49 protein-coding genes (1 of these 49 only partly in view) are annotated in these 57671 nt (G+C 53.8%); 30 read left to right on the top strand and 19 right to left on the bottom strand.

The features are described 5' to 3' along the window. The 4 genes in view from L103DPR2_RS07445 to L103DPR2_RS07430 are tightly spaced (at most 51 nt apart) and all read right to left on the bottom strand, a layout consistent with a single transcriptional unit that may run on beyond the window. Positions 1-595 carry the 5' portion of a transporter substrate-binding domain-containing protein gene (locus L103DPR2_RS07445; RefSeq protein ID WP_082466869.1) on the bottom strand. It extends 260 nt beyond the left edge of the window, so 595 of the gene's 855 nt are visible here — the first part of the coding sequence; the start codon lies at positions 593-595; its stop codon lies off the left edge, out of view. 47 nt (positions 596-642) lie between these two features. Next, positions 643-1326: a 4-carboxy-4-hydroxy-2-oxoadipate aldolase/oxaloacetate decarboxylase gene (gene ligK / locus L103DPR2_RS07440; protein WP_269465062.1), complete on the bottom strand. Its 684-nt coding sequence runs from the start codon at positions 1324-1326 to the stop codon at positions 643-645. A 45-nt stretch (positions 1327-1371) separates the two neighbouring features. Further along, positions 1372-2400, bottom strand: coding sequence for an amidohydrolase family protein (locus L103DPR2_RS07435; RefSeq protein WP_055361927.1), 1029 nt, complete (start codon positions 2398-2400; stop codon positions 1372-1374). Between the two features lie 51 nt (positions 2401-2451). After that, on the bottom strand, positions 2452-3594 hold the full coding sequence (locus tag L103DPR2_RS07430; RefSeq protein ID WP_055360444.1) for a 4-oxalomesaconate tautomerase: 1143 nt from the start codon (positions 3592-3594) through the stop codon (positions 2452-2454). Positions 3595-3734: 140 nt separating this feature from the next. On the opposite strand from L103DPR2_RS07430, the gene L103DPR2_RS07425 reads away from it, so the two are divergent. Beyond that, a complete protein-coding gene (locus L103DPR2_RS07425; RefSeq protein ID WP_055360443.1) occupies positions 3735-4637 on the top strand; it encodes a LysR substrate-binding domain-containing protein in 903 nt (300 codons plus the stop codon). 27 nt (positions 4638-4664) lie between these two features. Beyond that, on the top strand, positions 4665-5654 hold the full coding sequence (locus L103DPR2_RS07420) for a Bug family tripartite tricarboxylate transporter substrate binding protein (protein WP_055360442.1): 990 nt from the start codon (positions 4665-4667) through the stop codon (positions 5652-5654). On the opposite strand, the gene L103DPR2_RS07415 is transcribed toward L103DPR2_RS07420, so the two are convergent. The 4 genes from L103DPR2_RS07415 to L103DPR2_RS07400 are packed head-to-tail and all read right to left on the bottom strand — an operon-like array spanning position 5641 to position 9564. After that, a complete protein-coding gene (locus L103DPR2_RS07415) occupies positions 5641-6594 on the bottom strand; it encodes an AEC family transporter (RefSeq protein ID WP_055360441.1) in 954 nt (317 codons plus the stop codon). The two genes, L103DPR2_RS07420 and L103DPR2_RS07415, sit on opposite strands and share 14 nt — an antisense overlap. Beyond that, positions 6594-7508 (bottom strand): DUF1932 domain-containing protein, encoded by a 915-nt coding sequence (locus L103DPR2_RS07410; protein ID WP_055360440.1) that lies wholly within the window; start codon positions 7506-7508, stop codon positions 6594-6596. Before L103DPR2_RS07410 ends, L103DPR2_RS07415 begins: the two co-directional genes overlap by 1 nt. A 45-nt stretch (positions 7509-7553) precedes the next feature. Continuing rightward, on the bottom strand, positions 7554-8531 hold the full coding sequence (locus L103DPR2_RS07405; RefSeq protein WP_055360439.1) for a Bug family tripartite tricarboxylate transporter substrate binding protein: 978 nt from the start codon (positions 8529-8531) through the stop codon (positions 7554-7556). A gap of 1 nt (position 8532) precedes the next feature. Next, entirely contained in the window at positions 8533-9564 is a 1032-nt protein-coding gene (locus tag L103DPR2_RS07400; RefSeq protein WP_055360438.1) for an aromatic ring-hydroxylating oxygenase subunit alpha, read from the bottom strand. Positions 9565-9812: 248 nt separating this feature from the next. Between L103DPR2_RS07400 and L103DPR2_RS07395 the strand changes: the two genes are divergently transcribed. Next, a complete protein-coding gene (locus L103DPR2_RS07395; RefSeq protein ID WP_055360437.1) occupies positions 9813-10667 on the top strand; it encodes a fumarylacetoacetate hydrolase family protein in 855 nt (284 codons plus the stop codon). Between the two features lie 24 nt (positions 10668-10691). On the opposite strand, the gene L103DPR2_RS07390 is transcribed toward L103DPR2_RS07395, so the two are convergent. Together L103DPR2_RS07390 and L103DPR2_RS07385 are read right to left on the bottom strand one after the other, a co-directional pair. Next, complete coding sequence (locus L103DPR2_RS07390; protein ID WP_197274847.1) at positions 10692-11633, bottom strand: NAD(P)H-dependent flavin oxidoreductase; 942 nt, start codon at positions 11631-11633, stop codon at positions 10692-10694. 36 nt (positions 11634-11669) lie between these two features. Next, positions 11670-13349, bottom strand: coding sequence for an AMP-binding protein (locus L103DPR2_RS07385; RefSeq protein ID WP_055360435.1), 1680 nt, complete (start codon positions 13347-13349; stop codon positions 11670-11672). 218 nt (positions 13350-13567) lie between these two features. Between L103DPR2_RS07385 and L103DPR2_RS07380 the strand changes: the two genes are divergently transcribed. From L103DPR2_RS07380 to L103DPR2_RS07370, 3 genes are all read left to right on the top strand, one after another. Then, entirely contained in the window at positions 13568-14392 is an 825-nt protein-coding gene (locus L103DPR2_RS07380; protein ID WP_055360434.1) for a metal-dependent hydrolase, read from the top strand. 14 nt (positions 14393-14406) lie between these two features. Then, on the top strand, positions 14407-15024 hold the full coding sequence (locus L103DPR2_RS07375) for a hypothetical protein (RefSeq protein ID WP_055360433.1): 618 nt from the start codon (positions 14407-14409) through the stop codon (positions 15022-15024). A gap of 77 nt (positions 15025-15101) precedes the next feature. Beyond that, complete coding sequence (locus L103DPR2_RS07370; RefSeq protein ID WP_055361926.1) at positions 15102-16817, top strand: M14 family metallopeptidase; 1716 nt, start codon at positions 15102-15104, stop codon at positions 16815-16817. Between the two features lies 1 nt (position 16818). Here the strand turns inward: L103DPR2_RS07370 and L103DPR2_RS07365 are convergent, their stop codons facing one another. Then, positions 16819-17682: an amidohydrolase family protein gene (locus L103DPR2_RS07365; RefSeq protein WP_055360432.1), complete on the bottom strand. Its 864-nt coding sequence runs from the start codon at positions 17680-17682 to the stop codon at positions 16819-16821. 187 nt (positions 17683-17869) lie between these two features. Here L103DPR2_RS07365 and L103DPR2_RS07360 point away from each other — a divergent pair, with 187 nt between their 5' ends. From L103DPR2_RS07360 to L103DPR2_RS07275, 18 genes are all read left to right on the top strand, one after another. Continuing rightward, on the top strand, positions 17870-18616 hold the full coding sequence (locus tag L103DPR2_RS07360; RefSeq protein WP_231717720.1) for a crotonase/enoyl-CoA hydratase family protein: 747 nt from the start codon (positions 17870-17872) through the stop codon (positions 18614-18616). Between the two features lie 42 nt (positions 18617-18658). Then, positions 18659-20512 carry a feruloyl-CoA synthase gene (locus L103DPR2_RS07355; RefSeq protein WP_055360430.1) on the top strand — a complete coding sequence of 618 codons (1854 nt, stop codon included), beginning with the start codon at positions 18659-18661 and terminating at the stop codon, positions 20510-20512. Between the two features lie 31 nt (positions 20513-20543). Continuing rightward, positions 20544-21791: a thiolase family protein gene (locus tag L103DPR2_RS07350; protein ID WP_055360429.1), complete on the top strand. Its 1248-nt coding sequence runs from the start codon at positions 20544-20546 to the stop codon at positions 21789-21791. A 41-nt stretch (positions 21792-21832) separates the two neighbouring features. Continuing rightward, positions 21833-22597 (top strand): SDR family NAD(P)-dependent oxidoreductase, encoded by a 765-nt coding sequence (locus L103DPR2_RS07345; protein ID WP_055360428.1) that lies wholly within the window; start codon positions 21833-21835, stop codon positions 22595-22597. A gap of 17 nt (positions 22598-22614) precedes the next feature. Then, a complete protein-coding gene (locus L103DPR2_RS07340) occupies positions 22615-23034 on the top strand; it encodes an acyl-CoA thioesterase (protein ID WP_055360427.1) in 420 nt (139 codons plus the stop codon). Between the two features lie 66 nt (positions 23035-23100). Next, positions 23101-24234, top strand: coding sequence for an ABC transporter substrate-binding protein (locus tag L103DPR2_RS07335; RefSeq protein WP_055360426.1), 1134 nt, complete (start codon positions 23101-23103; stop codon positions 24232-24234). 81 nt (positions 24235-24315) lie between these two features. Then, positions 24316-25356 (top strand): branched-chain amino acid ABC transporter permease, encoded by a 1041-nt coding sequence (locus L103DPR2_RS07330; RefSeq protein WP_055360425.1) that lies wholly within the window; start codon positions 24316-24318, stop codon positions 25354-25356. Between the two features lies 1 nt (position 25357). Continuing rightward, entirely contained in the window at positions 25358-27124 is a 1767-nt protein-coding gene (locus L103DPR2_RS07325) for a branched-chain amino acid ABC transporter ATP-binding protein/permease (RefSeq protein WP_055360424.1), read from the top strand. A gap of 1 nt (position 27125) precedes the next feature. Continuing rightward, positions 27126-27854: an ABC transporter ATP-binding protein gene (locus tag L103DPR2_RS07320; RefSeq protein WP_055360423.1), complete on the top strand. Its 729-nt coding sequence runs from the start codon at positions 27126-27128 to the stop codon at positions 27852-27854. Between the two features lie 12 nt (positions 27855-27866). Then, entirely contained in the window at positions 27867-29570 is a 1704-nt protein-coding gene (locus L103DPR2_RS07315) for an acyl-CoA dehydrogenase family protein (protein ID WP_055360422.1), read from the top strand. Then, positions 29555-30016, top strand: coding sequence for a MarR family winged helix-turn-helix transcriptional regulator (locus tag L103DPR2_RS07310; RefSeq protein ID WP_055360421.1), 462 nt, complete (start codon positions 29555-29557; stop codon positions 30014-30016). Before L103DPR2_RS07315 ends, L103DPR2_RS07310 begins: the two co-directional genes overlap by 16 nt. A 50-nt stretch (positions 30017-30066) precedes the next feature. After that, positions 30067-31242 (top strand): fumarylacetoacetate hydrolase family protein, encoded by a 1176-nt coding sequence (locus tag L103DPR2_RS07305; protein WP_055361925.1) that lies wholly within the window; start codon positions 30067-30069, stop codon positions 31240-31242. A 94-nt stretch (positions 31243-31336) separates the two neighbouring features. After that, complete coding sequence (locus L103DPR2_RS07300) at positions 31337-31687, top strand: FKBP-type peptidyl-prolyl cis-trans isomerase (RefSeq protein ID WP_055360420.1); 351 nt, start codon at positions 31337-31339, stop codon at positions 31685-31687. Positions 31688-31784: 97 nt separating this feature from the next. Continuing rightward, positions 31785-32390, top strand: coding sequence for a nucleotide exchange factor GrpE (gene grpE / locus L103DPR2_RS07295; RefSeq protein ID WP_082466868.1), 606 nt, complete (start codon positions 31785-31787; stop codon positions 32388-32390). 95 nt (positions 32391-32485) lie between these two features. Beyond that, positions 32486-34417 (top strand): molecular chaperone DnaK, encoded by a 1932-nt coding sequence (gene dnaK / locus L103DPR2_RS07290; protein WP_055360419.1) that lies wholly within the window; start codon positions 32486-32488, stop codon positions 34415-34417. A 97-nt stretch (positions 34418-34514) separates the two neighbouring features. Next, entirely contained in the window at positions 34515-35651 is a 1137-nt protein-coding gene (gene dnaJ / locus L103DPR2_RS07285) for a molecular chaperone DnaJ (protein ID WP_055360418.1), read from the top strand. Positions 35652-35700: 49 nt separating this feature from the next. Next, positions 35701-37065: an MBL fold metallo-hydrolase RNA specificity domain-containing protein gene (locus tag L103DPR2_RS07280; RefSeq protein ID WP_055360417.1), complete on the top strand. Its 1365-nt coding sequence runs from the start codon at positions 35701-35703 to the stop codon at positions 37063-37065. A 44-nt stretch (positions 37066-37109) separates the two neighbouring features. Further along, positions 37110-38771, top strand: coding sequence for a phosphoethanolamine transferase (locus L103DPR2_RS07275; protein ID WP_055360416.1), 1662 nt, complete (start codon positions 37110-37112; stop codon positions 38769-38771). Here the strand turns inward: L103DPR2_RS07275 and L103DPR2_RS07270 are convergent. Together L103DPR2_RS07270 and L103DPR2_RS07265 are read right to left on the bottom strand one after the other, a co-directional pair. Then, the gene (locus L103DPR2_RS07270) at positions 38766-39242 is read right to left on the bottom strand and encodes a cyanophycin metabolism-associated DUF1854 family protein (protein WP_335337945.1); all 477 of its coding nucleotides are present in this window, start codon (positions 39240-39242) and stop codon (positions 38766-38768) included. The two genes, L103DPR2_RS07275 and L103DPR2_RS07270, sit on opposite strands and share 6 nt — an antisense overlap. Next, positions 39239-41566, bottom strand: coding sequence for a cyanophycin metabolism-associated ABC transporter (locus L103DPR2_RS07265; RefSeq protein WP_082466752.1), 2328 nt, complete (start codon positions 41564-41566; stop codon positions 39239-39241). The genes L103DPR2_RS07270 and L103DPR2_RS07265 overlap by 4 nt, the downstream gene beginning before the upstream one ends. Before the next feature lie 186 nt (positions 41567-41752). On the opposite strand from L103DPR2_RS07265, the gene L103DPR2_RS07260 reads away from it, so the two are divergent. Next, positions 41753-43930 (top strand): cyanophycin synthetase, encoded by a 2178-nt coding sequence (locus tag L103DPR2_RS07260; protein WP_055360415.1) that lies wholly within the window; start codon positions 41753-41755, stop codon positions 43928-43930. Between the two features lie 59 nt (positions 43931-43989). After that, complete coding sequence (gene cphA, locus L103DPR2_RS07255; protein WP_055360414.1) at positions 43990-46572, top strand: cyanophycin synthetase; 2583 nt, start codon at positions 43990-43992, stop codon at positions 46570-46572. Here the strand turns inward: cphA and L103DPR2_RS07250 are convergent. The 5 genes from L103DPR2_RS07250 to L103DPR2_RS07230 all read right to left on the bottom strand — a co-directional run bounded on the left by L103DPR2_RS07250 (position 46569) and on the right by L103DPR2_RS07230 (position 52247). Continuing rightward, positions 46569-47684: an acyltransferase family protein gene (locus L103DPR2_RS07250; protein ID WP_082466751.1), complete on the bottom strand. Its 1116-nt coding sequence runs from the start codon at positions 47682-47684 to the stop codon at positions 46569-46571. The genes cphA and L103DPR2_RS07250 overlap by 4 nt on opposite strands. 17 nt (positions 47685-47701) lie before the next feature. Then, the gene (locus L103DPR2_RS07245) at positions 47702-48655 is read right to left on the bottom strand and encodes an NAD(P)H-dependent flavin oxidoreductase (RefSeq protein WP_055360412.1); all 954 of its coding nucleotides are present in this window, start codon (positions 48653-48655) and stop codon (positions 47702-47704) included. 41 nt (positions 48656-48696) lie between these two features. Next, positions 48697-50487 (bottom strand): acyl-CoA dehydrogenase, encoded by a 1791-nt coding sequence (locus tag L103DPR2_RS07240; protein WP_055360411.1) that lies wholly within the window; start codon positions 50485-50487, stop codon positions 48697-48699. Positions 50488-50556: 69 nt separating this feature from the next. Further along, positions 50557-51489, bottom strand: a complete 933-nt coding sequence (locus tag L103DPR2_RS07235; protein WP_055360410.1) for an electron transfer flavoprotein subunit alpha/FixB family protein — start codon at positions 51487-51489, stop codon at positions 50557-50559. 2 nt (positions 51490-51491) lie between these two features. Next, a complete protein-coding gene (locus L103DPR2_RS07230) occupies positions 51492-52247 on the bottom strand; it encodes an electron transfer flavoprotein subunit beta/FixA family protein (RefSeq protein ID WP_055360409.1) in 756 nt (251 codons plus the stop codon). A 265-nt stretch (positions 52248-52512) separates the two neighbouring features. Between L103DPR2_RS07230 and L103DPR2_RS07225 the strand changes: the two genes are divergently transcribed. From L103DPR2_RS07225 to L103DPR2_RS07210, 4 genes are all read left to right on the top strand, one after another. Continuing rightward, positions 52513-53535: a TRAP transporter substrate-binding protein gene (locus L103DPR2_RS07225; RefSeq protein WP_055360408.1), complete on the top strand. Its 1023-nt coding sequence runs from the start codon at positions 52513-52515 to the stop codon at positions 53533-53535. A 91-nt stretch (positions 53536-53626) separates the two neighbouring features. Beyond that, a complete protein-coding gene (locus L103DPR2_RS07220; protein WP_055360407.1) occupies positions 53627-54109 on the top strand; it encodes a TRAP transporter small permease in 483 nt (160 codons plus the stop codon). Then, positions 54106-55398, top strand: a complete 1293-nt coding sequence (locus tag L103DPR2_RS07215) for a TRAP transporter large permease (protein ID WP_055360406.1) — start codon at positions 54106-54108, stop codon at positions 55396-55398. Before L103DPR2_RS07220 ends, L103DPR2_RS07215 begins: the two co-directional genes overlap by 4 nt. Before the next feature lie 2 nt (positions 55399-55400). Beyond that, on the top strand, positions 55401-56357 hold the full coding sequence (locus L103DPR2_RS07210) for an alpha/beta hydrolase (RefSeq protein ID WP_055360405.1): 957 nt from the start codon (positions 55401-55403) through the stop codon (positions 56355-56357). A 34-nt stretch (positions 56358-56391) separates the two neighbouring features. Here L103DPR2_RS07210 and L103DPR2_RS07205 read toward each other — a convergent pair whose 3' ends face one another. Then, positions 56392-57642 carry a mechanosensitive ion channel family protein gene (locus L103DPR2_RS07205; RefSeq protein ID WP_055361921.1) on the bottom strand — a complete coding sequence of 417 codons (1251 nt, stop codon included), beginning with the start codon at positions 57640-57642 and terminating at the stop codon, positions 56392-56394. Between the last annotated feature and the right edge of the window lie 29 nt (positions 57643-57671).

The following is a 57671-nucleotide window of genomic DNA, read 5'->3' as shown; positions in this document are numbered from 1 at the left end:
GTGCCAGTGATTCTGCAGGGACGACTTTGGCCAATTTAAAGCGTTGAGTGAGCACGCCTTGAGAAGAACTTCCTTGGCTCACTCCGACGCGCATACCGGCTTGATCAATGTCGTTCAGCGACGTGAGTGGGCTTGCGCCGATCACCAAATAACCCAGCTCCAAGCGAACCAGTGGTTCTGTGAAATCCATGTCCTTGGCTCGCACGGCTGTAGCGTTGGTGAATGTCATGTCGACCTTGCCGTCTTTCAATGCATCCAACACTTGCGCCACTCGGTCAAATTCAACGACCTGCACCGGCACATTCAAGCGCTTGGCCATGCCTTTGCCCAAATCCAATGCAATGCCGACACTCTCCCCTGTCTTGGGATCTTTCACCCAAGATGTGGGGCTACCAGGGTAGACACCCACACGAAAAACACCCGAAGGCGCCAAGGCTTGACGCACTTCAGTAGAAACCGATTCCGCTTTGTTGCGTGCATTGTTTTCGGTTGTTTGATGAACAACCGTCAAGTTGAAACAAGCGCTAAGCGACAAGCTAAGCAGGGCCACACTCAAGCCTCGCCATGCGAGCTGGAAATGAGGGTTTGAAATCATGCGAGTTCCTGTTTTGAGTGAAGGTGAAGCAAGCAAAGCTTGATTCATCAGTCGATGTATTTCAGGCCAGCCTTGGCCAAAGGTTCACGCATGTTGTACATGTCCAAACCTAAAACACCAGCGGCCAATTTGGCGCGTTTCTCGCCTTCGTTGGCTTCGCGCGCTTCAGCAGCATCGGCCACTTTTTGCGCCCAAGCAGCGGGCACCACCACCACGCCATCGTCGTCGGCAACCACTGCATCGCCGGGGTTCACATTGATACCGGCACACACCACCGGAATGTTGACCGAGCCCAGTGTGGACTTGATGGTGCCTTTGGCGCTGATGCCTTTGCTCCAAACAGGAAAGCCCATGGCAGTGAGTTCGCGCACGTCACGCACACCGGCATCGATGACCAAGGCTTTGGCGCCGCGGGCCATGAAGGAAGTGGCCAGCAAGTCACCAAAGAAACCATCACAGTTGTCGGCACTGATGGCCGCAACCACGATGTCGCCCGGTTGAATTTGTTCAGCCACCACGTGCATCATCCAATTGTCACCAGGGTGCAGCAAGACTGTGACGGCTGTGCCTGATACAGGCACACCGCTGTAGATAGGACGCATGTACTTTTGCATCAAACCCACGCGGCCCATGGCTTCGTGCACCGTGGCCACGCCAAAACGGCCCAGTTTGTCGACGGCTACTTTGTCTGCGCGCGTGATGTTGCGCTTCACAATTCCAAGTTCTGTCATGTCAATTCCAATGGTTAATTTGCAATGATTTAAATGTGCTGCAGCTTAAAGACCTTTGGCCTTCAGGTGCGCATCCAAACGGGGGAACACACGGCGTGTGTTGCCTTCGTAAATTTTGTAACGTTGCTCATCGTTCAAGATGTTGGACGATTGAATGTAACGCTTGGTATCGTCAAAGTAGTGACCTGTTTCGGGGTCAATGCCGCGCACAGCACCAATCATTTCAGAGGCAAACAAAATGTTGTCAACTGGAATCACTTTGGTCAACAAATCAATGCCAGGCTGGTGATACACACAGGTGTCAAAGAAGATGTTGTTGAGCAAATGGTCTTGCAGCAATGGCTTCTTCAATTCTTGGGCCAAGCCGCGGAAACGACCCCAGTGGTAAGGCACCGCACCGCCGCCATGCGGAATGAGGAACTTCAAGGTCGGAAAGTCTTTGAACAAATCGGAGGTGAGGCACTGCATGAAGGCCGTAGTGTCAGCATTCAAATAATGCGCGCCGGTGGTGTGGAAGCAGCTGTTGCAGCTGGTGCTCACGTGAATCATGGCTGGAATGTCGTACTCCACCATTTTTTCGTAAATGGGGTACCAGTGCTTGTCGCTCAAGGGCGGCGAAGTCCAGTGGCCGCCTGAGGGATCGGGATTCAAGTTGATGCCCACATTGCCGTACTCTTTCACGCAGCGCTCCAACTCGGGAATGCAAGTTGCAGGGTCAACGCCAGGTGACTGGGGCAACATGGCCACAGGCACAAAATTGTCGGGGAACAATTGGCTGACCCGATAGCACAACTCATTGCAAATGGCAGCCCACGTTGACGACACATTGAAGTCGCCAATGTGGTGAGCCATGAAACTGGCGCGAGGACTGAACAAGGTCAGGTCAGAGCCGCGCTCTTTCATCAAACGCAATTGGTTGGTCTCAATGGACTCACGCAACTCATCGTCGCTGATTTTGAGATCCGCCACTTTGGGACCCAGCTCGGGTGTGTTCAAGTTGGCAATTTGCGCATTGCGCCAATTTTCCAAAGCTTTGGGCGCCGTGGTGTAGTGACCGTGGCAGTCGATGATCAAAGGTTGTTTGTGACTCATGAAGCGATCCAATCGAAAAAATGAAAAAAGAAATTAAGCAGAATGACCCGACCACAAGGACCTTGGCACCATGGCCTCGCCTCGCATCAGCAGTCTGGCCGTTCTCAACAAAGCCGCCTGTGTGACATTTTGGCCACCTGGTAAATGGGGTGCAGGCTCGGTTTGCAAAGCCACGCTGAACTCGCCTGTCGGATGTTCAACCGACACATTTTTGGCAGCACCAGTGGGCATGACAGCGATGCCATCACACACAGAACCCTCCAACACGCAAGCCGTACCCACAGTGACGGCTGCCAACACACCGATGGCATCGTGGCACACATGCGGAATGAAACTGCGTGTGCTCAAAGCACCACCCTTTTGGGGCGGCGCAATGAGGGTCATCTTGGGGTAATTTTTTTGACTCACATCACCCAAACCCATCAACAAAGATACTTGCAAACGCAGCGCCTCAATTTTGGTTTTGAGTTCGGTGTCGGCATTCATGTCCGCCACGGATTCGTACCCCGTGCGGCCCACGTCATTTGCTTTGAACATCACCAAGGGCATGCCGTTGTCGATGCAAGTGACGTCAATGGTGAATGGCTCAAAGCCTGCACCACTCACGGTCAAGGTGTCTTTCACGCGGCCTGTGGGCAACAAGCCAGAACAGACAGAGCCCGCCGTGTCTAGAAAGTTGATGGTCACGGGTGCAGAAGTGCCAGGTGATCCATCGATGCGAGCTGTTCCCTCGTACTGAACCATGCCGCCGCGCGTGTCCACGGTGATGTCACATTGCATGTCGGTGTTCAATGTCAATACACGGAAAGTGCTTTGATCACCCTGCACGTCCACCATGCCTGTTTCGATGGCGAATGGCACCACAGCGGCCAACATGTTGCCGCAATTGGGCGTGGTGTCGACAGTCTCTTTATCGGGTTGCAGTTGAGCAAACAAAAAGTCCAATGCCACGCCGGGAACGGAACTCTTGCGAACAATGCCCACCTTGCTCGTTAAGGGATGTGCGCCGCCCAAACCATCGATCTGACGTTTGTCTGGTGAGCCCAAGGCGGCCAACAAGACTTTGTCACGCAATGGGATGTCAGCGGGCAAATCGGCCTCATTGAAAAACGGCCCTTTAGAGGTGCCGCCTCGCATCATCAGGCAAGGGATCGCGGTTTGTGCGGAAGGTTTCATGGTCCTAGCTCGATAGCCCAACAGGGGCCAAATTGAAGACTGAATTCTCCAACTTGAGAGCGTCAATGCCTAGGCTTCTAAGGCACTATCAGCTAGAACAAACCGATATAACCAACCACCGGTTATGGCAAAATAGCCTCATGGACCTCAAGCAACTTGAATACTTCGTCAGAGTGGCAGAACTGGGCAGCTTTACCCGCGCAGCCCTGGCCTTGAACGTGGCCCAGCCTGCTTTGAGCCGGCAAATTCGCTTGCTGGAGGTTGAGTTGAGGCAAAACCTTTTGAAGCGCAATGGCCGAGGTGCAAGTCCCACGGAGGCTGGTCAGTTGTTGCTGGAACATGGCCGCGGGATTTTGCATCAGGTTGAAAGAGCGCGAGAGGAATTGGCCCGGGCCCGCAGCGGCCTCACAGGACGTGTTGCCTTGGGACTTCCGCCCAGCGTTGCGCGCGTCCTGACGGTGCCCCTCACCCGCGCCTTTCGCGAAAAAATGCCAGATGCCCATTTGTCGATCAGCGAGGGCTTGTCGGCAGGCATGCAAGAAAGCCTGCTGTCGGGACGATTGGACATTGCCCTGCTCTACAACGCTACCAGCACCACAGGCTTAGAGTTGTCGGCGTTGGTGCAAGAAGAACTCTGGCTGATTCAACCCAGACCGCCAGGACTTCAAGAGGACCCACCACCGCCCGCCATCCCACTCAAAGAAGTTTCTCGTTTGCCTTTGGTCATTCCCAGCCGGCCCAACGCCATTCGCATGCACGTCGAAGCTGAAATGGCCAACATCGGTTGTCGCCCAGAAGTTGCACTCGAAATTGACGGCGTGACTGCCATCTTAGAATTGGTGGCCGACGGCGCTGGCAACGCCATCTTGTCGCGCAATGCTGTCACGCGCTCCATCAAACCATCCGCCTTTGTGACAAGGCCTATTTCAGAGCCACGCATGAGCATTCAACTGAGCAGTGCCGTCAGCTCACAAAGACCCAGCACATTGACACAGCAGGCTACACTGAATCTAATTCGCGACACCGCACAACAATTGCTTTAAAACTTTGAAATTGTGAAATCATTGATCATGAAAAAATTGACTTGGACTGCCCATGCCCTTTTGGCACTCACCGCTTCACTCACTGCATCACTCAGCACGGCGCAAACGGCTGCGCAGAACTATCCGCAAAAGCCAATTCGCATGATTGTCCCTTTTACACCGGGCGGTAGCACTGACATCTTGGCGCGCTCTATCGGTCAAGAATTAAGCAAAGCCTGGGGCCAAAGCGTGATCATTGAGAACATCGCCGGTGCCGGTGGCAGCATTGGCGCCGACAAAGCAGCCAAAGCACCCGCAGATGGCTACACCCTGCTGATGGGACACATTGGCACTTTGGCCGTCAACCCCAGCCTGTACCCCAAACTGCCTTACAACCCAATCAAAGACTTTGCACCTGTGGCATGGGTTGCGCGTGTGCCCAATGTGCTGGTGGTGAATCCCAATGTGCCCGCCAAAAGCGTTCAAGAATTGGTTGCTTTGGCCAAATCCAAACCGGGCCAATTGAGTTACGGCTCGGGTGGCAACGGCAGTGCGGCCAACTTGGCCACCGAGTATTTCAAGATGCAAACGGAAACGGCTATTTTGCACATCCCTTATCGCGGCACGGCACCCGCTGTGACCGATTTGATGGGCGGTCAAATTCAAATGCTGTTCACAGGCGCGCCCGCCGTGATGGGCCAAGTGAAGAACGGTCAATTGCGCGCATTGGCCGTGTCCAGCCCCAAACGACTCGATGCCCTGCCCGACTTGCCCACTGTGGCCGAAGCCGGCTATAAAAATTTCGAAGCCGATCAGTGGTACGGCGTGGTGGCACCTGCGGGCACGCCGCGTGACATTGTGTTGAAACTCAATCAACAGATCAATGTGGCACTGAACTCAGCAGAGTTGAAAAAACGTTTGACCACAGAAGGCGCAGTGGCCACACCCGAAACACCAGAAGCTTTTGGCAAATTGATTGCCCAAGAAATTGAACGCTGGCGTCCTGTGATCACGTCAGGACGCGTTAAAGCAGATTGAGATTTTTCAACTGCCAAAGCAACGCATTCAATGTGAAAAATGAGGCCATGGTGGTGACCAGCAGTGCTGCTGCACTCAAGCCATCGTGGCCGTGCTTTTGCGTCAAGATGGGATAAATGCCAAACATGGGCATGGCACAGGTGAGTAACGCAGCGACGCGCAACACCGGATCTTGAATCGGCAGCATGAACGTCATCACCACGAGCATCATCAAGGGGTGCAACACCAACTTGCCTACAGCAATTTGCGACACGCGCGGCCCCATGCCTTGCACTGGCAAGCCCACCAAACTGCCACCGATGACAAACAGCGACAAAGCGCCGCTGGCTTGTGCGAACAAACTGACCGTTCGGCCAAGACTGGAAGGCAACTGCCATTCACACCAAGAGAATAAAAAGCCCAGCACAATGCCCCAAATCATGGGGTTGTAGAACATGCCTTTCAGGGTTTGCCAAATGATGCCTTGCCAACGGCTTTTGCTCTGACCTGTTTCGGCCCAGGCCAACAACAAAGGAATGATGATCAGGTTCTCGACCATCATGTTGAGCGCAAGTGCAACACCGGCCACCGAGGCCAAAGGCCCCAAACTCAAGAGCATGACAGGATAGCCCACAAACCCACTGTTAGGGCAACTCATGCCCATGGCCAAGCAACTGCTCAAGCTCCGACTGACTTTGCTCACGCGCAGCGCCCAAGCAATGCTGAGGCTCAATGTGAACAAGGACGCCAAGGCATAGGCCGTCACATACTCAGCATTCAAAATGTCACTGACTTTGCGCTGCGACAAAGCATTGAACAACAATGCCGGCATGGCCACCTTCACCACAAACGTGCCAAAGGCTCGCATGTCGGTTTTCTGAAAGAAGCCCCATCGGGTGAGGCCATACCCCAGCGCAATGGCAATGTAGATCGGGGCCGTGATGGCCAGAATGTCAAACATCAAACACCTTGTTGACGCGCCGCAAGCAAGCAGTCGGCATAGTCTTGCCACGTTGCGTCTTTGGGCAAGTGTTGGAACACACCCTGCGCGGCTTGATCGGCCACCCATTGCTGCTTGTCGGCCGTGGCCAAGGCCATGAAGGGCTCAAAGCCTACTTCTTTGACCGTATTGGCGGCTTCGCGCATTTCTTCAGCTCTGCGTTTGCCATGCTGCACCACGCGGCTGAAAAAATACGCCCCCTGCAAGGACCAATCAATTTGCGGAAATGTTTCTTGCAAGGTGGGCAAGACGTGCGCTTCCACACCATAGGCACGCGCCGTGGCGTAACTTTCGATGACCAAGGCTTCCAAGCCCTTGATCATGACGCTGCGACTCATTTTGATGGCGCTGGCCACGCCCAATTTGTCACTCACTGATTTGGCATCCAGGCCCCAGGCCTGCAGCGATGCCGCCAAGCTTTGAGATTGCGCGCCGCCCAACAGCATCGGCACCTTGATGCCGTAAGGTGGAACAGACGTCATCACGCCGGCTTCAACATAGATGCCGCCAGCGGCATCGATGAGTGCCGCGCAGGCTTGCTTGGTGCCAGGCGAGGCAGAATTCAAATCCAGATATACCGTGCCTGGCCGAATACTTTGCGAAGCTTGCTGGGCCACCGACAAAGTATTGGAAGCGGTCACCGCAGAGATGATGAATTGGCTTTGCGCGCAAAGCTCTGCCATGGCGCCGACGACCTGAATGCTGTGCTGCGCAGCATGGGCTTGCTCGGCGGCTTGTAGGCTTAGAGGTGTTGGCGCAGCAAACTTCAAATCCCACGCTGACACCGATGTCACTCCAGGCTTTTCTTTGAGACCCAAGGCAAATGTTTTGCCCACTTCACCGTAACCAATCAAACCAATTTGTGTGAGCTGCATGTCGATGTTTTCTGTGAGAGGTGAAGTGTGTGGATTGAATCAGGTTTATTGTTTGGCGATGCCAGCACGTTGAATCACATCGCCCCAACGTTTGGTTTCACTGCTGAGCAGATCGGCCGCCTGTTGCAAGGTGCCAGGCTGAGGATCGACATTCATGTCGATTAATTTTTTTCGAACGTCGGGGTTGTTCAGGGCAGATTGAATTTCTTGGTTCAAACGCTGAACGATGTCGCGGGGTGTTTTGGCAGGTGCGGCCAACGCATTCCAGGATGCAGCGTACAAAGTTTTAACACCCGCTTCTTTGGCCGTGGGTACTTGTGGCAATGCAGCCGCACGTTTGTCGCCTGTCACGGCCAAGGCGCGCAATGCTTGGCCTTTGATTTGCGGCAACACAGGTGCCAGAATTTCGACGCCCACATCAATTTGGCCACCGCGCAAAGCCGTTAAGACTGCGGGGGTGCCATTGAAAGGCACCACTTGTGCATCAATGCCTGCAGTTGATTTGAACAGTTCTGCTGCCAAATGCTGCGTGCTGCCCACGTTGATGCTGCCAATGTTGAGCTTGCCGGGGTTGGCCTTGGCAAAAGCAAGCAAATCGGCCAAGCTGGCAAACTTAGACTCTTGGGGCACCACAATCGCAATGTCAAAGGTGCCTAAGACTGACAAAGGGATGAGGTCTTTTTCAGCGTCATAGGGCAAGCTTTTGAACAAGCCAGCACTGACCGCAGTGGCATTGGACATCAAGAGCAAGGTGTAGCCATCGGGCGCTGATTTGGCTACAGCATCGGTGGCCACCACACCGCCAGCGCCTGGCTTGTTTTCGATCACGATGCTTTGACCCATGTTCTCACCCATCTTTTGCGCGACGGTGCGGGCAGTTAAATCGGCGACACCGCCAGCGCCGAAAGGCACCACAATTTTGAGCGCTTTACTGGGGTAGGCTTGCTGACCAGAGGCCCAAGTGCAGCAAGCGAGGCAAAGTGCCCATATAACAGTTTTGAATGGGGTGGTTGTGCGAAACATATCAAGCGGCCTTTTCAATGGCTAACAGTCGGTCAATCACACGGCGCGACATCACACCACCCGCATCGATCGACAATATTTTGAGTTTGCGTTCTGGAAATGCCAGCAAGTTTTTTTGCTGACGCTCAAGCATGTCCAAATCTTCACTGAAAATTTTGCCCTGCCCTTCGCGAATTTGCGCTGTCAGTGTTGCGTCTTCAGGTTTGAATTGACGCACCATGCCCCAGAAGTAGTGAATCGATGTTTCGGTTTCAGGCGTGATGAAATCAACCACCACGCTGTAGGCTTTGTCTTTAGGGTCGGCGTGGTACCCCCCTTTGCCAGCCAACGCCACACCCACTTCAATCAGCACATGGCTGGGGGGCGTGAATTTGCAAATTTGCCACCGGTCTACAGTGGCTTCATCGTCGAGGTCATTGGCACGCATGGCCATCTTCCAAAAAGGTGGCGCCTTGATGCCTTCCATGAATCGGCTGGTGGTAACACAGTCGCCTTCTGTCACTGTGCGGCTGGGCGTTTCATCAATTTCTTGTTGACCAATGCTGGTGCTGTGAACATAAGTTTCGTGCGTGAGGTCCATCAAGTTGTCTATCATCAAACGGTAATCGCACGCAATGTGATACAGCCCACCGCCATAGGCCCACTTGGGATTCTCAAACCATTCGAACACTGGCATTTGCGCAGGATCGACTTTGGTTTGATCGCCTGGCCAGACCCACACAAAACCATAACGCTCAATGACGGCATAGGCCTTGACGGGCTCAAAGTTGCGGACCTGATGTCCGGGCATGTTGACGGTGTGTCCGTCACAGCCCATCACCAAACCGTGGTAGCCACAGACCAACTGTCCGTTGCAAACTCGGCCCAAAGACAAAGGCGCGCCGCGGTGCGGACAGAAGTCTTGAACAGCCGAGACTTTGCCTTCAGTATTTTTGTAAAACACCATGGCCTCGTTGCAAATTTTGCGGCCTAAGGGTTTGTCACTGATCTCATGGGCCTGACAGGCCACATACCAAGTATTTTTCAAGAACATGTCAAATCCTCATCTTGCAGTGCCACGTACTTCCAATGAATTCATGGGAAGTTGACATTTCATTTTATACGGCATCACCCAAAACACTTGCGCCATCTGCAGGTGTGAGTGACTCTCAGACCGTCGTGACTGAAACTACCGCTGATGTCGGCATGTGAAATGACTAGGGTAATTACTCTTGGGTTGATAATTCAACTCAACATGATGCAAGGTGTGCAGCGCCTCCATGATTAACATAGAAAGACCCCATGCGACTTATCAGCTTTTTACTCAATCACACGCCCAGTTATGGCGCGGTTCATGGCAACAAAGTCTTGAATCTCACCCCGATTTTGGGCGCCGAGGCACCTGACCTCAAAACTTTGATTGCCAAAAAAATGTACGCGCAAGCTGAAGCCGCTTTAGCTAAGCATGCGCCCGATCTGGTTTTTGAAGATCTGCAACTTTTGCCTGTCATCCCCAACCCAGAAAAAATCATGTGTGTGGGTTTGAATTATCACGATCACGTGAAAGAAACTGGCCGCGACCTGACTGAAAAACCAGCCATCTTTTCACGCGTGAGTGCATCACAAGTAGGGCATGGCCAAGACATCATGCGTCCAGCCGAATCACACCGTCTTGACTATGAAGGCGAAATTGCCATCATCATTGGTGAGGGTGGCCGCCGCATTTCAGAGGCAGACGCTTGGCAACACATTGCGGGCTATTCTTGCTACAACGATGGCTCTGTGCGCGATTGGCAAAACTTCACAACACAATGGACAGCTGGCAAGAATTTCTGGCGTACCGGCGGATTTGGACCCTGGATGGTGACCGCAGACGAAATCAAGCCGGGGCAAACACTCACCTTGAGCACTCGCTTGAATGGTGTGGAGTTGCAGCGCGCAACAACCGACATGATGATTCACAGCATCCCTCGCCAAATCGCCTACATTTCTACCTTTGTGCCGCTCGAACCAGGTGATGTGATTGTGACAGGAACTCCGGGCGGCGTAGGGAACAAGCGCACACCCCAGGTGTTCATGCAGCCGGGTGATGTCGTGGAAATTGAAGTCGATGCAGTGGGTATCCTGCGAAACACCATCAAAGACGATGTTGCTTAAGTCACTCTCCAAGTGACTCTGTGATCAGGCCGCATCAAAGCTTTGACGCTTTGCCATGGCACCCATGCGTTCACTGATTTCAAAAAACTGCGCCACCGTGCTGTCAATGATGTCTTTGGCGGTCTTGACTGAATCGATCAAGCCTGCCGACTGACCTGCCAGCGCCGGTGCTGCTTCCATGTCCCCTTGGAAGTAAACATTCAAGATGCCTTTCATGTCATCAAAGGACATGACGCCCTGTTCGTGAATGGCCGCCGTTCTGTCGGATTTCAAAGCTCGAATACATGGTGTTGATTTGGTGTTGAGCATCCAAGTGCCCGTTTCCTTGGAATTGACAATGGCGTTCTTGAAATTCTCATGAACTGGACTTTCGGCGCAACTGACAAAGCGGGTGCCCATTTGAATGCCCTCCGCACCCAAAGCAAAAGCTGCCGCCATTCCGCGGCCGTCTGAAATACCCCCCGCAGCAATGAGGGGCACGTCGACTTTGGCGCGAATGGCTTGCAACAACACCAGGGTTGAAACATCTTCAGGATTTTTAAAGCCACCGCCTTCAGAGCCCTCCACCACCAAACCATCGATGCCAGCATCGACACACTTCATGGCAGCGTCCACTGTGGGCACGGCGTGATAGACCGTGATGCCTGCATCTTTCAGAGGCTGTATGAATTTGGCAGGACTGCCTGCCGAGGTGGTGACAAACTTGACGCCCGATGCACAGACAAACTTCAGCATGGCATCGTCTTTCAAAAACCGAATAGGCAAATTGACGCCAAAGGGCAAATTCAATTCACGCATTTTGGTAATTTCGGCTTGGCAATTGGCCGTTTCGCCAGAGGACGTCTCAATGATGCCCAAGCCCCCTGCACGCGAGACCGCAGAGGCCAATTGTGTTCTGGCAATCCAGCCCATGGGGGCTTGCAAGATGGGGTACTTTGCACCCGTGTGAGCCAATACGCGATTCATCAAACTTCCTTAAGGCTTTCGCCCACATTAATGGCATCAAGCCCAGAACACGCTACCTGATTTTTCGTACCAAGAAGCCACCTGACTTTCGACCGAGGCTTCAATGCGGCTGCGTTTGATTTTCATGGTGGGTGTCAGGAAACCGTTTTCAATGGACCATGCTTCATTGGCAATGACCAACATGCGCAGTTTTTCATAATCTGCCAATTCTGAATTAACCTGCGCCAGCAAGGTGGTCAGTTCACTTTCTACTTGCGCCTTCACTTCGGGCTCATGCATCTTGGGTCGAATGTCTTCAGACAAGACCACCATGGCATAGGCAGAAGGCTGAGACACGCCCGACACAATGCTCATCTCGATCATGGGGTGCACGTTGAGTTTATTTTCAATGGGTGCAGGTGCAACATACTTGCCTTTGGAAGTTTTGAACAACTCCTTCACACGGCCTGTGATCTTGAGCAAACCATCGGCTCGCTGTTGACCTTGGTCACCCGTTTTGAAAAAGCCATCGGCCGTGAATGCTTCTGCGTCCAAGTCAGGGCGCTTGTAATAGCCCACCATTTGGCCTGGTGACTTCACCAAAATTTCGCCCTCTTCGCTGATACGAGCCTGAACACCTTCAAGCGGCACGCCCACACAACCAGGCGCATTGATGGCCTCAGTGGAGTTGTGAGAATATGCAAAGTCTTCCGTCATGGCGTAGCCTTCTAGAAGATTAAGGCCCAGCTTGCGGTACCACACAATCAGTTCAGCAGGAATTGGCGCGGAGCCACTGCCCGCCACAATGACTTGGTCCAGGCCCAAGCCCTTCAAAATTTTCTTGCGCACCAAACCACCGATGATGGGCAGACTGAGCAAGAGGTTGAGTTTGGCAGGCGGCATTTTGCTGAACACGCCTTGCTGAAACTTCAGCCACAAGCGCGGCACGGAAATGAACATGGTGGGTTTGGCACGGTTCAAATCTTGAATAAAGCTGTCCAAGGACTCCGCAAAAAACACATGCGTTTTGCCATGCACCAGTGAACTGGCGCCCACCCAAGCCCGTTCAAAAACGTGAGCCAAAGGCAAGTAAGACAAGATGCGGTTGTCCTCTCGATCGCCCAAAGTTTCCTTCAGCGTTTTGACAATACCTTCGGTTGCCGCAGAAATGCGTTCAAAGTTGTGCATCACACCTTTGGGTTGTCCCGTCGAGCCAGAGGTGTACATGATCATGGCCAAATCGGTGGGGGCTCTTGCAATATCGCCCTCCAGAGGAGGCGTTTGGCGAACGACATCGTCCCACTTTGTGTAGTGGTTTTCCGGCGCCAATGGAAACGCAATGCACGGGATGCTGTTGGGCACAAAGGGGGCTTGCAGGGGCCATGTGTCTAATTTGCCCACAAACAAGAAACTGGCTTCGCTGTGGTCCAGTACATAGCGAATGGTCTCTCCAGACTCCGTCGGGAAAATGGCCACGGTGGTGCCACCTGCCATCCAAATGGCCAACTCGGCCATGATGAAGTGCGCACAGTTTTTGGACAAGATGGCCACCCTGGCGCCAGGCGCCAAGTTTTGAGCTTTCAAGTAGGCCGCCATCGAGCGGGCTTGGCGAAGTGTTTCGCGCCAGGTGTAATCGATCACCTGTCCCTGCCCAATAGGCTGTGTCATGTACACAAGTTCGGGCCTGGTTTTCTCATGTCCATAGACGTGATCCAAAATCAAGGAAGAATGGCTCATGGCTTGCTTTCAATTCAAAAAACTGGCGAAGTTCTGCAGGGATGTGCAGTGTCTTGCGGGGATCCAAGTGGATGGGGGGATTGTGCTGAGAAATGGCGCCAGAACCAGTCATTCAAGGATCTATTTGGCTAGGTATTTCCCTGATAAGACTTGGGTGAACCCATTTATGTTCAAATGCAGCCATTGCTCAAAGTTTGAGCACCGTTTCAGGGAAAACCATGTCGCAATTGTTAGTCCGCAAACTGTTGATTGATCTCAGCGCGCCCTTCCCCGCCAATTGGTGTGGTGGCGACGCCTTCAAGTCTGCTTTTTTCAATGCGCTCTCCATGAGCTTTCCTGTGGGCGAGCAATTTTTCATTGACTCTGTTCGCACAGGTTTCAAATCATTGCCCAAAAGCGAACAAGCCAAGTTCAAAACCGAAGTGCAAGGTTTTGTGGGCCAAGAAGCCACGCATCGCCGCATCCATGCCTTATTCAATGACCACTTGGAAACCATGGGGTTCCCCAATGTCATCGCCAAAAGGTCTGCTGCACGGGTCGTTAAAAATGCCCATCTGAACATCCGCATGCACGTCGGTGCAACGGCCGCAACCGAACACTTCACTGCCATCTTTGCCGAGTGGATCTTGCGCCATCCCGAAGTGTTTGATGGCACTGAAGAACGACTCAAAACCATGTGGCTCTGGCACAGTGCTGAAGAATCAGAGCATCGCAGCACGGCCTTTGACATCTACAAAGCGCTGGGTGGCAACGAAGAATGGCGTATCCGACTGTTCCACATCATCACCGTGCAATTTTTGTCAGATGTGATGTGGCAAACGGTTCGCAACCTTTGGCATGATCGCCAATTGTTCAAGCTCAGCACGTGGAAAAGTGCCTACCAGTTGCTGCTATCGAAAGATGGCTTGTTCCGAGGCAATGTGGCTCACTGGCGTGAGTACAAATCACCCGAGTTCCATCCCAACCAGCAAGACGACCGGCTTTCAAGGGACTGGTTGCAACACAACCAAGAGCGTTTCACGGTGGTCGGTCAAAGCGCCTAAGGTTTGATACTGTCATGAGCCAACACTTGCTGGCCATTGCTCTGCCACTGGTACTCTTGTACGTGGCTTTTTGGCTTTGGTATGGCGGCAATGGTCAGCGCATGTCGCCCGAAGAGATTGAAGAGGCCTTGAATCAACTTCGCAGCTCAGACCCCGGTCTCGACAACGCCGCTGAAGTAGAGGATGTTCGCCAGCTCTTGGCGTCTGACGACGGCAAAGAATTTGTGATGCAAAACCTCGTGCGCTACCGCGCCAAGGCCCTCTACCCCGAACGTACAAATTACAGCGACGACCCTCGAGAAGCCGACAAGCGCTATGGCAAATCCATCATCGGCGATTTGTTGCGCTATGGCAATGTGGTCATTTTCATCGGGCGAAAATCAGGTGATTTTGTCAGGCCCGAAGGTGCTGATGCTTGGCATTACGTGGCCATGGTGCGGTACCGCAGCCGCCGGGACTTTGTGCGCTTTGCCATTCGCGCCAACCAAGCCGACAAGTTCATGCACAAATGGGCGGCCATCGAAAAAACGCATGTCTTTCCAGTGAAACCCCTGATCAGTTTGTTCGCTGTGAGAACTTTGGTTGCATTGTCGCTGTTCACCATCGGCGTGATTCTCACCAGCTTGCAGTAAAGAAGCACAAACCTGTTCAAAAGCAGCGCAAGCCTTGGTATGCTGAGGCCTTGTTCAACGCTTTTCTGAACGTCAACATGTCACAAGCTGCTCACAGCAACGCGCCACTTCCCACACCCGAATTCGATCGCTTTTACAAGCACCCCGAACTCACCCAATTGCTGCAAGATTTTGCCAAGGCCAGGCCCGACTTGGTCGAGTTGCGCGAATTGGGACGCAGCCATGAAAACCGTCCCATCTGGGTTTTGGTGATCACGCGTAAAAGCACAGGTGCTGACATCGACAAACCTGCCTTCTGGGTGGATGGCAACATCCACGCCGCCGAGTTAACCGCCAGTACCGCTTGTTTGTATTGGCTGCACCAATTGCTCAGCAAAGACGGTGAAGATGCGCAAGTGACTGAATTGCTCAGCACGCGCGCCGTCTATTTGGTGCCCCGTCTTAACCCTGACGGCGCCGAATTGGCGATGGCAGACAAACCTCGCCACATCCGCTCTTCTACACGCCCCTACCCTTGGGATGAACCGCACGTCGAAGGTTTGACGATAGAGGACATGGACGGTGATGGCCGCATTTTGATGATGCGCATACCGGACCCACACGGCGGCTGGAAAGTCAATCCAGATGAACCGCGTCTGCTCACGCCTCGCCTGCCTGGCGAGTTTGGCGGCCAGTATTACCGCGTCATGCCCGAAGGCAGTTTGCAGCATTACGACGGTGTCAACATCAAGCCCAACCGCGACATTGAAGGTTTGGATTTGAACCGCAACTTTCCAGCCTTCTGGCGCCAAGAACATGAGCAAGTGGGCGCTGGCCCTTACCCCACCAGCGAACCCGAAGTGCGAGCCATGGTGGATTTCATTGCCAAGCACCCCAACATTGGTGCAGCGGTCAGCTTCCACACCCACTCCGGTGTCATTTTGCGTCCCATGTGCACGCAAAGCGACAGCGACATGACGCCTGAAGACTTGTGGATGATCAAACGCATCTCCGACATTGGCAGCAAGCTCACCGGCTATCCAGCGGTCAGTATTTTTCATGACTTCAAATACCACCCCAAAGAAGTCATCACGGGCACACAAGACTGGGTGTACGAGCACTTAGGCGCTTTGTTTTGGACCGTTGAAATTTGGGCGCCCAACAAAGAAGCAGGCATTACCGAATACGACTGGATTCATTGGTACCGAGACCATCCGCCCGAAGACGACATCAAGTTGCTCAAGTGGAGCGATGAGGTCTGCGGCGGCAATGCGCACGTCGATTGGTATCCCTACCAGCACCCCGATTTAGGCGCCGTGGAATTGGGGGGATGGGACCGGATGAACTATTGGCGCAATCCACCCGCGCATTTGCGTGAGCGAGAGGCCGCTCGATTCCCTGCTTGGTTGAATCAGATTGCACTGACTTTGCCCAAACTCGAATTGCTGCATGCCAAAGCTGAAGGCTTAGGCAATGGCCAATGGCGCATTCAAATGGCAGTAGGCAACGCAGGCTACTTGCCCAGTTATGTCACCAAGCGGGCGCTGGAACGCAAAACAGCGCGTCCTTGCATGTTTGAAATTGAGCTGCCAGATGGCGCGCATTTGCGCATGGGCAAACCGCGCATGGAAGGCCCTCAGTTAGAAGGCCATGCTGCCAGCAATTCCCTTCAAGCGTTCTTGCCCAACAAAACCATCACTGGAGATCGCGCTTTGAACGAGTGGATTGTGGAAGCACCTGCAGGCACTGTGCTGAACCTGACAGCGCATGCCGCAAGGGCCGGCACTGTCAGAGTGTCTGTGACTTTGAAATAACTTATTTCAAGCCCAGCAAACGCACAGCGTTGTCTTTCAAAATCCCGGGCATCACCTCGGGCTTGAAACCAGCCACTTCAAAATCCTTCATCCACCGTTCCGGTGTGATGAGGGGGTAGTCGCTGCCAAACAAAATGCGGTCTTTCAGCAAGGTGTTGGCGTACTGAATCAATTGCTTGGGAAAGTACTTGGGACTCCAGCCCGACAAGTCAATCCAGACATTGGGCTTGTGCGTGGCCACGCTCAGCGCTTCATCTTGCCAGGGGAAGCTGGGGTGTGCCATGACAATTTGCATGTCCGGAAAATCAATCGCCACGTCGTCTAAGTGCATGGGGTTGCTGTAGGCCAAACGCAAGCCACCGCCGCATCGCATGCCAGAGCCAATGCCGCTGTGACCCGTGTGAAAAATGGCGGGCATTTTGTGTTCGTTGATCACCTCGTAAATGGGCCAAGCCATTTTGTCGTAAGGGTGGTAGCCCTGGACCGTGGGGTGAAACTTGAAGCCTTTGATGCCCTCTTCCTTGATCAGTCGCTCGGCTTCGCGTGCGCCCATCTTGCCTTTGTGTGGGTCGATGCTGGCAAAAGCAATCATCATGTCGCTGTTGTCGCGCGCAGCTTTGGCGATTTCTTCATTGGGAATGCGGCGTCGGCCCAACTGTGATTCGCTGTCGACCGTGAACATCACCAAACCAATTTTCCGCTCACGGTAATAAGCCACGGTTTCATCAATGGTGGGACGGCGGTCACTGCCAAAAAACTTGTCTGCAGCGCGGTCGTATTCTTCACCGTAATTGTCGAACGGGTTCCAACAACTCACCTCTGCATGGGTGTGAATGTCGATGGCGATCAAGTCTTGGTGTTTCATAAAAACTTTCAGAAATGCGGGAAAACCCTGTGTTTTTTGCCATCACATGGCAAGACAATATAGTTATTGATAATAACCTTTTTAGCAACCCCTTGCTTTTCAGCAAGGTCGATTTGGACCCTCCATCATGACTCAAAATCTTCATCCTTTGTTGCAACGCGCTCAGAACCACGGCATTCACTTTGAGATGAACGGCGCTGTTGCCATGGTGCGTTTAAGCCGCCCGACCAAGCGCAATGCACTGAACGATGGCTTGATCGAAGCTTTGCGAGATGTCTTCCAAAATCTGCCCGAAGAAGCCAAAGCCGCCGTGGTGTATGGCGAAGGTGACCATTTCTGTGCCGGCTTGGATTTGTCTGAACTCAAAGAACGCGATGCCGGCCAAGGTGTGCATCACTCACGCAGTTGGCACGTTGCTTTGGATGCCGTCCAACTGGGCCGTGTGCCGGTCGTCGCAGCGCTGCATGGCGCAGTGGTGGGCGGTGGCTTGGAATTGGCCAGCGCTTGTCACATTCGCGTGGCAGACGACAGCACCTTTTTCGCACTGCCAGAAGGCACACGCGGTATTTTTGTGGGCGGCGGGGGCTCGGTTCGCATTCCCAAGCTCATTGGCGTGGCACGCATGACCGACATGATGTTGACGGGCCGCGTTTACAACGCCTTAGATGGCGAGCGCATTGGTTTGGCGCAATATCACGTCCCCACAGGAACTTCTTTGGAAAAAGCTTTGGACTTGGCACAACGCATTGCCACCAATGCCCCGCTCACCAATTACGCCTTGATGCACGCCCTGCCCCGAATCGCTGAGCAACCCGCAGATCACGGCTACCTCACCGAAGCTTTGATTGCGTCTATTGCCCAAGCTGCGCCCGAAGCCAAGGCTCGCGTTAAAGCTTTCTTGGAAGGCAAGGCCGCCAAAGTTCAAAAGAACTAAGTACCCGGCCCTACACATCCTTGAAAAGAGTTGGAGACCAGCATGAGCTCACCTAAATTTAGACCCCTGCGTTTTGGCGTGACGCGTGTCACTTTGAAAGATGGCGCACCAGGCACACATTACCTGAAAGCAGACCAAGAATTACAAGCCTACCCCGAACGCTTGACGGACCGTTTGCAGCACTGGGCGAAACACAAACCCACACAAACGCTGTTTGCCCGTCGCATCAAATTGGCAGATGGCAGTTTGGGTGAATGGCGTCATGTCACCTATGCTGAAGCTTGGAACACTGCGCGCAACATTGCACAAGGCCTGATCAACCGTGGCTTGAATGCCGAGCGTCCCGTGGTGATCTTGAGCGAAAACAGCCTGGAGCATGCATTGTTGGCTTTGGGTTGCATGGTGGCCGGTGTGCCATTTGTGCCCACTTCCCCCCCCTACTCTTTAATCAGCCAAGACTACGACAAGCTCAAACACGTGTTGCGCACCGTCACGCCAGGTTTGGTGTTTGCCAGCGATGCGCGCTATGCAAAGGCCATCGCTGCTACCGTTTCCAATGACATGGAAATTGTGATGAACGAAGGTGGCGTGGAGGGCAAACAAGTCACCACTTTTGAAAGCTTGTGCAGTACACCTGCCACTGCGCAAGTTGATGCCGCCATTGCAGCCACAGGCCCCGACACGATTGTCAAATTCTTGTTCACCAGTGGCTCTACCAAGTTGCCCAAAGCGGTGATCAACACGCAGCGTTTGTGGTGCGCCAACCAACAACAAATGGCCCAGTCCATGCCCATCTTGGCCGAAGCGCCTTTGGTCTTGGTGGACTGGTTGCCCTGGAACCATACCTTTGGCGGCAACCACAACTTTGGCATGGTGGTCTTTCATGGCGGCACAATGTACATCGACGATGGCAAGCCCACGCCTGCGCTGATGCACGAGACCTTGCGCAACTTGCGTGAAATTGCACCGACCGTTTATTTCAACGTGCCCACAGGTTTTGAGGCCATTGCCAATGCCATGAAGACCGACGATTTGCTGCGCAAGACTTTGTTGTCTCGCGTTCAAATGTTCTTCTATGCAGGCGCAGCGCTGGCACAACCCATTTGGGACAGCTTGTATGAATCGCAAGAGCGCGAAATCGGCGAGCGCATTGTGATGGGCACAGGTCTTGGCATGACCGAGTCTGGCCCCTTCGGTATTTTTGTCACCAACCCTTACGTCAACGCTGGCGACTTGGGCGTGCCCACCCCAGGGTTGGAATTGAAACTGGTCGACATGGGTGGCAAAACCGAAGTGCGTTACCGCGGCCCCAACATCACACCAGGCTACTGGCGCAACGACGAAGAAACCAAAGGCGCCTTTGACGATGAAGGCTTTTTTTGTACAGGCGATGCCGTCAAATGGATTGATGAAACCGATGTGCACTTGGGTTTGAAGTTCGACGGCCGAATTGCCGAAGACTTTAAATTGGCCACTGGCACCTTTGTGAGTGTGGGTCCTTTGCGCGGCAAGATCATTGCGGCCGGCGCACCCTACATTCAAGATGTGGTGCTCACAGGCATCAACTTGAAAGAAGTTGGCGCCATGGTATTCCCAACACCCGCTGTGCGTGCACTCAGCGGCATGCCGGCCGACGCGCCCTTGGCCGATGTGTTGGGCAGTGCACCTGTGTTGGCACACTTCCAAAACGTCATCAACGAATTGGCCAAAACTGCCACGGGCAGTGCCAATCGCATTGCGCGCATGTGCTTGCTGTCCGAGCCGCCCACCATCGACAAGGGCGAGATTACCGACAAAGGCTCCATTAATCAACGCGCTGTGCTGACTCACCGCGCCGACACCGTTGCAGCTTTGCATGAAGAGCGCTTGCACTTTATCTTGAAGCCCACAATCTGATTTGAAATTCTGAAAATTTGAAAGAAGCACCATGAGCCAAGCTGGATTTTTCAACGCATTCGACGACGTGTGGATGCACGAAGGCGTTCGCACCCCGATGGTGGATTACTGTGGCGCTTTGGGCCACATCTCACCTACCGACATGGGCATCAAAGCCGCACGCGAAGCCCTGAAGCGCGCCGACATTCCTGCCACAGACATTGGCTCTGTGATCACGGGCAACATGGCCCCCGGCGACTTTGATCAGTTCTTCTTGCCACGTCACATTGGTCTCTATGCAGGCGTCCCTGTTGAAGTGCCCGCGCTGATGGCACAGCGCATTTGCGGCACAGGTTTTGAGTTGTTCCGCCAAGCTGGTGAGCACATCCAATCAGGCGCTGCAGAAGCCGCTTTGGTGGTGGGCACTGAAAGTATGACGCGCAATCCCATCGCTGCTTTCGATCACCGCACTGGATTCAAACTGGGCTCACCCGTGGGTTTCAAAGACTACATGTGGGAAGCGCTGAAAGATCCAGCGGCTGGCATCAACATGATTCAAACGGCCGAAAACTTGGCCAAGAAATACAACATCACGCGCGAAGAAGTCGATGCGTTTGCGTCTGAGTCTTTTGCCAAAGCCGTGACGGCACAGCAGTCTGGTTTCTTGGCAGGCGAAATCGTGCCCGTCATCACCGAGAAATTTGAACTCGACGGTTACAAGCCTCGCGGCATCAAGCTGCAAGGCAAGGTCACTGAAGTGACGCAAGACACACACCCCCGCATTTCACCTGCTGAGGTGTTGGGCAAGTTGCGCCCCGTCTATGAGGGTGGCGTTCAAACCGGGGGAAACAGCTCAGCCTTGGTCGATGCAGCAGCGGCTTGCGTGGTCACCTCTGGCACCTATGCCAAAGCTCATGGCAAAAAACCAATCGCTCGTGTCGTCGCTGCGGCTGTGGCCGGTGTGCCCCCCGAGATCATGGGCATTGGCCCAGCGCCTGCCATTCGTTTGTTGCTGGCCCGCACCGGTTTGAAACTGTCCGATATCGGCCGCTTTGAAATCAATGAAGCCCAAGGTGCCCAAACCCTGGCGGTCGGCCGCGAGTTGGGACTCGACCTTAGCTTATTGAACGTTAACGGCGGTGCCATTGCACTGGGTCACCCCCTGGCAGCCACGGGTGTTCGCCTCACGATCACCTTGGCACGCGAATTGGTTCGCAGTGGCAAACGCTATGGCATTTCCAGTGCTTGTGTCGGCGGCGGTCAAGGCATTGCATTGCTGATCGAAAACCCCAACGCCTGAAGTCACGCTATTCAGACAACATCATTCATCAAGAGGACAACATGAACATTCAAGGCATGAGCGCATTGGTCACCGGTGGTGGCTCTGGTTTGGGCGAAGCAACCGCCCGTGAATTGGCCCGTTTGGGTGCGAAGGTCGCCGTACTCGACTTGAACCTCGAGAACGCTCAAAAGGTGGCCGCAGACATTGGTGGCATTGCTGTTCAATGTGACGTGACCAACGCCGCCAGCATGGAAAACGCCGTGGCCAAAGCAGCCAAAGCCCACGGCGGCGCACGCATCTTGATGCAGATTGCCGGCATCGGTACCGCCAAACGCATTGTGGGCAAAGATGGCAATCCAGCACCCTTGGAAGACTTCGCCAAAGTGGTCAACGTCAATTTGATTGGCACCTACAACGCTGCACGCGTCTTTGCTGCGGCCTGCGCCAAGCTCGACCCAATGGAAGACGGTGAGCGTGGCGCCATGGTCTTCACAGCCTCTGTAGCAGCCTTTGATGGCCAAGTGGGTCAACAAGCCTACAGTGCCTCCAAAGCGGGTGTGGCAGGCATGACACTGCCCATGGCACGCGATTTAGCGCAACACGGCATTCGCGTGTGCACCATTGCCCCTGGCATCTTTGCAACACCGTTGCTCAAAACACTGCCCGAGCCTGTGCAAGCCTCGTTGGCTGCCAGCATCCCCTTCCCTTCACGCCTTGGCAAACCGGAAGAGTTTGCACAATTGGCCGCACACATTGTGAGCAATGGCCACTTGAACGGCGAAGTGATTCGCTTGGATGGCGCACTGCGCATGGCCCCCCGTTAATCGGCAGAAAGCTAGCGATGAGCAAAACCGTTGTTTATGAAGTGCAAGTGATGTTTGGTGACTGCGACCCCGCAGGCATCGTGTTCTTTCCCAATTTTTCCAAATGGATGGACGCCTCATCGCTTAACTTTTTTGTGAAGTGCGGTGTGCAACCTTGGCGTGAGTTGGTGAAGACCACCGGCATCATTGGCACACCCCTCTTGGAAATCAATACCAAGTTTGGCCGTCCTGCCACCTATGGTGAAACGCTGCAAATTCACACCAGTGTGCAAGATTGGCGCGATAAAACATTTGTCCACAAACACGTGGTGATGCGCGGCGACACTGTCTTGTGCGAAGGCACCGAAGTGCGCGCCTTTTGCATTAAGCATCCAGAAGACCCCGATCGAATTAAAGCCATTCCCGTTCCCGCGGACATCAAAGCGCTTTGCAGCTAATGCCTAGACTTTGATTTCCATTTTTTCACTCAACGTTTTTCCAACCCAACCTCTTAGGAGACAAAAATGAAAATGAAGAAAACACTGCTGGCTTTGGCCATCACTGCCGTCACCAGCACCGCTGCGCTGGCCGACATCAAAATTGGCGTGAGCTTGTCACTCACAGGCCCAGGCTCTGGCTTGGGCACCCCCATGCAAAAACAATTGCAACTGTTCCCCAAAACCATTGGTGGCGAAAAAGTCACCGTGATTCTGTTGGACGATGCCTCTGATCCAGGTAAGGGCTCTGCCAACGCACGCCGCTTTGTCACAGAAGACAAAGTTGACATCATTTTTGGCTCATGCCTCACACCCGTTGCAGCTGCCATGACAGACATTGCGTCTGAAGCAGGCACTGTACAAATCGCAGGCTCACCTGTGGGAGTTCCTCCAGGCAAAGACAAATGGTTGTTCCGCTTGCCCCAATCCAACACAGTGATGGGCCATGCTGTGATCGAGCACATGAAAAAGCAAGGCATCAAAACGGTTGGCTTCCTGGGCTATGCAGACGTTTATGGTCAGCAATGGCTGGAAGCTGTTCAACCTGAACTTGAAAAATCGGGCATCAAAATGGTCGGCGTTGAGCGCTTTGCTCGTACCGACACCAGCGTCACACCCCAAGCTTTGAAGTTGACTTCTGCCAACCCAGACGCCATCTTGGTCGTGGCTTCAGGTTCTGGCGCCGCCATGCCCCAGATGGGCTTGGTTGAGCGCGGCTACAAAGGCAAGGTCTACCAAACGCACGCAGCAGCCACACCCGACTTGTCACGCATTGGCGGCAAAGCTGTTGAAGGCACCTTCGTTGTGTCTGGCCCTGCCTTGTTGGGCGACCAATTGCCCGACAGCCATCCTTCCAAAAAATTGGCTTTGGACTTCGTTCAGAAGTTTGAAAAAGAACATGGCCCTAACACACGCAACCAGTTTGCAGGACACTCTTATGACTTCCAAGTGGCCATGGAAAAAGCCATTCCTTTGGCACTGAAAAAAGCCAAGCCAGGCACACCTGAGTTCCGCGCAGCCATGCGTGACACACTCGAAACCATGGGTCGCACCGTGTTTTCGCACGGCGTCATGAACTGGACGCCTACTGACCACTGGGGTTACACACTGGAAACGGGCGTGATGACCAAAGTGGTGGATGGCAAGTTCAAGGTCGAATAAGACCTCTGACTTGCTTGCACAGGTGTGCATGCCTTCAAGGCGTCACCCTGTGCACCTTGTGTTTTTTGTATCGGAAATCTCATGGACTTCTCCATCGCCAGCATCCTTTTGCTAGACGGTGTCACCAATGGCGCGGTGTATGCCCTTTTAGGCTTGGCCACCGTGCTGGTGTTCACGGTCACGCGTGTGATCTTTATTCCTCAAGGCGAATTTGTGGCTTATGGTGCGCTGACCTTGGCCATGCTCCAAACAGGCAAAACACCCGGCACCGTTTGGCTGTTGTTGATACTTGCTGGCGTTGCTGCATTGATGGAACTGATTGAACGGTGGCGTCATCATGGCAACGTGTCACGCGCCTTGTTCGCTGCTTTGAAGACCTTGGTCTTTCCGGTGTTGGTGTCTCTTATCGCCATGTGGGCTGCACCGCAAAAGTTTCCGCTCTGGAGTCAAGCCGTTTTAAGTGTGGCCATCGTGACGGCCTTTGGTCCGCTGGTGTACCGCGTGGCATACCAATCGCTTGAATCGGCCACACCGCTGGTCTTGTTGATCGTCTCGGTTGGCGTTCACTTTGCGATGACGGGTTTGGGTTTGTTGTTTTTCGGCGCGGAAGGTTTCCGCAATCCGACGTTCTGGGATGAACGCTTTACCCTCGGACCCGTCGCATTGACCGGTCAGACTGTGATTATTTTCGTCACCTCATTGGCACTCATTGTCATGATGTGGCTTTACTTTGAACGCTCTCTGCGCGGCAAAGCCCTGCGTGCCACTGCGGTGAATCGCACGGGTGCACGCTTGATGGGCATCTCTAGCCATACCTCAGGTCAGCTGACCTTTCTCATGTCAGCCCTGATCGGCGCATTGTCTGGTCTCCTAATTGGTCCCACCACCACCGTGTTCTACGACTCGGGCTTTTTGATTGGCCTCAAAGGTTTCGTGGCAGCTGTGATGGGCGGACTGGCCAGCTACCCTGGCGCATTGTTGGGTGCACTGTTCGTCGGCATCGTTGAATCCTTTGGCGCCTTCTGGGCCAGCGCTTTCAAAGAAGTGATTGTTTTCACTTTGGTCTTACCCATTCTCCTCGTGCGCTCCTTGCGCAGTGGTCATTCAGACGAGGATCACTGACATGAACAAGCAAAAACTTTTCATCTGGCTGCTGGCAGCGGCTGTTCCCGTCGTGGCCTTGTTGCCCTTGCCAGACTTCTGGATTGCGCAACTCAACTACATTGGTCTTTATGCATTGGTGTGCCTGGGATTGGTACTGCTGACCGGCGTTGGGGGCTTAACTTCCTTCGGCCAAGCAGCGTTTGTAGGTGTTGGCGCCTACACCACGGCCTATTTGACTTTGAACACGGGCATGTCGCCTTGGCTGACATTGTTTGTTGGCTTGGGCATCACGGCCATCAGCGCCTTGGTGGTGGGCGCCATCACCCTTCGCATGTCAGGTCACTACTTGCCATTGGCCACCATTGCATGGGGTTTGTCTTTGTATTACCTCATGGGCAATTTGGATGCCTTGGGCAAGTACGACGGCTTGTTGGGGCTCAAGAGTTTGTCAATCGGCAGTCTTGACATTGGCCAAGGTCGTTTGTTCTTCATCCTCACATGGGCCATCCTGATTGCAGGTGCCGTTGCATTGTTGAACTTGCTGGACTCACGTCCTGGCCGTGCCATTCGTTCGCTCAAAGGCGGTTCCCAAATGGCCGAGGCCATGGGCATCAGCACCTTCCGCTACAAAGTCACGATCTTTTTGATTGCGGCTTTGTTTGCATCCATTGCAGGATGGCTGCTTGCGCATTTCCAACGTACTGTCAATCCTTCCGCCTTTGGCTTGAAGATGGGTATCGAATACCTGTTCATGGCCGTGATTGGCGGCGTTGGCTATGTGTGGGGCGCCATCGTAGGTGCCGCCTTGATCAAATTGCTCGACGACTATTTGCAAGTCGCCTTGCCTGCCTTGATTGGCACCAGCGGCAGTTATGAAGTGATTGTGTTTGGTGTCGCCATGGTCCTGGTGCTCAAGTACATGCCCGATGGCATCTGGTCTTTGGTCGCTCGCAAACTGCCGCGTCCACCCCGCAAAATGGACTGGCAGGATGCAGCGCCATTGAATGCCCGCAGCAAACCTGCGATGGGCGATTTGGTTCTTAAGGTCGACAAAATTCGCAAACAATTTGGCGGCCTCACTGCTGTGAACGACATCAGTTTTGACATTCACGCTGGGCGGATTGTGGGTTTGATTGGCCCTAACGGCGCTGGCAAATCAACCACCTTCAACTTGATCACTGGCGTGCTGTCCAAAACTTCGGGCAAGGTGACATACCGCGGACATGACATCTCCGCTTTGCCATCGCGCGAAATTTCTCGCCAAGGCATGGCCCGCACTTTCCAACATGTGAAGATGATTCCGGACATGACGGTTTTAGAAAACGTGGCTTTGGGCGCTTACACCCGCGGTGAATCTGGTGTCATTTCCTCCATGCTAGGCACCAATAAAGCTGAAGAGCAACGCTTCATGAAAGAAGCACAGCACCAGCTTGAACGGATTGGCATGGGCAATTACTTGCACGAATTGGCAGGCAACTTGGCCATGGGACCCCAGCGTCTGATGGAAATCGCCCGTGCGCTGTGCTGCGATCCTGCACTCTTGTTGCTTGACGAGCCAGCAGCCGGTTTGCGCCATAAAGAAAAACAAGACTTGATCAAAGTGCTTCGTCAATTGCAGAGCGAAGGCATGAGCATCTTGTTGGTGGAGCACGACATGGACTTGGTCATGGACGTTTGCGATCATTTGGTGGTGATGGAGTTTGGCACCCTGCTAACGCAAGGCACGCCTGCAGAAATTCAAGCCAGTCCTGCCGTGCGTGCGGCTTACTTGGGCACGGAGCACTGACATGACAACACCCATTCTCAAAGTTCAGCAATTGCATGCGGGTTACGGCAAAGCCGAAGTACTGCACGGCATCAGTTTGGAAGTTGCCAAAGGCAGTGTGATCACAGTGATTGGTCCCAACGGCGCTGGCAAATCAACTTTTTTGAACAGCCTGATGGGCATCTTGCCAGCGCAAGGCCTGATTGAATTCAATGGCCAATCGATCAACGAGTTGACCTTGGAAGAACGCGTCATGCAGGGCATCTCTCTGGTCCCTGAAAAGCGTGAACTCTTTAATACCATGACGGTCGAAGACAACTTGGTGTTGGGCGGCTATCGCCAAATGCGTTTAGGCAATGCCGATTGGCGCAATCGACTTGACGACGTCTTCGACTTGTTCCCCCGACTCAAAGAACGTCGTTTGCAAGAAGCTGGCACCTTGTCTGGTGGTGAACGTCAAATGTTGGCGGTGGGCAGAGCCCTCATGTCACGCCCTTCTCTCTTGATGTTGGACGAACCCAGTTTGGGTTTGGCGCCGCTCATTGTGAAAGAGATTTTCAACATCATCGAAACACTTCGTCAAACGGGTGTGTCCATCGTGTTAGTGGAACAAAATGCACGCGCTGCATTGGCTGTGGCCGATCATGGCTACGTTTTGGAAATGGGCGAAGTGAGCCTTCAAGGCAAAGCTTCCGATTTGGCCGAAGACCCCCGCGTGATCGACACCTACTTGGGTACTGCCAAAAAATAAAGAACAAACAACATGAGCGACTACCAACCCCGTATCCAAGACATGCAATTTGTCTTGTCCAATGTTTTAGGTGCACCCGATCAGCTGAAAGCATTGCCCGCCTTTGATGAAGTCGATGCGGATCTGATGCAGCAAGTGTTGGAAGAAGCTGGCAAGTTTGTCGGTGAAGTGGTCGCCCCACTCAACCGGGATGGCGATGAAATTGGCGCGAAGTGGCAAGACGGCAAAGTGACGATGCCACCCGGTTTTCAATCGGCCTACCAAATGTTTTGGCAAGCGGGTTGGCCTGCGCTTTCTGCAGCACCAGAAGATGGCGGACAAGGCCTGCCCTCTGTCTTGGAAATCATGCTTTATGAAATGCTGTCAGCCGCCAACCATGGCTGGACCATGGCACCTGGTTTGTTGCATGGCGCATATGAATGCATCAAGCACTATGCAAGCCCCTCACTCCAAGAAACTTACCTCAGCAAAGTTGGTACTGGTGAATGGTTGGCCACCATGTGCCTGACTGAACCGCACGCAGGCAGTGACTTGGGCTTGTCGCGCACCAAAGCCACGCCGCAAGCCGATGGCCGCTACGCCTTGAATGGCACCAAGATTTTCATATCAGGTGGCGAGCACGACCTCACCGACAACATCGTTCATTTGGTCTTGGCACGTTTGCCCGATGCACCGCCCGGCCCTAAAGGTCTGTCACTCTTTTTGGTGCCCAAGTTTTACCCCAATGGCGAACGTAGCGCTGTGCATTGCGACCGCATCGAAGAAAAGATGGGCCTTCACGGCAGTCCCACATGTGTGATGCGCTTTGATGACGCCCTGTCTGAGATCATCGGCGAACCCGGCAAAGGTCTGAACGCCATGTTCGTCATGATGAACGCTGCGCGATTGCACGTGGCCATGCAAGGCATTGGCCTACTGGATGCGGCTTGGCAAAAAGCCGACGCTTACGCCCGAGAGCGCCGTCAGATGCGCGCGCCAGCAGGTCAAGAAGTGAAACCCAAGTCTGCTGCCGAAGCCGATTTCATCATTGAGCATCCTGCCATCCAACGCATCTTGAACACACAACGCGCTTGGGTGGATGGCGGCCGCGTGTTGGCTTATCAAACTGCAGTGGAATTAGACCGAATCAAACACGCAGACAAAGACACCGCAGCCCAATCGCAACGCTGGTGCGCTTTGGTGACGCCTGTGATGAAAGCCGCCTTCACCCATCAAGCTTTTCATGGCGGCAGCGATTGCCTTCAAGTCTTGGGAGGCCACGGTTATGTACGTGAATGGGGCATTGAGCAAATCGTGCGCGATGCGCGCGTCGCCATGATTTACGAGGGCACCAACGAAATTCAGGCCATCGATTTGGTGGTTCGCAAAATCATGGCCGATGGAGGCCAGAGCTTGAACCAATTGCTGGACGACATGAAGGCCCAATCGCAGACGGAAACAGCAGAAGCCACTCAGCTTCGCAAATTGACACAAAGCATTGTGAGCGCGGCACCCCAAGACCCCAGCTTGGGCCACCGGGTGGCCGACGACTATTTGCGCGCCATGGCCTTGGTCATGTTGCAATGGGCTTGGCTGCGCATCGATACCACGCTCAATGCACAAACACCCGAATTAAAGACCCGTTGGCAAGCCCCCTCCAAAGCCTTCCGCCAATGGGTGCTTCCTGAATTCGCCATGCGCAGTCACATCATTGAGACGCAATGCCAAGCAGCGTGAAAAATCCAATCGCGGCCGTCGACAAAGTCGACACCAGCTACCTTGAAACCTTGATTGGTTACAACGCACGCCGTGCGGCCCTCGCCGTGATCAGCCAATTCTTAGAACGCATGGCGGTCTACGACTTGAAGCCTGTCGATTTTTCAGTGATGTCGGTGGTGGTTCACAACCCCGGCGTCACTTCGCGTCAACTTTGCGCCGCGCTGAACATCTTGCCGCCCAACTTAGTGGGCTTGGTGCAGTCATTGGAATCTCGTGGCCTGCTAGAGCGCCTGCCCCACCCCCATGATGGCCGCGCCATGGGACTGCACCCAACGGACAAGGGTTTAGAACTCATGGAAAAAGCTGAAGCCACAGCGTCTGAGCTAGAAATGAACATTGGCTCTAAACTCACGCCTAACCAAGTTCAAACCTTGGTCACGTTGCTGCAAAAAATCTACCTCTAAGGGCACCGACTTTCAGGGCCCAAGAGATCACCACTTTGGGAGACTCGGCCTTGTCACATTCCAGCTTTCCTTCATTGGCAGAGACGCTGCCCGATGATGCCGCCAACGCCATTTTGATTGGCCGCATTTGGGTTCCCGGCGAGGGACCCTATCTTGTCAAAGTAGGCGCCAGCGAAACCACCGACTTGTCTGGCTTGGCACTCACCAGCAGCGACTTGATGGAACTCGAGAATGTCGCCGCAAGTGTCAAAAACCACCATGGCAAAACTTGGTCCACAGAAGCTTTGTGGGCCAATACCGATACCCAACAGCGCAACGAACAACAACCTTGGTTCCTTGCACCCACTGACTTGCAGGCCATCAAAGCGGCCGGTGTGACCTTTGTCGCCAGCATGTTGGAGCGCGTCATCGAAGAACAAGCGCGAGGCGATGCCGCCAAAGCTGAAAGTGTGCGCAAAGCCGTGATCGATGTGATGGGTGACAACCTTCGCAATGTCAAACCTGGCTCTGCACAAGCCATGAAACTGAAAGAAGTGCTGGTAGCGCAAGGCGTTTGGTCTCAGTACCTTGAAGTGGGCATCGGTCCTGACGCAGAAATTTTCACCAAGTCGCAAGCCATGAGTGCTGTGGGTTCTGGTTTTGATGTGGGCTTGCATCCCGGCAGTTCATGGAACAACCCCGAGCCGGAAATTGTGTTGGTCATCAATTCCAAAGGCCATGTGGTGGGCGCCGCCATGGGCAACGATGTCAACTTGCGAGATTTTGAGGGCCGCAGCGCCCTGCTCTTGGGCAAAGCCAAAGACAACAATGCCAGCTGCGCCATCGGCCCCTTCATCCGCTTGTTTGATGGCCAGTACACCATCGACAACGTAAGAACCACAGACCTCAGCATGGCGCTCCATGGCCCCGAAGGCTTTGTCATGCAAGGCAGCAGTTCTCTTAGCCAAATCAGTCGAGATCCCTTGGATTTAGCGGCGCAAGCCATTGGCCCCTACCACCAGTACCCCGACGGTCTGGTGCTGTTTCTCGGCACCATGTTTGCCCCTACCCAAGACCGGCATGGCCCCGGGCAAGGCTTTACCCATGTGGTGGGCGATACGGTGGCCATCACCACCCCGCAATTGGGCACCCTCTTCAACCGAGTGACCACCTCAGACCAGGCACCGCCTTGGACCTATGGCATCCGCGCCCTGATGCAAGACTTGGCCAAGCGCTCAAAGCACTGAATACAAGACCTTCCCGATGCCCCATCAACTGGCATAATTCAGCCATTGGCCGGTCTTGCACCGGCCTTTCTATGACCCATTTCTAGGACACCCCATGATCACCACAGCCACAGGCCTGCAATACGAAGACACCGTGGTCGGCGACGGCGCCGAAGCCACCAAAGGCCAAACGGTCACTGTGCATTACACAGGCTGGCTATACAAAGACGGCGAGCAAGGCGCCAAGTTTGACTCCAGCAAAGACCGCCGAGACCCTTTCCAATTCATCTTGGGCGCCGGCATGGTCATTCGCGGTTGGGACGAAGGCGTGGCCGGCATGAAAATCGGTGGCGCGCGCACCCTGATCATTCCATCTGACTTAGGCTATGGCCCCCGTGGTGCTGGCGGCGTCATCCCCCCCAACGCAACCCTCAAGTTCGACGTCGAACTGCTCGAACTGTCTTGATTTAGTTCAGGTCCCGTTGGCCTAACGCCAACAGGCCTTGAAATCTCTCAAAACGCCCCCAAGTTTGGGGCGTTGTCATTTATTGCGGATGCATTTCATGTCTGATTCCAGCTCACAAAACCCCACAAATCAAAACCCCGGCACACCCAACGTCATGCCAACCGCTGAAGCCTTGGCCGCCGCTGCTGCGGCCATGGGCACAGACACCCAGGCTCAGCCAGCGCCCGTTTCACAAGATCCTTTGGCCGATGCCCAAGCCGAGCTGGTCAACGTCAAAGCCCAAAATGCCACCCTAGCCGACCAATATTTGCGCGCTCAGGCTGATGTCCAAAACGCCCGTCGCCGCGCTGACGAAGAAATTTCCAAAGCCCGCAAATTTGCGGTGGAAGGCTTTGCCGACAGTTTGCTGCCCGTTTTGGACAGCTTGGAAGCAGGCTTGGCCATTCAATCGGCTACACCTGAACAAATTCGTGAGGGAGCAGAAGCTACGCTTCGTCAGCTCAAAAGCGCCCTTGAACGCAACAAAGTGGTTGAGATCAACCCCTCGGCAGGTACCAAGTTTGACCCGCACCACCACCAAGCCATCAGTGTGGTGCCTGCCCAGCAGGAAGCCAATACCGTGGTGACCGTGCTGCAAAAGGGCTATCTGATTGCCGACCGCGTGTTGCGACCCGCTTTGGTCACGGTCACGGCCCCCAAATAAAACCCTTTCAGAAGTAGAAACAGGCCTTGAAATTGCCTAAACCGCCCCTACTTCTGATTCATTCAAGCATTTTTTAAGATTTACCGGAGAAGAACATGGGAAGAATCATTGGCATTGACTTGGGCACCACCAACTCGTGTGTGGCCATCATGGAAGGCAACACCACCAAGGTGATTGAGAACGCCGAAGGCGCGCGCACCACCCCTTCCATCATTGCGTACCAAGAAGACGGCGAAATTTTGGTCGGCGCATCCGCCAAGCGTCAAGCCGTTACCAATCCTCGCAACACGCTGTATGCCGTGAAGCGTTTGATCGGTCGCAAGTTCTCTGAAAAAGAAGTTCAAAAAGACATCGACCTGATGCCTTACACCATTGCCAAAGCCGACAACGGCGACGCTTGGGTGGAAGTGCGTGGCAACAAATTGGCGCCCCCACAGATCAGCGCTGAAGTGTTGCGCAAGATGAAGAAAACAGCCGAAGACTATCTCGGCGAAGAAGTGACCGAAGCCGTCATCACGGTGCCTGCTTACTTCAATGACGCACAACGTCAAGCCACCAAAGATGCAGGCCGCATCGCTGGTTTGGATGTCAAGCGCATCATCAACGAACCGACAGCTGCTGCATTGGCTTTCGGTTTGGACAAAACTGAAAAAGGCGATCGCAAGATTGCCGTGTATGACTTGGGTGGCGGTACCTTTGACGTATCCATCATCGAGATTGCCGACGTTGATGGCGAAAAACAATTCGAAGTGTTGTCCACCAACGGTGACACCTTCTTGGGTGGTGAAGACTTTGACCAACGCATCATTGATTTCATCATTGCCGAGTTCAAGAAAGAAAGTGGCGTTGATTTGTCCAAAGACGTGTTGGCCTTGCAGCGCTTGAAAGAAGCCGCTGAAAAAGCCAAGATCGAACTGTCCAGCTCTGCTGGCACCGACATCAACCTGCCCTACATCACAGCCGATGCCACAGGCCCTAAACACCTGAACATCAAGCTCAGCCGTGCCAAGTTGGAAAGCCTGGTCGACGAGTTGATCGAGCGCACCATTGCGCCCTGCCGCACCGCCATCAAAGACGCTGGCGTGAGTGTGTCTGACATCGACGACATCATCTTGGTCGGCGGCATGACACGCATGCCCAAAGTGCAAGACAAGGTGAAAGAATTCTTTGGCAAAGAGCCACGCAAAGACGTAAACCCTGATGAAGCCGTGGCCGTGGGCGCTGCCATTCAAGGTCAAGTTTTGTCTGGCGATCGCAAAGACGTGTTGCTGTTGGACGTCACACCTTTGTCCTTGGGCATTGAAACCCTGGGCGGCGTGATGACCAAAATGATCACCAAGAACACCACCATCCCCACCAAGTTTGCACAGACCTTCTCAACGGCCGATGACAATCAACCTGCGGTGACCATCAAGGTCTACCAAGGCGAGCGCGAGATGGCCACTGGCAACAAGTTGCTGGGCGAGTTCAACCTCGAAGGCATTCCACCCGCAGCACGCGGCACACCGCAAATTGAAGTGTCCTTTGACATCGACGCGAACGGCATCTTGCACGTCGGCGCCAAAGACAAAGGCACTGGCAAAGAAAACAAGATCACCATCAAGGCCAACTCTGGTTTGTCTGAAGAAGAAATTCAACAGATGGTGAAAGACGCTGAGTTGAACGCTGCTGACGACAAGAAGAAACTCGAAATCGTTCAAGCGAAAAACTCAGGCGAAGCCACCGTGCACAGCGTGAAGAAAAGCTTGACCGAATACGGCGACAAGATTGAAGGCGACGAAAAAACCAAAATCGAAGCTGCCGTGAAGGAATTGGAAGAAGCTTTGAAAGGCGAAGACAAAGACGCCATCGAAGCCAAAACCGAAGCCCTGATGACCGTCAGCCAAAAGCTGGGCGAAAAAATGTACGCCGACATGCAAGCCAAAGAAGCAGCTGCCGGTGGCGCAGCGGGCGGCCCAGGTGCCGACGCCAAACCTGCAGACGACAACGTGGTCGATGCAGAAGTGAAAGAAGTTAAAAAAGGCTAAGCCTTTCATTCAAGGGCTTTAGCCCAAGCCGCCGCGTCAGCGTATCCCTTCGGAAATCGCTTTCGCGGCGTTCTTGTTCAAACAGTAGCAAAACACGATGGCCAAAAGAGACTTTTACGAAGTATTGGGTGTAGCCAAGAACGCCTCTGAAGAAGAGATCAAAAAGGCGTATCGCAAATTGGCGATGAAGTTCCACCCTGACCGTCATCAGGGCGACGACGCCAAAGACGCAGAAGCCAAATTCAAAGAGGTCAAAGAGGCCTACGAGATGTTGTCGGATGCGCAAAAGCGTGCCGCCTACGACCAATACGGCCACGCCGGTGTCGACCCCAACATGCGTGGTGGCGCGGGCGGTGCGGAAGGCTTTGGTGGTTTTGGCGAAGCCTTCGGTGATATTTTTGGTGACATCTTTGGTCAACAACGCGGTGGCCGTGGTGGCCGTCAAGTGTTCCGCGGTGGCGACCTGAGCTATGCCATGGAAGTGACCCTGGAGGAAGCGGCCGCTGGCAAAGACGCCCAAATTCGCATCCCCGGATGGGAAGAGTGCGAGCCTTGCGATGGCTCCGGCGCTAAGAAAGGCACCAGCGCAAAAACCTGCGGCACTTGCCAAGGTTCAGGAACCGTGCAAATGCGCCAAGGCTTTTTCAGCGTGCAGCAAACCTGCCCGCACTGCCGCGGCTCCGGCAAAATCATCTCAGACCCCTGCCCTTCTTGCAGTGGCCAAGGTAAGCTCAAAAAGCAAAAAACACTCGAAGTCAAAATCCCTGCGGGCATTGACGACGGCATGCGCATTCGCAGCACCGGCAACGGTGAACCGGGTACCAATGGCGGCCCGCCCGGCGATTTGTACATTGAAATTCGCCTCAAGAAACACGACATCTTCGAGCGCGATGGCGACGACCTGCATTGCTCTGTGCCCATCAGTTTTTCAAAGGCCGCATTGGGTGGTGAGATCGATGTGCCTACGCTCAACGGCAAGGCCGCCATCGACATTCCGGAAGGCACCCAAACGGGCAAGCAATTCCGTTTGCGCGGCAAAGGCATCAAGGGTGTTCGCGCCAGTTACCCTGGCGACCTCTACTGTCACATCACGGTTGAAACACCTGTGAAGCTCACGGAGCATCAGCGCAAGTTGCTCAAAGAGTTTGACGAGTCTTTGCAAAAAGGCGGCGCCAAACATATGCCAACCGGCAACAGCTGGACCGACAAACTCAAAGGCTTGTTCGGCGCCTAAGCTTGATATAAGTCAATTCCATGTTGGGCCGAGCGCCTAACATGGCCACATGACACTCAACATTCGCTTCTTAGGCGGTGCCAACACCGTCACCGGTTCCAAGTACTGCGTCGAGCACGGCGGTCGCAAGCTGTTGGTCGATTGCGGTTTGTTTCAAGGCTACAAACAATTGCGACTGCGCAATTGGGATGCGTGCCCCATTCCGCCGAAAGATGTCGATGCCGTCATCTTGACGCATGCACATTTAGATCACAGTGGCTATTTGCCCTTGTTGGCTCGCAGCGGCTTTGAAGGCAAAGTTCACAGCACCTCAGGCACACGCGACTTGTGCGCTATCTTGCTGCCCGACAGCGGCCACATCCAAGAAGAGGATGCCTACTTTGCCAACCGGCATGGCTTCTCCAAACACGCACCGGCATTACCGCTTTACACGCAGCAAGATGCTAAATATTGCATGCAGCAGTTCCATGTTGAAAAACTCAACACATGGTTCCAACCCCTCCCGGGGTGGAACGCCAAGTTCAGCACAGCAGGCCACATCTTGGGTGCGTCCAGTTTGCTACTGGAAGTGGCAGGCCGTCGCATTTTGTTCTCTGGCGATTTGGGCCGACCCGACGACAGCCTCATGAACCCTCCCGACAACCCGCCGCAAGCCGACACCGTGTTGATCGAATCCACCTACGGTAACCGTGTGCACCCCGAAGAAAATATCAACGCCGAGCTGGGCGAGGCATTGAAAAAGGTGTCAGCGCGTGGCGGTGTTGCCGTCGTTCCTGTGTTTGCCGTAGGCCGTGCGCAGGCCATTTTGCACAGCATTTCGCAGCTCAAAGCGCAAGGCGTCATTCCGCATGGCTTGCCTATTTTTCTAGACAGCCCGATGGCGATTCACACCACGGCGCTGTTCAAACGGCACATGGGTGAACACCGCCTCACCGCTGACGAGGTGCAAGCCATGGACCATGTGGCCACCATGATCGAGACACCCGAGCAGTCCAAAGCCTTGATCAAGCGCCATGGCCCCATGGTGATCTTGGCAGCCAGTGGCATGGCCACAGGAGGGCGTGTCTTGCATCACCTGGCCAACTACGTCGGCAATCACCGCAACATGGTCATCCTCACAGGTTTTCAATCGCCAGGAACGCGAGGCGCCACCTTGGCCAGCGGTGCATTCACCATTCGCTTGCATGGCAAAGACTTGCCAGTCGCAGCAGAAATTGTTCAACTCACCTCTGCATCCGCGCATGCTGATGGCAATCAGTTGTTGGCTTGGCTAAAACAAATGCCAAAGCCGCCAGCACAGGTTTACGTGGTTCATGGTGAACTTGAAGCCTCCGACGCGTTGCGACAACGCATTGAAAGGGAGCTCAAAATGCGTGCCGTGGTGCCCGAGCATGCTTCGATTTGGCCTGCATAGGGGATTAAGGCAATCTCAGGGCATGAGGCATTAAACTTGGCCCCATGACTTCGAAACACGCCCCCACATCAGAAACGCATGTCCCATCTTGGCACCCAGTTTGGGTTGCTTTGCTCGGCAGCTTGTGGCTTGCCAGTGTTGGCAACTACGCACTTTGGCAGCAAGTGCACCAATTACCAGAAGTGACCGGCTTGAGGGGCCTGGCGTTTGCATTGGGCTTTGGCGTCATCATCACCTCCGCCCTCACCGCTGTTTTGAGTTTTCTGAACTGGCGTGGCTGGCTCAAACCTGTCCTCTCGGTTTTCTTTTTGAGCGCGGCCAGTGGCGCTTACTTCATGGTCAGTTACGGCATTGTGATCGACAGCACCATGATCACCAATGTGGTTCAGACAGACACCAAAGAAGCCTTGGATTTGCTGAATTGGCGCATGCTGATCAGTCTCTTGGTGCTGGGCATTCTGCCGTGTTGGGTGCTTTGGAAAACACCGCTTCAAGTGCTTCGCTTGCGCCAACAAATTTGGAGCAACACCCTGACGGCCGTGGTGTCGGTCGTGGTCATCGTTGCGGCTTTATTGGCCATCTTTCAAGACTTCTCCTCCATCATGCGCAACCACACACAACTGCGCTACCTGGTCAACCCCCTGAACAGTTACTACGCCATTGGCATGGTGGCGGCCAAGCCATTTCAGCGAGACAACAAAACTTTGTTGCCCATTGGCAAAGATGCCCAAATGGCCACGCCAAAGCCCAATGAAAAACCACCCCTGCTGTTGCTGGTGCTGGGAGAAACAGCGCGCATGGGCAACTTTGGTGTCAATGGCTACGAGCGGCAAACGACGCCCGCATTGGCCAAAGAAAACATCATCAGCCTCAAGGGCGTGATGTCCTGCGGCACCAGCACAGCCACGTCAGTGCCCTGCATGTTTTCTCACCTGGGCAAAGAAGATTTTGAAGCACGCAAAAATAATTACGAAAGTCTGATCGATGTCTTGCACCATGCGGGCCTGGCGGTTTTATGGATCGACAACCAATCGGGTTGCAAAGGTGTTTGTGAGCGAGTGCCCCAAGCGCTAACCAAAGAACTCAAACACCCCACTTTGTGCAAAGACGGCGAATGCTTTGACGAGATCATGCTGAACCAACTGGATGAACGAATCCAAGCCTTGCCTGCTGAGCGCCGCGCCAAAGGTGTGGTGGTGGTGATGCACCAAATGGGCAGCCATGGCCCCGCTTATTACAAACGTGTGCCAGATGCATTCAAAAAGTTTCAACCCGAATGCAAAAGCAACGCCCTGCAAGAGTGCACGCGCGAGCAGGTGGTCAATTCATTTGACAACACGATTCTCTACACCGACCACTTTTTAGGGCAAGCTATTCAATGGCTCAAAAAATCAGAAGCCACTGCAGCATCTGCCATGCTGTACGTGTCTGACCACGGCGAGTCCTTGGGTGAAAACAATTTGTACCTGCATGGTCTGCCCTACCGCGTGGCGCCCGATGTCCAAAAGCGCGTGCCTTGGATCACATGGTGGTCACCACAATTTGAAAAGCAGTTGGGCTTGTCGCGCACCTGCTTACAAAACAAGGTGCAAATGCCGCTGACACATGACAATTACTTCCACTCAGTTTTGGGACTGGTTAATGTCAGCACCGAGGTTTACCAGGCTAAGTTGGATGTGCACGCGGACTGCCGCAGCAGATCATAAGAATCGGTCAAGCAGTTTGCGAGAAAACCGGTCCATCTGGGCCAAGTCTCGAATTAAAAACTGTACGCCATGACCATCGGTTACAAGCAATACGCTGGCTGACAGTCGGCGAATGTCTTCCTCACCCTTTAACAACAAAGTGGTGGGGCCGCGATCAGTTTCAATGTCCCACGTGCTGGGTGTCACAAAACTGCTCACACCATGCAATTTCAAAATTCGCGGCATGAACTCGCGTTGCGTCATGGCCATCAACACCTTGGCACGCACACCTTCTGACAATTGATTCAGGTGCGGTATCCACAGCAATTCTTTGCCATCCACATCCACCAAAGCAACCCCCTCTTCAGGTGCCGCCACAGGGAAAGAACGCACCGCCATCACATGGTCGTGCTTTACGCCTTCGGCGCTGACATAGAACCAACGACCTGAAGGGCCTTGGTCAAATTGAATGTTCTTCAGCATGTCGCTCATGGTGTAACCGTCTCTCTCAACACAGCGCCTTCCGATTCGGCCTGTCGTTGCTGGGCTTCGTACAAGCGCCAGTAAGCGCCTTTGCTTTCGATCAGCACATCGTGTGTGCCTTCTTCCACAATGAGTCCTTTGTCCATGACCACCAAGCGATCTGCTTTTCGCAAGGTGGACAAACGGTGGGCGATGGCAATGGTGGTGCGACCGCGAACCAAATTGTCCAGCGCATTTTGAATTTCTTTTTCGGTCTCAGTGTCCACGGCCGAAGTGGCTTCGTCCAAAATCAAAATACGCGGATTGATCAGCAAAGCTCGGGCAATCGAAATGCGTTGACGCTCACCGCCCGATAAACCTTGGCCTCGCTCACCCACTAAGGAGTCGTAACCCTGCGGCATGCGCAAGATAAATTCATGGGCATGCGCTGCCCGCGCCGCAGCCACGATGTCCTCACGTGTGGCGTCGGGCAGACCATAAGCAATGTTGTCGGCTATGGTGCCAAAGAACAAGAAAGGCTCTTGCAACACCAAGCCAATGTGCCTGCGGTAATCGGCCACTTTCAGCTGCTTGATGTCCACACCATCGAGGGCGATGCTGCCCTCAGACAAATCGTAAAAGCGGCACATCAAATTGACCAAGGTGCTTTTGCCGGAACCACTGTGCCCCACCAAGCCAATCATTTCGCCAGGTTGAATGTCTAAATTCAATTGTTTGATCACAGCACGATTGCCATAGCGGAAGCTCGCATCCGTGAGGGTGATGCGCCCTTCGACTTTGGGCAAGGCAACTGGATTGACAGGCTCTGGCACACTGGACACGTGATCCAAAATTTCAAAAATGCGTTTGGCACCTGATGCGGCTTTTTGCGTGGTCGACACAATCCGACTCATGGAATCCAAGCGGGTGTAAAAGCGCCCGATGTAAGCCAAAAATGCTGTGAGCACACCCACCGTGATCTGGTCTTTGGAAACCAACCAAATGCCAAAGCCCCAGACCACCAGCAAACCAATTTCGGTCATCAGCGTGACCGTGGGCGAGAACACCGACCACACGCGGTTCAGCCGATCGTTCACTGCCAAGTTGTGTTTGTTGGCGTCGATGAAACGCTGAGCTTCGCGGTCCTCTTGTGCAAAGGCTTTGACCACGCGAATGCCAGGGATGGTATCGGCCAACACGTTGGTGACTTCAGACCACACGCGGTCGATTTTTTCAAAACCGGTTCGAAGTTTTTCGCGCACCACATGAATCAACCAACCAATGAACGGCAAGGGCAGCAAAGTCACCAGCGCCAAGGTGGGGTTGATGGAAAACAAGATGATGGCGGTCATCATGATCATCAACACATCGGTGGCAAAGTCCAGCAAGTGCAATGACAAAAACACATTGATCCGGTCAGTTTCACTGCCGATGCGGGCAATCAAATCGCCCGTGCGACGTCCGCCAAAATATTCAAGGGACAGCTTCAACAAATGCTGGTAGGTGGTCGTGCGCAAATCCGCGCCAATGCGCTCGGACACCAGCGCCAAAATGTAGGTTTTGATCCAACCCAAACCCCACGCAACCAAGGCTGAGCCCATCAGGCCCAACAAGTACCAAGATACCGTCACAGGATCGATGGGCTTGCCGTTTTGATACGGAATGAGCACATCGTCCATCAAGGGCATGGTGAGGTAGGGAGGCACCAAGGTGGCGGCTGTCGACGCCAAGGTCAGCACAAAGCCCATCAGCAGCTGCCACTGATAAGGTCTGGCAAATCGCCAAAGTTTGAAAAGCGTCCAAGTGGATGGCGGTGCCTGCTCTTTTTCAAGGCACACCGGACATTCTTCATCAGCCTCGTCCACCACGTTCTGGCATATGGGACACAAAACATGGCGCATGGCACCAACGCCAGGTTCAAGATGGCCCGTATCGTCTGTACCATGAAGCGACTTGCCTAAAAAACTGGCACTTTGGACACTTTGTTGTTGATTTTCAAAGCGCAACTTCCAACGCAGCACGGCAGCCTCAAGGCCGAGCGTGAAGCGCCAAGCAGCCAAACGACGGGCGCCTTGCTGCAGAGCCAAGGTGCCAACCCCAGCGTGATCCATCACCCGCAAGCTCAAATCGGGACTCAGCGGGTAGAAATTCCAACTTTTTTGGGCATCGTCAGTCGAGATGACCCTTTGATCGGTCAAAATAACCAGGTTTTTTTTGAACCTTAATTCAGCATTCAGGTCAACCTCTAGCCAGGCTAGGACGTTTTCACCAAGGTGAACTTGAGACAACACGCCCTCCTGCCAGAAAAAAGGCAATCCCAGCAAATCAGCGGGAGGATGGGTTTTGGAGTTCATAAGAGTTCAAACAGCAAGAGTCAACATGTGTTGGCAGCAAACAAAAACAGCAAAAGAAGCGGCCAGGACACAGCCCATGCACCTTGTTTATCAGACGATCACTGCCAGTGTTGCAACTGGCCGGTCATTGTATCCCCGGACACGAATCGCTCCGTGCCTTCGCTCAGAATCGTCAGGCCCACGGAAATGAGTTCTAAAGACATCAAATTTTTACGGATGACCCATCTCAAGGGTCCCAACATTTGGACTTACCGCCCCGTCATTGAAGCATGGATTGACATTGGCGACCTTGAAGATTGCCCTTCCAACACACTGCCTGGCTTCAACCAGCGACTTCAAGAGATGTTGCCTGGCCTGGTTGAGCACCGTTGCAGCGTTGGCGAAAGAGGTGGATTCCTTCAACGCTTGGCCGAAGGCACATGGCCCGGTCACATCATGGAACACGTGGCCCTTGAGTTGCAAAACCGCGCCGGCATGCAAACCGGATTTGGCAAAGCCCGTGAGGCGGGTCCTCGTGGCATCTACAAAGTGGTCATTCGCACGCGCAACGAAACCGTCAGCCGTGCAGCCCTCCAAGCGGCCCGCGACCTGGTCATGGCCGCCATCGAAAATCGCCCCTTCCCTGTCAAACAAGTCATCGCCGACCTCACCCAAATGGTCGATCGCTTGTGCATTGGCCCCAGCACCGCCTGCATTGTGGATGCAGCCGCCGAACGCAACATTCCAGCCATTCGCCTGAACGATGGCAACCTCGTTCAATTGGGCTACGGCGCCAACCAAAGACGCATTTGGACGGCCGAAACCGACCAGACCAGCGCCATTGCCGAGGGCGTCTCCAAAGACAAAGACCTCACCAAAAGCCTGTTGGCCAATTGCGGCGTGCCCGTCCCCGAAGGCCGAAATGTGTCTTCCCCCGCTGAGGCTTGGGAAGCCGCCCAAGACATTGGCCTGCCCGTGTGCGTCAAACCCGTTGACGGCAACCATGCCCGCGGCGTTTCACTCGAGCTGCGGACACAAGCTGAAGTTGAAGCCGCCTATCACTTGGCCGAAGCCGAAGGCAGTGACGTGCTGGTCGAGCGACACATCTTGGGCGACGAGCATCGTTTGCTGGTCGTCGGCGGCAAGGTGGTTGCAGCCAACAAAGGCGAAGTTGCCAGTGTGGTGGGCGATGGTGTTCACACCGTCGAGCAACTCATCGAAATCCAAATCAACTCCGACCCACGTCGCGGTGAAGAAGAAGATTTCCCCCTCGACACCATTCGACTCAAAGACCACACCACCGCGGTGTTGGAACTCCAACGCCAAGGTCTGACCGGCGACAGCGTGCCCGAAAAGGGACGCAATGTGTTGGTCATGCGCACCGGCAACATGGCGATGGACGTCACCGACTTGGTTCACCCGGATGTGGCTGAATTGGCTGCATTGGCTGCGCGCATCGTGGGACTTGACATTGCAGGCGTCGACTTGGTGGCCCAAGACATTTCCAAACCGATGAAAGCGCAAGGCGCCGCCATTGTGGAAGTCAACGCTGGCCCGGGCTTGTTAATGCACTTAAAACCTGCATCAGGTTCTGCTCGACCCGTGGGTCAGGCCATCGCCGCACATCTGTTTGCCGCCGACTCCGAGCCGCGCATTCCGGTGGTGGGCGTCATAGGCCAAGACAACACCACAGGCACCAGTCACCTCATTGCTTGGCTCTTGCACTTGCAAGGCATGCAAACCGGCTTGGCTTCTGCCAAAGGTCTGTTCTTGGGTCAACGCAACCTGCAAAGCCAAAGCGGCATGGCCTGGGACTCAGCGCAGCGCCTGCTGATCAATCGCTCCGTGCAAGCTGCTGTCTTCGAAACCTCGGCGCGGCATCTCTTGTCTGAAGGTCTGCCGTATGACCGCTGCCAAGTGGGTGTCATTACCTCCATGCCCAAAGCCGAAGGCCTGCAAGATTTGTACATCCAAAGCGACGAACAAATGCCCAACGTGGTTCGCACACAAATGGACGTTGTCCTGCCCCATGGCATGGCCGTCTTGAATGCGGACGATCGCGAAGTGGCCAACTTGGCTGAATATTGCGACGGCGAAATCACCTACTTTGCCAGCAGTGAAGACAATCCGCTCATCGTCCAACATCGCAGCGAAAACGGCCGCGTGGTGTTTTGGCGCAAGAACCATTTGGTTCTGGCGCAAGGCGATCAGGAAATCGAAGCGCTCAACCGCCAGCTGCCGGCCATCGACAAATTGTTCAAGAACCAGCACCTTCAGTGTATTGAAGTCTTAGCGGCATCTGCTGCGGCTTGGGCCCTTGGCATCAATACGGACTTGATCCGCGCTGGCATCAAGAGTTTCGGTCAAAGCCCCGGCGCTCACTGACCCAGGTTGGTCAGCCCCACCCCTACAAGACGACGCGCCTCAACCAGGATATTTGTTTCATGGAAGTTTCAAGAATTCGAGCTTTGCGGGGACCCAATTTATGGAGTCGTCAAACCAGCATTGAAGCCATCGTTCGCTGTGCCCCAGAAGAACGTGAAATGTTGCCTGGCAACGATTTCGAAAAAAAATTACGTCGCATTTTTCCGGCGGTTGGGCCCCTCGAAGGTACCCGCCCAGGGCATCCCGCCAGCATGGCCCATGCCCTTGAAAAAATCACCCTCAGCTTGCAAAACCAAGCAGGTTGCCCCGTCACTTTCAGCCGAACCACGGCCACCGAAGAAGATGGCGTCTTCCAAGTGGTGGTCCAGTACACCGAAGAAGCGGTAGGCCGACTGGCCCTCGACTGGGCCGAAAAACTGTGCCAAGCCGTGGAGTCGCAATCTGCTTTTGACCTTAACCAAGCGCTCGCTGAACTGCGTGATTTAGACGAAGATGTTCGATTAGGCCCCTCAACAGGCTCCATCGTTGACGCCGCAGTGCTCAAGGGCATTCCCTATCGCCGCCTCACTGAAGGCAGCATGGTGCAATTTGGTTGGGGCTCCAAGCAGCGCCGTATCCAAGCCGCTGAAACCGACACCACCAGCGCCATTGCAGAATCAATTGCCCAAGACAAAGACCTGACCAAGTCTTTGTTATTGGCCGCTGGCGTGCCAGTTCCCATCGGTCGCCCGGCCAAAGATTTAGAAGACGCCTGGTCCATTGCACAAAGCATTGGCTTGCCCGTGGTGGTCAAACCCCAAGATGGCAACCAGGGCAAAGGCGTCACAGTCAACATCACTGAGCGCGAGCTCTTCGATCAAGCCTACGAAACAGCTGCACGTTACGGTGAAGTTTTGGTTGAAAAATTTCTGCCAGGCAGCGACTATCGTTTGCTGGTGGTTGGCAACAAACTGGTGGCTGCCGCTCGCCGTGAACCGCCTCTGGTTGTGGGCGATGGTGTTCTTACAGTGCGCGAGTTGGTTGACAAAGTCAATGCAGATCCTCGCCGCGGTGATGGCCATTCCACCTCGCTCACCAAAATAAAATTTGACGACATCGCCATTGGCCGTTTGAAGTTGCAAGACCTAGAACCCAACTCCGTTCCCGAAAAAGGTCGACGCGTCATCCTTCGCAACAACGCCAATTTGTCCACAGGTGGCACTGCCACGGACGTGACCGATGATGTGCATGCAGAAGTTGCTGCACGCGCAGTGGCAGCAGCTCAAATGGTGGGCGTGGACATTTGCGGTGTTGATGTGGTCTGTGAATCTGTCTTGAAACCCCTTGAAGAGCAAAACGGCGGCATCGTTGAAGTCAACGCAGCACCTGGTTTGCGCATGCACATCAGCCCATCTTTTGGTAAGGGTCGCAATGTGGGCAAGGCGGTCATTGACCACATGTTCCCCAATGGAGACAACGGCCGTATTCCCGTCATAGCCGTCACTGGCACCAACGGCAAAACCACCACAGTTCGACTCACCGCTCACCTGCTCAAGGCCCATCAATGGCGCGTGGGCATGACGAACACCGATGGTGTCTACGTCAACGGCCGTCAAATTGACGATGGCGATTGCAGCGGCCCTCGCAGTGCCCGAAATGTCTTGATGCACCCCGATGTGGATGCTGCTGTGTTTGAAACAGCCCGGGGTGGCTTGTTGCGTGAAGGACTTGCCTTTGACCGTTGCCAAGTGGCCATCGTCACCAACATGGGTTCTGGCGATCACTTGGGTTTGAATTACATCACCACCCTCGAAGACCTGTCAGTTTTAAAGCGCGTCATTGTGCTCAATGTAGCGCCCGATGGCATGGCCGTGCTGAACGCCGCCGACCCCCATGTCGCCATGATGGCCAACATGTGCCCTGGCAATGTCACCTTCTTTGCACTCGACCCTCACAACGCAGTCATCGCAACACACCGCGCCCAGGGCAAGCGAGTGGTCTACACAGAAAACGGCCACATTGTTGCCCAACAAGGCAAAAAGTCTTTCCGCATTCCCTTGTCAGAAGTACCACTCACGCGCCAAGGTCAAATTGGTTTTCAAACTGAAAATGTCATGGCCGCTGTTGCAGCAGCTTGGGCTGTGGATGTGCCTTGGGAAACCATTGCATTGGGCTTGTCAACGTTCATCAGCGACATTCAAGGCGTCCCTGGCCGTTTCAATGTGTTTGATTACAAGGGTGCCACCTTGATTGCCGACTATGGTCACAACCCCGATGCCATTCAGGCCTTGGTTCAGGCCGTCGATAACATGCCTGCCAACAAGCGTGTGGTGGTCATCAGTGGTGCTGGTGATCGCCGCGATCAAGACATCCGCGACCAAACTCAAATCTTGGGCGCAGCGTTTGATGAAGTCATTTTGTACCAAGATGCCTGCCAACGTGGGCGCAGCGACGGTGAAGTGATTCAACTTTTGCGCGAAGGCTTGAATGGCGCTACGCGCACAACGCACGTCCAAGACATTCAAGGTGAATTCAATGCCATCGACACGGCGCTAGCGCGTTTGTCTACTGGCGATTTGTGCCTCATCCTCATTGACCAAGTTGAAGCGGCCCTCGCCTACATCCAAGGCAAGGTCAACGAAAGTCAAGCAGCAGCCGTCTAAGTTAACAGCATCACCGCAGCACAGGTCGCTGCAAAAGTGCTTGTCCACTGCAGCCATCGTTGCCAACTGGGTGCTCGCTTTTCCACGTGTGTATGCAACCACGCTCCTAACAGCAAAGACAGTGCAAACGAAGTGAGCATGCCCAGGGCATTGGCCGGCACACTTTCTGACCAGTGGGTAAACACCACGGCGCTGACCACCAAGCTCACGCCAAAGTGAATGAGAAATACTGCGTAAGACGCATTCGATAAAGCTTGAATCCATCCTGCTTTGATGCGCGGCAGCGGCCGGCAATCGGCGGCCTCATAAAGCGCCAGCAAGATGGCAACTGCCACTGCGACAGCCAGTCTAATTCTGGGTTCATACACCCACGCCACGACACCCAGCAACAAAATCAACAAAGCCAAAATGCGGTGATTGATTTTGAACCCAGACGAGCGCCAGCTGCCCACGCACAAACCCAGTCCATAGGCGCAAAAGAAATAAGTGCCCCACACCTCTCCCAAGGGGTTCAAATTCCAAACAAACAAAGAGCCCAAAGTCAAAACCATCCACATGCCAAGCGCTTTGCGTATGACCGAGCCCTGCCGAGTCATGGTCTGCCAACGATGTGCCAATGCGGCACAAAGCAAAGCCATCACGAACAACTGAAAGTCGATGGCCACATACCAAACACCTGCAGAAAAGGCTTCCACATACATCACGTCTTGCAACAGGAAAATGTGCGCCATCACCTTCGAGAGGGTTGGCGCATCTGACAAGGAGGGATGGTCAAAATACGGCCGTACCAAGGCAGTCACGGCCACCGTGAAACTCAATGCCGCCAACAAAGGAATGACCAAGCGCTGGTAGCGCATGCCTACGCGAGAAAAGATCTCAAACTCGGCTTGGGTCAATGCACGAATCCAGGACTTTGCATTCAAATAGCCGCCCACCACCAAGAACACTTCCACCGCCAGCAAGCCGTAGTCAAACAGCATGCCGATGAAGTCAGGGGCTGATTGGTAGACCACATCGGACATTGGCCCGTATAGAGCGAGGTGGTGCCACACAATTAACACGCACGCAAAGGCCTTGAAGAGGTCAACGACCTCCGAACGCTGAGACTTCACGAAAACCTTGTAGAAATTCAGAGTGACAAGCGTGCACGCGCAGCGGCGTACTCTTGCTTCAACTTGGCCACCCGTTCAGCCGTGCTGACGATGGCATTGATGGCACCAATGCCTTGGCCGCATCCCCAAATGTCTTTCCAGGCTTTTTTGGCATCACCACCAAAGTTCATGGCGGATGGATCGGACACGGGCAAATTGGCAGGGTCTAAGCCAGCTGCTTTGATGGATGGCGCCAGGTAGTTACCGTGCACACCCGTGAAGAGATTGCTGTAAACGATGTCGTCAGAGTTGCAATCAACGATAGCCTGTTTGTAGCCCTCTGCAGCACGTGCTTCGTGCGTTGCAATGAATGCCGAGCCAATGTATGCAAAGTCAGCACCCATAGCTTGTGCTGACAAAACAGCATCACCCGTGGCAATGGAGCCCGACAATGCAACAGGGCCGTCAAACCATTGGCGAATCTCTTGAATCAAGGCGAATGGGCTTTTCTCACCGGCGTGGCCTCCAGCACCGGCCGCAACAGCGATCAAACCATCTGCGCCTTTTTCAATTGCTTTGTGTGCAAACTTGTTGTTGATGATGTCGTGCAATACCACGCCACCATAACTGTGTGCAGCTTGGTTGATGTCTTCGCGCGCACCCAATGAGGTGATGATGATTGGCACTTTGTATTTCACACACAAGGCCATGTCGTGTTCCAAGCGGTCGTTGCTCTTGTGAACAATTTGATTGATGGCAAAGGGAGCTGCCGGCTGATCGGGGTTGGCTTTGTTGTAAGCGGCCAGCGTTTCTGTGATTTCAATCAACCACTCTTCCAATTGCGCTGCAGGCCTTGCATTCAAAGCCGGCATTGAGCCCACCACACCCGCCTTGCACTGCTCAATGACCAGCTTGGGGTTGCTGATGATGAACAAAGGTGACGCAATCACCGGAAAAGGGAGATTGGCCAATACAGCGGGTAATTTAGACATGAAGTCTCCAGTCGATGAATGTTTCGATGAAAAGCCGAATTTTAGAAAGCTTCTAAGGAAAGCTCTGTCACGCACTTTGCACCTTCCACGATACTGTCGCGCACGCCTGGGGCACGGCTAAGCAAGTGGTCGGCATAGAAGCGTGCTGTCGTGACTTTGGCGTCCATGAAGGCTTTATCTTGGCCCTGTGCGCTTTGCGACAAGGCCACCAAAAGGGCACGGCCCATTTGCCAGCCCGCCATCAAGTTACCTGTCAGCATGAGGTAGGGCACGCTGCCAGCATACACATCATTGGGTTGGGCTTTGGCGTTGCCGGCCACAAAATTGACCACATCCAAAAACGCCAAGCGAGCCGCCTTCAAACGGCGACCCACTGCTTGTGCGTCGGCATTGGCATTCGACAAGAGTTCATTTTCTGTTTGCTCAACTTGGCCGGCCAAGGCCTTGGCTGTTTGTCCGCCATCGCGCGCCGTTTTACGACCCACCAAATCATTCGCTTGAATGGCTGTGGTGCCTTCATAGATGGTCAAAATTTTGGCGTCGCGGTAGTACTGAGCAGCACCTGTTTCTTCAATGAAGCCCATACCGCCATGGACCTGCACGCCCAGCGATGTCACTTCCAAGCTCATCTCGGTGCTGTAGCCTTTGACCAAAGGCACCATGAACTCATAGAACAAGGCATTTTGTTTGCGCACTTCAGCATCGGGGTGGTGATGGGCCGCGTCGTAAGCGGCAGCAGCCACGGTGGCCAAAGCACGGCATCCCTCGGTGCTGGCACGCATGGTCATGAGCATGCGCTTGACATCGGGGTGATGAATGATGGGCGCAGAAGTGTTCATGCTGCCATCGACAGGACGACTTTGCACGCGGTCTTTGGCGTACTGCACAGCTTTTTGATAGGCTCGCTCGGCAATGGCAATGCCCTGAACACCCACAGCATAGCGCGCCGCATTCATCATGATGAACATGTACTCGAGGCCACGGTTTTCTTCGCCAACCAGGTAGCCAATCGCGCCACCGTTGTCGCCGTATTGAAGCACTGCGGTAGGGCTGGCCTTGATGCCCATCTTGTGTTCAATGCTGACGCAATGGACGTCGTTGCGATCACCCAAGCTACCATCAGGCTTGACCATGAACTTAGGGACCACAAACAAGCTGATGCCCTTCACACCTTCGGGTGCACCTTGCACACGGGCCAACACCAAGTGCACGATGTTCTCGGCCATGTCATGTTCACCATAGGTGATGTAGATTTTGGTGCCAAACACTTTGAAGGTGCCGTCGGGCAATGGCTCTGCACGTGTGCGAACCAAGGCCAAGTCAGAACCGGCTTGCGGTTCTGTCAGATTCATGGTGCCTGTCCATTCACCCGAAATCAATTTTTCAAGGTAGATGTTTTTCAATTCATCAGAGCCAGCCGTCAACAAAGCTTCAATGGCACCGTCAGTAAGCAAGGGGCACAACGCAAAGCTCATATTGGCCGAATTGAGCATTTCACCGCATGCAGCACCGATGGTTTTAGGCAAACCCTGACCACCAAAATCTGTGGGGTGCTGCAAACCTTGCCAACCGCCTTCACCGTACTGCTTGAAGGCGTCTTTGAAACCTGGCGTGGTTTTCACTTCACCGTTGGCGAATGCGGATGGGTTTTTGTCACCTTCCCAATTCAGGGGGGCCAGTACTTCTTGGTTTAACTTGGCGCACTCTTCCAATACAGCTTGTGCGGTTTCCAAACCAGCGTCTTCAAAACCAGGCATTTGAGACACTTGGTCAATTCGGGCCAAGTGTTCAATGTTGAAAAGCATGTCTTTCAGGGGGGCAACGTAACTCATCTCATTCTCCGTACAAAAGAAAGGCACCACAAAGGATGCCTTTCAAAATCAAAAGTCAAATCATTCGCTTCACAGCGCGTTGGTCAGTTCAGGCACTGCCGCAAACAGATCAGCTTCTAAGCCATAGTCCGCAACGCTGAAGATAGGCGCTTCGGGATCTTTGTTGATGGCCACAATGACCTTGCTGTCTTTCATGCCTGCCAAGTGCTGAATGGCACCCGAGATGCCGCAAGCCACATACAACTGAGGGGCCACAATCTTGCCGGTTTGGCCCACTTGCCAATCGTTAGGCGCATAACCTGCATCGACGGCTGCGCGGCTGGCGCCCATCGCTGCGCCCAACTTGTCGGCCAAGGGTGTCATCACTTCGGCAAACTTTTCTGCGCTGCCCAATGCACGGCCACCCGACACAATGATCTTGGCCGCCGTGAGTTCAGGACGATCGTTCTTGGCAATCTCACTGCCCTTGAACACGCTCTTGCCGCTGTCGGTTGTAGCTGCTACAGATTCAACAGAAGCAGAACCACCCGTGGCTGCTGCCGCATCAAAACCAGTTGTGCGCACAGTCAACACTTTGACGGCATCTTTGCTCTGCACGGTGGCAATGGCGTTGCCAGCGTAAATGGGTCGCTCGAAGGTGTCAGCAGACACCACCAAAGTGACGTCGCTCAATTGCGCCACATCCAACTTGGCTGCCACGCGGGGCGCCACGTTTTTGCCGCTGGCAGTGGCAGGGAACAAGATGTGTGAGTAGTTGCCCGCAATGGCCAACACTTGAGCTGCCACGTTCTCGGCCAAGCCATGGGCCAGACCTTCTGCGTCAGCGTGAATCACTTTGGAAACGCCTGCAATTTGGGCAGCAGCTTGCGCGGCTGCGCCGGCGTTGTGACCGGCCACCAAAACGTGCACATCACCACCACAAGCCACAGCGGCTGTGATGGTGTTCAAAGTTGCACCCTTGATGGATGCGTTGTCGTGTTCTGCAATAACCAATGAAGCCATGATTAAATTACCTTCGCTGTGTTCTTCAACTTATCAACCAATGTCGCCACATCGGGCACCTTGATACCGGCAGAGCGCTTAGGTGGCTCAGATACTTTGAGAGTTGTGATGCGTGGTGCGACATCTACTCCCAAGTCTTCAGGCTTGAACGTGTCGAGTTGTTTTTTCTTCGCCTTCATGATGTTGGGCAACGTCACATAACGTGGCTCGTTCAAACGCAAGTCGGTGGTGATCACTGCAGGCATGGACAAAGACAAAACTTCCAAGCCGCCATCCACTTCGCGTGTCACTTGCGCTTTGCCGTCCACTACTTCCACTTTGGAAGCAAAAGTAGCTTGGGGCAAGTCAGCCAATGCGGCCAACATTTGACCTGTTTGGTTGCAATCATCGTCAATGGCTTGTTTGCCCAAGATGATCAAACCAGGTTGTTCTTTATCGACCAAGGCTTTGAGCAACTTGGCAACCGCCAAGGGTTGCAATTCGAGTTCGGCGGGTGTTTCCACCAAGATGCCGCGATCGGCGCCAATGGCCATTGCTGTGCGCAAGGTTTCTTGGCACTGAGTCACGCCGCAAGACACTGCGATCACTTCTGTAGCAATGCCCTTTTCTTTCAAGCGCACAGCTTCTTCCACTGCGATCTCGTCAAACGGGTTCATGCTCATTTTGACGTTGGCGATGTCTACGCCAGTACCGTCAGATTTGACGCGCACTTTCACGTTGTAGTCGACAACCCTTTTGACGGGAACAAGAATTTTCATTGCCAAATCTCCAAGATAAAAACAGGCTCGCTAACGCAATTTGCTTGATTGACGTTAACGTAAACGTCAATTGTGCCCGAATCTTGGATTTTCTCAAGACCCCAGCCCAAAAAAGCACGATCGTTCGAATTTTATATCAGGGATGCAATCGCCGAAGCCCCTAAAACCTCGGGAATTCACCGACCAATCGGTAGGCTAATCAGGATTAATATCATCCTTCTTAAACAATCGGCTTTGCGATTGAATTTTTTATTGGAGATCTCGGATGAAAAAAACTTTGATGGCCATGACAGCGGCGACACTCGTCGGCTTCAGCGGCTTGGCACAGGCACAAACAGTTTTGACCGTTTCCAGCTGGGTCCCACCCACTCACGGTCTTTCGGTCTCCCAAAAAGAATGGTGTGATGACCTGGCAAGCAAAACCTCCAATCGGGTTCGTTGCAACATCCTTCCCCGTGCCGTCACCCCAGCACCCGGCACGTTCGATGCTGTCAAAAACGGCTTGGTCGATGTTTCATTCACCGTGCACGGTTACACACCGGGTCGTTTTGTGCTCTCACAAATGGCCGAATTCCCCTTCCTCGGTGACCGTGCAGAGCCCCTGTCTGTGGCTTTCAACCGAGTCGCTAGCAAGTACCCAGAGTTTGCCGCAGAACACCAAGGCGTGAAGGTCTTGGGCTACTTCACACATGGCCCAGGCATCGTGTTCAACACCAAAAAACCCATCACGCGCGTTGAAGACCTCCCTGGCCTCAAATTCCGTGTGGGTGGTGGCATGGTCAACGAGATTTCCAAAACGCTCGACATGAACGTCACGCTCAAACCTGCGCCTGATTCATATGAGCTGTTGTCCAGCGGCGTGATGGACGGCACTTTGTTCCCAGCAGAGTCAACAGACTCCTTCAAAATTGACAAGATCATCAAGTTTGCCACTCAATTTCCTGGCGGTCTGTACAACACCAGCTTCGTTTTCATGATGAACCCGGCCAAGTACAACGCCCTTTCTGCTGAAGACAAGAAAGTGGTTGATGAGTTGTCGGGTGAGGCCGTCGCAAGTCGCTTTGGTAAGGCTTGGGATCGTGTGGACGATCTAGCTTTAGCGAACATGCAAAAAAATGGCGTTAAAGTCATCAAGGCAGACAACTTCTTTGTTCGAGATGTCAATGCACGCACCATCAAGCTGGAACGTGATTGGGCTCAAGCGGCCAAAGCCAAGGGTTTGAAAGATCCTTCAGGTACATTGTCTGAGTTCCGCGCTGAAATCGCAAAGCTGCAAAAGCAAAAGTGATTTGAGCTTTCCTAGGGCGAAAGCCCCAGGAAATGAAAGTATCAGCGGTATTTGCTCTCTCAGCAAATACCGCTTTTTTGATGGGTCGACTTTGAAAAAACTACTTGAACTTTTGTGTGGCACGATCGCTGGTGCCGCTTTGTTCGGCATTATGTTGCTGACATTTTTTGATGTCTCTGGTCGGAAATTTCTATCGCATTCGATCACTGGCTCTTTGGAGTTGACCGAGTTACTCATGGTCGTTGTTATTTTTGCAGCACTTCCTTTGGTTTCTCTCAAAGGTGAACACGTGGTGTTCGATTCCTTGGATGCATTTTTACCTGCTTGGGTTCGAAAGATTCAACAAGCGCTGATTCACATTGTCTCTGCAGCTTTGCTCATTGGCTTGGCTTATTTGATGTGGAAAACCGGCGGTGAATTTGCCATCACGGGTGAAACGACTGCCCAACTCAAAATCACCAAAGCCCCCTTCATTCAGGGCATGGGCTTGTTGTGTGGTCTAACGGGTTTGGTGCATCTGGTCAAAGCTTTTTTGCCCATCGATGAAAACGCCTCAGAAGGAGGCACCGTATGACAGCCGCCTTGCTTGGTTTCTTGGCCATCTTCGTTTTGGCCCTCATGCGCATGCCCTTGGCATTTTCGATGGGGCTGGTCGGCATTGTGGGCATCGGTTTAACTCGCGGCTGGATGCCGGCCTTGGCCAGCACAGCACAGGTGGTTCACGAGACTGGATTTGCCTATACCTTGTCGGTCATTCCACTGTTCATCTTGATGGGCAATTTTGTGGCGCGGGCAGGCTTAGCACATGAGCTGTTTCATGCGGCTTACACCTTCATTGGTCATCGCCGAGGCGGTCTGGCCCATGCCACCATTGCCGCATGTGCAGGCTTTGGCGCCATCTGCGGCTCCTCCATCGCAACAGCCGCCACCATGGGCAAAGTGGCTTACCCGTCCATGAAAAAATTGGGTTACAGCGATGCGATGTCGACTGGTGTGATCGCCGCAGGCGGCACCTTGGGCATCATGATTCCGCCCTCCACCATTCTGGTGATCTACGGCATCATCACCGAAACCCACATTGGCAAGTTGTTTGCCGCAGGTGTTTTGCCTGGGATTTTGACGGCGATCCTCATGATGATGGCGGTCGTTTTGATGACTTGGCACAACCCTGAACACGCGCCTGCAGGCGAAAAATTCAGCTGGACAGAACGCTTACAAGCCGTCCGCGGTATTTGGGGTGTCTTGGTTTTGGTGATCCTGGTGCTGGGTGGTATTTACGGCGGCTTCTTTACCGCCACCGAAGGTGCTGGCATGGGTGCCACGGGCGCATTCCTTTTTGCACTGGCCCGCAGAGCACTCAGCTGGAAAGCACTGATGGAGGTTTTGGTCGAATCAGCTCGCACCACGGCCATGCTCTTCACATTGCTGATTTCGGCCACAATTTTTGCAAATTTCGTCAACTACACCAGCTTGCCGTTTGAGCTCAAAGAGTGGATCACGCACTTAGGCTTGTCGCCCATCATGGTGGTGGCAGCGATGATGTTCATCTATGTTGTTCTTGGAACGGTGATGGAAGAGCTGACCATGGTCTTGTTGACCATTCCACTGTTTTTCCCCATCGTGGTGCAATTGGGTTTTGACCCTGTTTGGTTTGGTGTGCTGATTGTGATGGTGATTCAAATTGGTTTGATTTCCCCACCCGTTGGCATGAACCTGTTTGTGCTTAACGCCTTGTTGCCCAAAGTTGGCTTGAATGCCATCTTCCGCGGCGTTTGGCCGATGGTGCTGGTCTTGGTGATCACGCTGGGCATTTTGCTGGCCTTTCCAAGCATCAGCTTGTGGTTACCTTCCATGATGGATTGATCATGCTAGACCCTCAAGCACAAGCTCTCATGCAACTCATGGTTGAAAAAGGTGTTCCACCGGTGAACACCATGACGCCGGCCGAAGCACGAGCGTCTTACCGATCTCGCCGCACCTTCACACAGCCTGATGCACCAGAAGTTTTCAAAGTTGAAGACCGCGTGGTCTCTGCCAATGGCGTGAATGTGCCTGTGCGGGTTTACCACCCGCATGCCGCCCAAACAGAGCATGCCCTGCCCGGCTTGGTCTACATCCACGGTGGTGGCTGGACCATCGGTGATCTCGACACGCACGATGTGTTGTGCCGCAGTTTGTGCCTTCAAGCCAAGGTGGTGGTGGTATCGGTTGACTATCGCATGGGGCCCGAACACAAATTCCCTGCGGCCTACGACGACACAGTGGCCGCTTTCAACTGGACTGTGGCGCATGCCAAAGAGTTGGGCATCGACCCAGCACGCATTGCCATCGGTGGCGACAGCGCTGGCGGCAACTTGTCTGCCGCTGCCTGTATCGGACTGCGTGATCAAAAGGGTTTGTCAGTTCAACCCGCATTTCAATTGTTGATCTATCCCGCCACCATCATGTGGCCAGACACCGCGTCCTATCACGCCAATGGCAAGGGGTACATGCTGACCAAAGAGTCCATTGCGTACTACACCGAAAATTATTTGCGCAATCGTGAAGATGCCAAAGACTGGCGCGCCTCTCCTCAATTGGCCAGCAGCCATGCAGGCCTGCCACCCGCCTTTGTCATGACGGCTGGTTTTGATCCATTGCGCGATGAAGGTTTGATGTATGCCGATGCGCTGTCTCAAGCTGGCGTGCCTGCGCAGTACATTTGCTTTGAACGTCAAATTCACGGCTTCATTACCATGGGCCGCGTGATGCAAGAGGCCAACACGGCTGTGGCTTTGTGCGCACAAGTACTCCAAGCGCAATTGCACAACAGCCCGCGCTAAGACTTCAAGCAACTCGCTTCAAAGACCCTTCCCTTTAGCCTGCACGCGTGTGCACAACGCGTTGCGGGTAAGGAATTTCAATGCCATGGGCATTGAGAAGTTTCAAGATGCTGAGGTTGATTTCAGACTTCAATGTGAGCAAACCCGATTGTTGCTCGTCAACCCAATAGTGCGCACCAAATTCCAGCCCATCGGCCGCAAATGACGTCAAGGTCACAAAGGGCGCAGGCTCTTTCAGAACGCGCATTTGCAATTCACAGGCTTGCGTGAGCAATCGCATCACCAAGTCAACATCGCTGCCATAAGCCACCAACACCGAGGTGCTTTGAAGCACCCGAGAATCGGCCAAGGACAAGTTCTCAACGCGGCTGTTGATGAGCATTTCATTGGGCACAATCGATTCGCGCCCCGTGGGCGCACGGATGACGGTATAGCGTGCTTTGATGTCGGTCACGCGTCCTTCAAACCCATCCAACTTGACGCTGTCGCCAATTCGCATGCTGCGCTCGGCCAAAATCACAAAGCCACTGACGTAGTTGGCAGCCAACTTTTGCAAACCAAAGCCAATGCCCACGCCCACTGCACCGCCTAAAACAGACAAAGCTGTCAGGTCGATGCCAACTGCGGACAAGGACACCATCAGACCCACGAACATCAACAGTGACGTCACCGCATTGCTGACGGCTTTGCGCAATGACAATTCACTGCCCGTTGAAGTTCGCAACAAACGCGACTCGATGGCCGAGGACACCCACAGCGTGAGCAACATGACCAATCCTGCTGTCAAACCGCCTTCAATGAGGGTGCGCACAGACAAATGCGAGGATCCTACCTTCCATTGGATGAGATCGAGCTCTTCAAGCACCATGGGCAACAAACCTGTCAACCACAGCACCACTGCACCCCAGGCTAACCAAGACAAGCTTCGCTCGACTGGTCTAACCCAGGCTGCATCTTTGAAAGCCGCCTGCAAAACTTTGACGCCCAAGCGAATGGCCGCCAAGGACACACAAACAGGCAGCAAAAAATCAAACAACCACAAAGGATGTGACTTGGCCCATATTGAACGGGAGGCGAACACCAAACCTAAGAGCAAACTGGGAAACAAAACGCCGTCGACCAATTGGCGTCCCAACAGGACCCTCAATTCCCACTGGAGGGTGGCACGGCGCAACGCCCAAACCAGGGACAGCGCCACGCCAACACAGGCAGCAAACAGCAACAACTCTTGCAAGGCTTCAAACGAGTTCAATCGGCCCCACCACAACTGTGGGTCGTTCATCATCAAAGGGACTTGGGACACAGGCTGGTCTT

Source organism: Limnohabitans sp. 103DPR2 (assembly GCF_001412575.1).
Taxonomy (GTDB): Bacteria; Pseudomonadota; Gammaproteobacteria; order Burkholderiales; family Burkholderiaceae_C; genus Limnohabitans_A.
Note: the sequence above shows the minus strand (reverse complement) of the source record. Positions and strands in the feature narration are given on the sequence as shown.

What these genes read in the sequence shown, in the direction of transcription:
- ligK (WP_269465062.1), bottom strand. Translation starts at nt 1,326, where the DNA reads ATGACAGAACTTGGAATTGTGAAGCGCAACATCACGCGCGCAGACAAA.
- L103DPR2_RS07430 (WP_055360444.1), bottom strand. Translation starts at nt 3,594, where the DNA reads ATGAAACCTTCCGCACAAACCGCGATCCCTTGCCTGATGATGCGAGGC.
- L103DPR2_RS07425 (WP_055360443.1), top strand. Translation starts at nt 3,735, where the DNA reads ATGGACCTCAAGCAACTTGAATACTTCGTCAGAGTGGCAGAACTGGGC.
- L103DPR2_RS07420 (WP_055360442.1), top strand. Translation starts at nt 4,665, where the DNA reads ATGAAAAAATTGACTTGGACTGCCCATGCCCTTTTGGCACTCACCGCT.
- L103DPR2_RS07415 (WP_055360441.1), bottom strand. Translation starts at nt 6,594, where the DNA reads ATGTTTGACATTCTGGCCATCACGGCCCCGATCTACATTGCCATTGCG.
- L103DPR2_RS07410 (WP_055360440.1), bottom strand. Translation starts at nt 7,508, where the DNA reads ATGCAGCTCACACAAATTGGTTTGATTGGTTACGGTGAAGTGGGCAAA.
- L103DPR2_RS07405 (WP_055360439.1), bottom strand. Translation starts at nt 8,531, where the DNA reads ATGTTTCGCACAACCACCCCATTCAAAACTGTTATATGGGCACTTTGC.
- L103DPR2_RS07400 (WP_055360438.1), bottom strand. Translation starts at nt 9,564, where the DNA reads ATGTTCTTGAAAAATACTTGGTATGTGGCCTGTCAGGCCCATGAGATC.
- L103DPR2_RS07395 (WP_055360437.1), top strand. Translation starts at nt 9,813, where the DNA reads ATGCGACTTATCAGCTTTTTACTCAATCACACGCCCAGTTATGGCGCG.
- L103DPR2_RS07390 (WP_197274847.1), bottom strand. Translation starts at nt 11,633, where the DNA reads ATGAATCGCGTATTGGCTCACACGGGTGCAAAGTACCCCATCTTGCAA.
- L103DPR2_RS07385 (WP_055360435.1), bottom strand. Translation starts at nt 13,349, where the DNA reads ATGAGCCATTCTTCCTTGATTTTGGATCACGTCTATGGACATGAGAAA.
- L103DPR2_RS07380 (WP_055360434.1), top strand. Translation starts at nt 13,568, where the DNA reads ATGTCGCAATTGTTAGTCCGCAAACTGTTGATTGATCTCAGCGCGCCC.
- L103DPR2_RS07375 (WP_055360433.1), top strand. Translation starts at nt 14,407, where the DNA reads ATGAGCCAACACTTGCTGGCCATTGCTCTGCCACTGGTACTCTTGTAC.
- L103DPR2_RS07370 (WP_055361926.1), top strand. Translation starts at nt 15,102, where the DNA reads ATGTCACAAGCTGCTCACAGCAACGCGCCACTTCCCACACCCGAATTC.
- L103DPR2_RS07365 (WP_055360432.1), bottom strand. Translation starts at nt 17,682, where the DNA reads ATGAAACACCAAGACTTGATCGCCATCGACATTCACACCCATGCAGAG.
- L103DPR2_RS07360 (WP_231717720.1), top strand. Translation starts at nt 17,870, where the DNA reads ATGAACGGCGCTGTTGCCATGGTGCGTTTAAGCCGCCCGACCAAGCGC.
- L103DPR2_RS07355 (WP_055360430.1), top strand. Translation starts at nt 18,659, where the DNA reads ATGAGCTCACCTAAATTTAGACCCCTGCGTTTTGGCGTGACGCGTGTC.
- L103DPR2_RS07350 (WP_055360429.1), top strand. Translation starts at nt 20,544, where the DNA reads ATGAGCCAAGCTGGATTTTTCAACGCATTCGACGACGTGTGGATGCAC.
- L103DPR2_RS07345 (WP_055360428.1), top strand. Translation starts at nt 21,833, where the DNA reads ATGAACATTCAAGGCATGAGCGCATTGGTCACCGGTGGTGGCTCTGGT.
- L103DPR2_RS07340 (WP_055360427.1), top strand. Translation starts at nt 22,615, where the DNA reads ATGAGCAAAACCGTTGTTTATGAAGTGCAAGTGATGTTTGGTGACTGC.
- L103DPR2_RS07335 (WP_055360426.1), top strand. Translation starts at nt 23,101, where the DNA reads ATGAAAATGAAGAAAACACTGCTGGCTTTGGCCATCACTGCCGTCACC.
- L103DPR2_RS07330 (WP_055360425.1), top strand. Translation starts at nt 24,316, where the DNA reads ATGGACTTCTCCATCGCCAGCATCCTTTTGCTAGACGGTGTCACCAAT.
- L103DPR2_RS07325 (WP_055360424.1), top strand. Translation starts at nt 25,358, where the DNA reads ATGAACAAGCAAAAACTTTTCATCTGGCTGCTGGCAGCGGCTGTTCCC.
- L103DPR2_RS07320 (WP_055360423.1), top strand. Translation starts at nt 27,126, where the DNA reads ATGACAACACCCATTCTCAAAGTTCAGCAATTGCATGCGGGTTACGGC.
- L103DPR2_RS07315 (WP_055360422.1), top strand. Translation starts at nt 27,867, where the DNA reads ATGAGCGACTACCAACCCCGTATCCAAGACATGCAATTTGTCTTGTCC.
- L103DPR2_RS07310 (WP_055360421.1), top strand. Translation starts at nt 29,555, where the DNA reads ATGCCAAGCAGCGTGAAAAATCCAATCGCGGCCGTCGACAAAGTCGAC.
- L103DPR2_RS07300 (WP_055360420.1), top strand. Translation starts at nt 31,337, where the DNA reads ATGATCACCACAGCCACAGGCCTGCAATACGAAGACACCGTGGTCGGC.
- grpE (WP_082466868.1), top strand. Translation starts at nt 31,785, where the DNA reads ATGTCTGATTCCAGCTCACAAAACCCCACAAATCAAAACCCCGGCACA.
- dnaK (WP_055360419.1), top strand. Translation starts at nt 32,486, where the DNA reads ATGGGAAGAATCATTGGCATTGACTTGGGCACCACCAACTCGTGTGTG.
- dnaJ (WP_055360418.1), top strand. Translation starts at nt 34,515, where the DNA reads ATGGCCAAAAGAGACTTTTACGAAGTATTGGGTGTAGCCAAGAACGCC.
- L103DPR2_RS07280 (WP_055360417.1), top strand. Translation starts at nt 35,701, where the DNA reads ATGACACTCAACATTCGCTTCTTAGGCGGTGCCAACACCGTCACCGGT.
- L103DPR2_RS07275 (WP_055360416.1), top strand. Translation starts at nt 37,110, where the DNA reads ATGACTTCGAAACACGCCCCCACATCAGAAACGCATGTCCCATCTTGG.
- L103DPR2_RS07270 (WP_335337945.1), bottom strand. Translation starts at nt 39,242, where the DNA reads ATGAGCGACATGCTGAAGAACATTCAATTTGACCAAGGCCCTTCAGGT.
- L103DPR2_RS07265 (WP_082466752.1), bottom strand. Translation starts at nt 41,566, where the DNA reads ATGAACTCCAAAACCCATCCTCCCGCTGATTTGCTGGGATTGCCTTTT.
- L103DPR2_RS07260 (WP_055360415.1), top strand. Translation starts at nt 41,753, where the DNA reads ATGAGTTCTAAAGACATCAAATTTTTACGGATGACCCATCTCAAGGGT.
- cphA (WP_055360414.1), top strand. Translation starts at nt 43,990, where the DNA reads ATGGAAGTTTCAAGAATTCGAGCTTTGCGGGGACCCAATTTATGGAGT.
- L103DPR2_RS07245 (WP_055360412.1), bottom strand. Translation starts at nt 48,655, where the DNA reads ATGTCTAAATTACCCGCTGTATTGGCCAATCTCCCTTTTCCGGTGATT.
- L103DPR2_RS07240 (WP_055360411.1), bottom strand. Translation starts at nt 50,487, where the DNA reads ATGAGTTACGTTGCCCCCCTGAAAGACATGCTTTTCAACATTGAACAC.
- L103DPR2_RS07235 (WP_055360410.1), bottom strand. Translation starts at nt 51,489, where the DNA reads ATGGCTTCATTGGTTATTGCAGAACACGACAACGCATCCATCAAGGGT.
- L103DPR2_RS07230 (WP_055360409.1), bottom strand. Translation starts at nt 52,247, where the DNA reads ATGAAAATTCTTGTTCCCGTCAAAAGGGTTGTCGACTACAACGTGAAA.
- L103DPR2_RS07225 (WP_055360408.1), top strand. Translation starts at nt 52,513, where the DNA reads ATGAAAAAAACTTTGATGGCCATGACAGCGGCGACACTCGTCGGCTTC.
- L103DPR2_RS07215 (WP_055360406.1), top strand. Translation starts at nt 54,106, where the DNA reads ATGACAGCCGCCTTGCTTGGTTTCTTGGCCATCTTCGTTTTGGCCCTC.
- L103DPR2_RS07210 (WP_055360405.1), top strand. Translation starts at nt 55,401, where the DNA reads ATGCTAGACCCTCAAGCACAAGCTCTCATGCAACTCATGGTTGAAAAA.
- L103DPR2_RS07205 (WP_055361921.1), bottom strand. Translation starts at nt 57,642, where the DNA reads ATGATGAACGACCCACAGTTGTGGTGGGGCCGATTGAACTCGTTTGAA.